Annotated in this window: 50 protein-coding genes and 1 riboswitch; of the genes, 33 read left to right on the top strand and 17 right to left on the bottom strand. The window is 71.9% G+C overall.

The window, feature by feature from the left end; translation table 11 throughout:
- The 3 genes from ACF073_RS31145 to ACF073_RS31135 all read right to left on the bottom strand — a co-directional run.
- Positions 1 to 339, bottom strand: a 339-nt coding sequence (locus ACF073_RS31145; protein WP_392074751.1) for an IS5 family transposase, incomplete at its 3' end; no start/stop codon positions are given.
- Positions 340 to 380: 41 nt separating this feature from the next.
- Positions 381 to 2,027: a hypothetical protein gene (locus tag ACF073_RS31140; RefSeq protein WP_392074750.1), complete on the bottom strand. Its 1,647-nt coding sequence runs from the start codon at positions 2,025 to 2,027 to the stop codon at positions 381 to 383.
- A 125-nt stretch (positions 2,028 to 2,152) separates the two neighbouring features.
- Positions 2,153 to 2,362, bottom strand: coding sequence for a hypothetical protein (locus ACF073_RS31135; RefSeq protein ID WP_392074749.1), 210 nt, complete (start codon positions 2,360 to 2,362; stop codon positions 2,153 to 2,155).
- 130 nt (positions 2,363 to 2,492) lie between these two features.
- Here ACF073_RS31135 and ACF073_RS31130 point away from each other — a divergent pair, with 130 nt between their 5' ends.
- Positions 2,493 to 3,467, top strand: coding sequence for a carbohydrate kinase family protein (locus tag ACF073_RS31130; protein WP_392074748.1), 975 nt, complete (start codon positions 2,493 to 2,495; stop codon positions 3,465 to 3,467).
- Between the two features lie 61 nt (positions 3,468 to 3,528).
- Here ACF073_RS31130 and ACF073_RS31125 read toward each other — a convergent pair whose 3' ends face one another.
- Positions 3,529 to 4,905, bottom strand: coding sequence for a cysteine desulfurase/sulfurtransferase TusA family protein (locus tag ACF073_RS31125; protein WP_392074747.1), 1,377 nt, complete (start codon positions 4,903 to 4,905; stop codon positions 3,529 to 3,531).
- A gap of 325 nt (positions 4,906 to 5,230) precedes the next feature.
- Here ACF073_RS31125 and coxB point away from each other — a divergent pair, with 325 nt between their 5' ends.
- From coxB to ACF073_RS31105, 4 genes are all read left to right on the top strand, one after another.
- The gene (coxB, locus tag ACF073_RS31120) at positions 5,231 to 6,190 is read left to right on the top strand and encodes a cytochrome c oxidase subunit II (protein WP_392074746.1); all 960 of its coding nucleotides are present in this window, start codon (positions 5,231 to 5,233) and stop codon (positions 6,188 to 6,190) included.
- Positions 6,187 to 7,920 (top strand): cytochrome c oxidase subunit I, encoded by a 1,734-nt coding sequence (ctaD, locus tag ACF073_RS31115; protein WP_392074745.1) that lies wholly within the window; start codon positions 6,187 to 6,189, stop codon positions 7,918 to 7,920. The genes coxB and ctaD overlap by 4 nt, the downstream gene beginning before the upstream one ends.
- Positions 7,917 to 8,315, top strand: coding sequence for a cytochrome c oxidase subunit 4 (locus ACF073_RS31110; protein ID WP_392074744.1), 399 nt, complete (start codon positions 7,917 to 7,919; stop codon positions 8,313 to 8,315). Before ctaD ends, ACF073_RS31110 begins: the two co-directional genes overlap by 4 nt.
- 159 nt (positions 8,316 to 8,474) lie before the next feature.
- Complete coding sequence (locus ACF073_RS31105; RefSeq protein ID WP_392074743.1) at positions 8,475 to 9,737, top strand: Ig-like domain-containing protein; 1,263 nt, start codon at positions 8,475 to 8,477, stop codon at positions 9,735 to 9,737.
- 75 nt (positions 9,738 to 9,812) lie between these two features.
- On the opposite strand, the gene ACF073_RS31100 is transcribed toward ACF073_RS31105, so the two are convergent.
- A complete protein-coding gene (locus ACF073_RS31100) occupies positions 9,813 to 10,214 on the bottom strand; it encodes a two-component system response regulator (RefSeq protein WP_392074742.1) in 402 nt (133 codons plus the stop codon).
- A 154-nt stretch (positions 10,215 to 10,368) separates the two neighbouring features.
- Here ACF073_RS31100 and ACF073_RS31095 point away from each other — a divergent pair, with 154 nt between their 5' ends.
- From ACF073_RS31095 to ACF073_RS31065, 7 genes are all read left to right on the top strand, one after another.
- A complete protein-coding gene (locus ACF073_RS31095) occupies positions 10,369 to 10,989 on the top strand; it encodes a heme-copper oxidase subunit III (protein WP_030616646.1) in 621 nt (206 codons plus the stop codon).
- A 62-nt stretch (positions 10,990 to 11,051) separates the two neighbouring features.
- A complete protein-coding gene (locus ACF073_RS31090) occupies positions 11,052 to 11,864 on the top strand; it encodes a c-type cytochrome (RefSeq protein WP_392074741.1) in 813 nt (270 codons plus the stop codon).
- Positions 11,861 to 12,919, top strand: a complete 1,059-nt coding sequence (locus ACF073_RS31085) for a Rieske 2Fe-2S domain-containing protein (RefSeq protein WP_392074740.1) — start codon at positions 11,861 to 11,863, stop codon at positions 12,917 to 12,919. The genes ACF073_RS31090 and ACF073_RS31085 overlap by 4 nt, the downstream gene beginning before the upstream one ends.
- Positions 12,916 to 14,574, top strand: coding sequence for a cytochrome bc complex cytochrome b subunit (locus tag ACF073_RS31080; RefSeq protein ID WP_392074739.1), 1,659 nt, complete (start codon positions 12,916 to 12,918; stop codon positions 14,572 to 14,574). Before ACF073_RS31085 ends, ACF073_RS31080 begins: the two co-directional genes overlap by 4 nt.
- Positions 14,575 to 14,695: 121 nt before the next feature.
- Positions 14,696 to 15,760, top strand: coding sequence for an anthranilate phosphoribosyltransferase (trpD, locus tag ACF073_RS31075; RefSeq protein ID WP_392074738.1), 1,065 nt, complete (start codon positions 14,696 to 14,698; stop codon positions 15,758 to 15,760).
- A gap of 73 nt (positions 15,761 to 15,833) precedes the next feature.
- A riboswitch (SAM riboswitch) is annotated at positions 15,834 to 15,950 on the top strand.
- A gap of 154 nt (positions 15,951 to 16,104) precedes the next feature.
- Positions 16,105 to 17,466, top strand: a complete 1,362-nt coding sequence (locus ACF073_RS31070; protein ID WP_392074737.1) for an aminotransferase class V-fold PLP-dependent enzyme — start codon at positions 16,105 to 16,107, stop codon at positions 17,464 to 17,466.
- A 106-nt stretch (positions 17,467 to 17,572) separates the two neighbouring features.
- The gene (locus ACF073_RS31065; protein WP_392074736.1) at positions 17,573 to 19,738 is read left to right on the top strand and encodes a PQQ-binding-like beta-propeller repeat protein; all 2,166 of its coding nucleotides are present in this window, start codon (positions 17,573 to 17,575) and stop codon (positions 19,736 to 19,738) included.
- Here ACF073_RS31065 and ACF073_RS31060 read toward each other — a convergent pair.
- Entirely contained in the window at positions 19,735 to 20,016 is a 282-nt protein-coding gene (locus ACF073_RS31060; protein WP_360734273.1) for an Lrp/AsnC ligand binding domain-containing protein, read from the bottom strand. The genes ACF073_RS31065 and ACF073_RS31060 overlap by 4 nt on opposite strands.
- Positions 20,013 to 20,798, bottom strand: a complete 786-nt coding sequence (locus ACF073_RS31055; protein ID WP_392074735.1) for a rhomboid family intramembrane serine protease — start codon at positions 20,796 to 20,798, stop codon at positions 20,013 to 20,015. Before ACF073_RS31055 ends, ACF073_RS31060 begins: the two co-directional genes overlap by 4 nt.
- A gap of 161 nt (positions 20,799 to 20,959) precedes the next feature.
- Here ACF073_RS31055 and ACF073_RS31050 point away from each other — a divergent pair, with 161 nt between their 5' ends.
- The 5 genes from ACF073_RS31050 to ACF073_RS31030 all read left to right on the top strand — a co-directional run bounded on the left by ACF073_RS31050 (position 20,960) and on the right by ACF073_RS31030 (position 26,318).
- A complete protein-coding gene (locus tag ACF073_RS31050; protein ID WP_014672226.1) occupies positions 20,960 to 21,199 on the top strand; it encodes a hypothetical protein in 240 nt (79 codons plus the stop codon).
- Between the two features lie 46 nt (positions 21,200 to 21,245).
- Positions 21,246 to 22,589 carry an NYN domain-containing protein gene (locus ACF073_RS31045; protein ID WP_392074734.1) on the top strand — a complete coding sequence of 448 codons (1,344 nt, stop codon included), beginning with the start codon at positions 21,246 to 21,248 and terminating at the stop codon, positions 22,587 to 22,589.
- A 212-nt stretch (positions 22,590 to 22,801) separates the two neighbouring features.
- Positions 22,802 to 23,842 (top strand): NlpC/P60 family protein, encoded by a 1,041-nt coding sequence (locus tag ACF073_RS31040; RefSeq protein WP_392074733.1) that lies wholly within the window; start codon positions 22,802 to 22,804, stop codon positions 23,840 to 23,842.
- A gap of 238 nt (positions 23,843 to 24,080) precedes the next feature.
- Entirely contained in the window at positions 24,081 to 25,103 is a 1,023-nt protein-coding gene (locus ACF073_RS31035) for an NlpC/P60 family protein (RefSeq protein ID WP_392074732.1), read from the top strand.
- Between the two features lie 27 nt (positions 25,104 to 25,130).
- A complete protein-coding gene (locus ACF073_RS31030) occupies positions 25,131 to 26,318 on the top strand; it encodes a hypothetical protein (protein WP_392074731.1) in 1,188 nt (395 codons plus the stop codon).
- A gap of 241 nt (positions 26,319 to 26,559) precedes the next feature.
- Here the strand turns inward: ACF073_RS31030 and ACF073_RS31025 are convergent, their stop codons facing one another.
- Positions 26,560 to 27,798 carry a glycosyltransferase 87 family protein gene (locus ACF073_RS31025; RefSeq protein ID WP_392074730.1) on the bottom strand — a complete coding sequence of 413 codons (1,239 nt, stop codon included), beginning with the start codon at positions 27,796 to 27,798 and terminating at the stop codon, positions 26,560 to 26,562.
- A 142-nt stretch (positions 27,799 to 27,940) separates the two neighbouring features.
- On the opposite strand from ACF073_RS31025, the gene ACF073_RS31020 reads away from it, so the two are divergent.
- From ACF073_RS31020 to ACF073_RS31010, 3 genes are all read left to right on the top strand, one after another.
- Positions 27,941 to 29,092, top strand: coding sequence for a glycosyltransferase family 4 protein (locus ACF073_RS31020; RefSeq protein WP_392074729.1), 1,152 nt, complete (start codon positions 27,941 to 27,943; stop codon positions 29,090 to 29,092).
- Between the two features lie 13 nt (positions 29,093 to 29,105).
- Positions 29,106 to 29,861, top strand: coding sequence for a glycosyltransferase family 2 protein (locus tag ACF073_RS31015; protein WP_392074728.1), 756 nt, complete (start codon positions 29,106 to 29,108; stop codon positions 29,859 to 29,861).
- 140 nt (positions 29,862 to 30,001) lie between these two features.
- A complete protein-coding gene (locus tag ACF073_RS31010; protein ID WP_392074727.1) occupies positions 30,002 to 31,639 on the top strand; it encodes a GMC oxidoreductase in 1,638 nt (545 codons plus the stop codon).
- A gap of 19 nt (positions 31,640 to 31,658) precedes the next feature.
- Here the strand turns inward: ACF073_RS31010 and ACF073_RS31005 are convergent, their stop codons facing one another.
- Positions 31,659 to 33,455: an AMP-dependent synthetase/ligase gene (locus ACF073_RS31005; RefSeq protein WP_392074726.1), complete on the bottom strand. Its 1,797-nt coding sequence runs from the start codon at positions 33,453 to 33,455 to the stop codon at positions 31,659 to 31,661.
- Positions 33,456 to 33,793: 338 nt separating this feature from the next.
- On the opposite strand from ACF073_RS31005, the gene ACF073_RS31000 reads away from it, so the two are divergent.
- The 6 genes from ACF073_RS31000 to ACF073_RS30975 all read left to right on the top strand — a co-directional run bounded on the left by ACF073_RS31000 (position 33,794) and on the right by ACF073_RS30975 (position 38,774).
- A complete protein-coding gene (locus tag ACF073_RS31000) occupies positions 33,794 to 34,549 on the top strand; it encodes a metallophosphoesterase (protein WP_392074762.1) in 756 nt (251 codons plus the stop codon).
- Positions 34,550 to 34,671: 122 nt separating this feature from the next.
- Positions 34,672 to 35,112 carry an SRPBCC family protein gene (locus ACF073_RS30995; RefSeq protein ID WP_392074725.1) on the top strand — a complete coding sequence of 147 codons (441 nt, stop codon included), beginning with the start codon at positions 34,672 to 34,674 and terminating at the stop codon, positions 35,110 to 35,112.
- Between the two features lie 42 nt (positions 35,113 to 35,154).
- Positions 35,155 to 36,327, top strand: a complete 1,173-nt coding sequence (locus tag ACF073_RS30990; protein ID WP_392074724.1) for an ArsA family ATPase — start codon at positions 35,155 to 35,157, stop codon at positions 36,325 to 36,327.
- 56 nt (positions 36,328 to 36,383) lie between these two features.
- Positions 36,384 to 36,869 carry a DUF5304 family protein gene (locus ACF073_RS30985; RefSeq protein WP_392074723.1) on the top strand — a complete coding sequence of 162 codons (486 nt, stop codon included), beginning with the start codon at positions 36,384 to 36,386 and terminating at the stop codon, positions 36,867 to 36,869.
- Positions 36,870 to 36,936: 67 nt separating this feature from the next.
- A complete protein-coding gene (locus ACF073_RS30980; RefSeq protein WP_392074722.1) occupies positions 36,937 to 37,890 on the top strand; it encodes an ROK family glucokinase in 954 nt (317 codons plus the stop codon).
- A gap of 128 nt (positions 37,891 to 38,018) precedes the next feature.
- On the top strand, positions 38,019 to 38,774 hold the full coding sequence (locus tag ACF073_RS30975) for an endonuclease/exonuclease/phosphatase family protein (RefSeq protein WP_392074721.1): 756 nt from the start codon (positions 38,019 to 38,021) through the stop codon (positions 38,772 to 38,774).
- Positions 38,775 to 39,384: 610 nt separating this feature from the next.
- On the opposite strand, the gene ACF073_RS30970 is transcribed toward ACF073_RS30975, so the two are convergent.
- Both ACF073_RS30970 and ACF073_RS30965 read right to left on the bottom strand, forming a co-directional pair.
- Entirely contained in the window at positions 39,385 to 40,056 is a 672-nt protein-coding gene (locus ACF073_RS30970; RefSeq protein ID WP_392074720.1) for a hypothetical protein, read from the bottom strand.
- On the bottom strand, positions 40,049 to 40,828 hold the full coding sequence (locus tag ACF073_RS30965) for an alpha/beta hydrolase (protein ID WP_392074719.1): 780 nt from the start codon (positions 40,826 to 40,828) through the stop codon (positions 40,049 to 40,051). The genes ACF073_RS30970 and ACF073_RS30965 overlap by 8 nt, the downstream gene beginning before the upstream one ends.
- Before the next feature lie 102 nt (positions 40,829 to 40,930).
- Between ACF073_RS30965 and ACF073_RS30960 the strand changes: the two genes are divergently transcribed.
- The 4 genes from ACF073_RS30960 to ACF073_RS30945 all read left to right on the top strand — a co-directional run bounded on the left by ACF073_RS30960 (position 40,931) and on the right by ACF073_RS30945 (position 44,769).
- Entirely contained in the window at positions 40,931 to 41,683 is a 753-nt protein-coding gene (locus tag ACF073_RS30960) for a lysophospholipid acyltransferase family protein (RefSeq protein WP_392074718.1), read from the top strand.
- A 46-nt stretch (positions 41,684 to 41,729) separates the two neighbouring features.
- On the top strand, positions 41,730 to 42,956 hold the full coding sequence (gene macS / locus ACF073_RS30955) for a MacS family sensor histidine kinase (RefSeq protein WP_392074717.1): 1,227 nt from the start codon (positions 41,730 to 41,732) through the stop codon (positions 42,954 to 42,956).
- Positions 42,953 to 43,630 (top strand): response regulator, encoded by a 678-nt coding sequence (locus tag ACF073_RS30950; protein WP_392074716.1) that lies wholly within the window; start codon positions 42,953 to 42,955, stop codon positions 43,628 to 43,630. Before macS ends, ACF073_RS30950 begins: the two co-directional genes overlap by 4 nt.
- 110 nt (positions 43,631 to 43,740) lie before the next feature.
- Positions 43,741 to 44,769 (top strand): 6-phosphofructokinase, encoded by a 1,029-nt coding sequence (locus ACF073_RS30945; RefSeq protein WP_392074715.1) that lies wholly within the window; start codon positions 43,741 to 43,743, stop codon positions 44,767 to 44,769.
- Positions 44,770 to 44,818: 49 nt separating this feature from the next.
- Here the strand turns inward: ACF073_RS30945 and ACF073_RS30940 are convergent, their stop codons facing one another.
- Both ACF073_RS30940 and ACF073_RS30935 read right to left on the bottom strand, forming a co-directional pair.
- A complete protein-coding gene (locus ACF073_RS30940; protein ID WP_392074714.1) occupies positions 44,819 to 46,696 on the bottom strand; it encodes an anthranilate synthase family protein in 1,878 nt (625 codons plus the stop codon).
- 144 nt (positions 46,697 to 46,840) lie between these two features.
- Positions 46,841 to 46,897 carry a trp operon leader peptide gene (locus ACF073_RS30935; protein WP_392074761.1) on the bottom strand — a complete coding sequence of 19 codons (57 nt, stop codon included), beginning with the start codon at positions 46,895 to 46,897 and terminating at the stop codon, positions 46,841 to 46,843.
- A 105-nt stretch (positions 46,898 to 47,002) separates the two neighbouring features.
- Here ACF073_RS30935 and ACF073_RS30930 point away from each other — a divergent pair, with 105 nt between their 5' ends.
- Positions 47,003 to 48,355 carry a class II 3-deoxy-7-phosphoheptulonate synthase gene (locus ACF073_RS30930; protein ID WP_392074713.1) on the top strand — a complete coding sequence of 451 codons (1,353 nt, stop codon included), beginning with the start codon at positions 47,003 to 47,005 and terminating at the stop codon, positions 48,353 to 48,355.
- A gap of 149 nt (positions 48,356 to 48,504) precedes the next feature.
- A complete protein-coding gene (locus ACF073_RS30925) occupies positions 48,505 to 48,729 on the top strand; it encodes a bacterioferritin-associated ferredoxin (protein WP_392074712.1) in 225 nt (74 codons plus the stop codon).
- Here the strand turns inward: ACF073_RS30925 and bfr are convergent.
- Positions 48,726 to 49,208, bottom strand: coding sequence for a bacterioferritin (gene bfr / locus ACF073_RS30920; RefSeq protein WP_392074711.1), 483 nt, complete (start codon positions 49,206 to 49,208; stop codon positions 48,726 to 48,728). The genes ACF073_RS30925 and bfr overlap by 4 nt on opposite strands.
- A 175-nt stretch (positions 49,209 to 49,383) precedes the next feature.
- Between bfr and ACF073_RS30915 the strand changes: the two genes are divergently transcribed.
- On the top strand, positions 49,384 to 50,016 hold the full coding sequence (locus ACF073_RS30915) for a sulfite oxidase-like oxidoreductase (protein ID WP_392074710.1): 633 nt from the start codon (positions 49,384 to 49,386) through the stop codon (positions 50,014 to 50,016).
- Between the two features lie 28 nt (positions 50,017 to 50,044).
- Here ACF073_RS30915 and ACF073_RS30910 read toward each other — a convergent pair whose 3' ends face one another.
- The 3 genes from ACF073_RS30910 to pknB form a co-directional block, all read right to left on the bottom strand.
- Positions 50,045 to 50,620, bottom strand: coding sequence for a DUF4396 domain-containing protein (locus ACF073_RS30910; RefSeq protein WP_392074760.1), 576 nt, complete (start codon positions 50,618 to 50,620; stop codon positions 50,045 to 50,047).
- Between the two features lie 67 nt (positions 50,621 to 50,687).
- The gene (locus ACF073_RS30905) at positions 50,688 to 51,575 is read right to left on the bottom strand and encodes a deoxyribonuclease IV (RefSeq protein ID WP_392074709.1); all 888 of its coding nucleotides are present in this window, start codon (positions 51,573 to 51,575) and stop codon (positions 50,688 to 50,690) included.
- Positions 51,576 to 51,685: 110 nt separating this feature from the next.
- Positions 51,686 to 53,626 carry a Stk1 family PASTA domain-containing Ser/Thr kinase gene (gene pknB / locus ACF073_RS30900; protein ID WP_392074708.1) on the bottom strand — a complete coding sequence of 647 codons (1,941 nt, stop codon included), beginning with the start codon at positions 53,624 to 53,626 and terminating at the stop codon, positions 51,686 to 51,688.
- Positions 53,627 to 53,942 lie beyond the last annotated feature (316 nt).

Genomic DNA, 53,942 nt, shown 5'->3' with positions numbered 1-53,942 from the left:
TTTTCGAGCCCCGGCCGCGTGCTGGTGGGCACGGACGACGGTCGAATCGACCGAGACGAGCCACTCGACGTCACCAGCCGCGTCGGCTTTCGCCTGGGCGGCTCGGAGCATCCGGTCGAACGTTCCGTCCACCGCCCACCTGCGGAAACGGGTATGGAGCGTGGCCCACGGCCCGTAACGCTCGGGCACATCCCGCCAGGCGACACCGGTGCGAAACTTCCACACGATCCCGTTCAGGACCCTGCGGTCGTCCAGCCGCTTCCGCCCCCGCAACGACTCGGGCAGCAACGGCCGGACGAACTCCCACTCGGCATCCGACAGTTCATGACGACGTATCACGCCACCATGATCCACCAGGCAAGATCATTTGAAGACACTGCCTAGCGCGGCCGCGCCGACGCGTCCGGCCGCAGCGAGCCCGGCTTCGCCGCGGGGACGGCCCTGCCGTCCGTGCCGACCACCTTCCGCCCGTCCAGCGGCGCGTCCAGCCGTACGGTCTTGACGTACTCCTCGGCCATCAGCACACACACCTTGCCCGGCCACGGCCGCTCGGTGACCGAAACGGTCACCCGGCCGCCGCTCTCCCGCGCCGAGGTCTTGTAGTCGGCGCACACCCCGCCGTAGAAGCTCAGGTTCAGCGTCCGTCCGTCGGCCGTGTACGCGTTCACGTCGACGGTCCGGCCCTTGCCCGGCGCGGCCGGGGACGAGGGCGCCGAAGGGGTGGCGGCCGGGGGAGCGGACGGCGCGGCCAGGTACTCCGGGTCGACCGCCGGATACGTCACCGTGAACGCGTCGCCGGCCGCCGCCCCGCGGACCTCGAACAGCCAGGACGGCACCAGCGTCTGCCGCCCGCCGACCGACTGCGCGGCCAGCCCGAACACCGCCTTGTCGACCGTCACCGTGTGCGCCGCCGGCTTCGGTGTCCCCGTGGCCGCGCCGCACGGCTGCTCCAGCCGGTCCTTCAGCGGCACCGGGCTCGCGCAACCGCCGATCCCCATCCGGTGACCGCCCTTCGCCTCCCCGTTCAGCAGCTCCAGCGTCTTCCCGGCACCCAGCACGGGGTACGTGTCGCCCTTCGCCGGCGTGCTCAGCATCCCGTGCCCGCCGACCAGCTCGCCCTTGCGGCCGACGGTCAGACCCGTCGTCCAGCCGTACGTGGGCAGCCCGCCGACCACCGGATCGGCGTTGACCACCCGCTGGGCGCCCATCACCCGGCTCGCGTCGGTCTTGGCGTCGTCCAGACCCGCAGCCTTCAGCACCGGTGCCGCCGCCCGCTCCGCCTCGGCCGCGCTCACCGGGGCGCCGGCCGGGGCACCCGGGTCCTGCGTGCAGACCGTCACCTTGCGGCAGTTGTCGGTGCCGGGCGCGTACCGGCTGTAGTTCCAGCTGCCCGGCGCGTCCCGGTTCACCGTCAGGGTCGGTCCCGAGCCGTCCTGGCCGCCGATCCGCCAGATCCGGCCCTCGGCCACCGGCGTCCCGTCGACCCCGAGCGCCCGCGCGAGCCGCGCCACCTGCTCCCGGCCGACCTCGGCCCCCGGCTCGTACACCGCGGCCGAGCCGGGCCCGTCGGGCAGCGGGCCCCGCGCCGTGTACCGGGCGCCGTACGGATCCGGCTCGCCCGGCGCGATACCGCCGGTGCCGTTCCCGGCCCAGCCGTCCAGCGCGAGCGGCGGGGGAGTGCCGCCCCCGTCCGATCCGGCCGTGCCGTCCCTGCCGCCGCTCCCCGTGCCGCCGTGCGCGGCGAGCAGCGCCCCGCCGCCGCCGACCAGCAGCACGGCCGCCGCGGCGACGGACACCACCGCCGCCGTGGACCGCCACCTCGGCCGGGGCGCCCGTTCCTCGTCCGCCCCGTCCCGGTCCGCCGTCGCCGGCGAGTCCGCGGGGGCCGGCCGCGCGGTCTCCCGTGTCCCCTCGGCCGCCTGTTCCTGGCGGGCCCCGGACGCCTCGGGGACGGGTTCGGCCGCACGCTCTTCGGATGCTCCGGGAACCTCCGCGTTCCCGGAGTTCTCAGGCCGCTCGGTGTTCACCGCATCGCTCCTCGCTCGGTAAGCCGTGTCCCCTGCGCGGGGGACGGCGGTGGGACGCGGGAGGGGAGCGTGCGGTTCCCTGGCGCGCGCCCGGGGGGCGCGCGCCAGGTGTCACGTCCCGCGGGTCAGTCGCCGTAGTCCGACATCGCGTCCAGCAGCCGGGCGGAGCGGGCCGGCACGGTCACGCCGTGGATGCGGGACGGCGGCACCGGCCGGGACTCGGCGTGCCGGGGAACCGTCCAGTGCGGAGCCATCCGGGCACAGTCGCCGCGCAGCGCGGCGAGATCGCCCTCCAGGTCGGCCGGAGCGGTGGGGTTGACCTTGAGGTTCGTCATAGCGGCACCGTAGGCATGGAGTGCCTCGCGAAGAAAGATCTACTATCGGGTAGTTTTGCCAACTTCTACGGTCCGCCCCGAGCGGGTAGCGTGAACTGTCAATCCCGCCGACCGCAGGAGAATGTCCGTCGTGCGCATCGCAGTCACCGGCTCCATCGCCACCGACCACCTCATGACCTTCCCCGGCCGTTTCGCCGACCAGTTCGTCGCGGACCAGCTGCACACGGTCTCGCTCTCCTTCCTGGTCGACAACCTGGACGTCCGCAGGGGCGGCGTCGGCGCGAACATCGCCTTCGGCATGGGGCAGCTCGGGACCCAGCCCATCCTGGTCGGGGCCGCGGGCTTCGACTTCGACGACTACCGCGCCTGGCTCGACCGCCACGGCGTGGACACCGAATCGGTCCGCATCTCCGAGACCCTGCACACCGCGCGGTTCGTGTGCACCACGGACGCGGACCACAACCAGATCGGCTCGTTCTACACCGGCGCGATGAGCGAGGCCCGCCTCATCGAGCTGAAGACGGTCGCCGACCGCGTCGGCGGCCTCGACCTGGTCCTGATCGGCGCCGACGACCCGGAGGGCATGCTCCGCCACACGGAGGAGTGCCGCTCCCGGAACATCCCCTTCGCCGCCGACTTCTCCCAGCAGATCGCCCGGATGGAGGGCGAGGAGATCCGGATACTGCTGGACGGCGCGACCTACCTCTTCTCCAACGAGTACGAGAAGGGGCTCATCGAGTCCAAGACGGGCTGGAGCGACGCCGAGATCCTCTCCAAGGTCGGCCACCGCGTCACCACGCTCGGCTCCCGGGGCGTGCGCATCGAGCGCTCCGGCGAGGACCCGATCGAGGTCGGCTGCGCCGAGGAGGAGTGCAAGGCCGACCCCACGGGCGTCGGCGACGCCTTCCGCGCCGGGTTCCTCTCGGGCCTGTCCTGGGGGGTCTCGCTGGAGCGCGCGGCCCAGGTGGGCTGCATGCTGGCCACGCTCGTCATCGAGACGGTCGGCACGCAGGAGTACCAGCTGCGCCGGGGCCACTTCATGGAGCGGTTCACCAAGGCCTACGGGCAAGAGGCCGCCGACGAGGTCCGCGCCCACCTGAGCTGAGGCGGGCCCCCGGGCACGGGCGCGCGGGAGCCGGCCGGTTCCCCGCGCCCTTCCGGGACGCTCAGCTGACCCGGCGCACCAGATACGCCGTACCCCGCTGCGCCGGCTCCTCCCCGACGTACTCCTGCCCGCGCATCTCGCACCACGCCGGGATGTCGAGGCGGGCCGCCTCGTCGTCCGACAGGACGCGGACGGTCCCGCCCACCGGCACCCGCCCGAACACCTTCGCCAGCTCGATGACCGGGATCGGGCACCGCTTGCCGAGCGAGTCGACGACCAGCTCCTCGGCCCGCACGACCGTCGCGGGCACCGGCGCCCCCAGCTTCTCCCGCACCCCCGCCACGGCCTCCGGCAGCACCGCGAGGAAGCGCTCCACGTCCTCCTCGGCCGCTCCCGCCGGCAGGGACACCCGTACGTTCCCCTCGGTCAGCACCCCCATCGCCTTCAGCACATGGCTGGGCGTCAGCGTGCTGCTCGTGCAGGAGGAGCCGGAGGAGACGGAGAAGCCCGCCCGGTCCAGCTCGTGCAGCAGCGCCTCGCCGTCGACGTAGAGGCAGGAGAAGGTGACGATCCCGGGCAGCCGGCGCTCGGGGTCGCCGACCACCTCCACGTCCGCCACCAGCTCCGGCACCCGCGCCCGGATCCGCTCCGTCAGTTCCCGCAGCCGTACCGCCTCCTGGGCCGCCTCGGCCCGTACCGCGCGCAGCGAGGCCACGGCCGCCACGACGGCCGGGATGTTCTCGAAACCGGGTGCCCGCCCCGACTCCCGCTCGTCCACCGGCCCTTGGGCGGCGAACCGCACCCCCTTGCGGACGGCGAGCAGCCCCACCCCGGACGGCCCGCCCCACTTGTGCGCGCTGGCCGCCAGCAGCGACCAGCCGCCTTCGACCGGCCCCCAGCCCAGCGACTGGGCCGCGTCCACCAGCAGCGGCACCCCGGCGGCCCGGCACACCTCGGCCACCTCGGCCACCGGCTGCACGGTGCCCACCTCGTGATTGGCCGACTGCAGGCAGGCCAGCGCGGTGTCCGGGCGGAGCGCGGCGGCCCAGGCCGCCGGGTCCACGGCTCCGGTCCGGTCCACGGCCACCCGGGTGACGGTCCCGCCCCCGGCCTCGCACACCTCCGCCGAATGGAGTACGGAGGAGTGTTCGACGGCGGACACGATCAGGTGGCTTCCGACCCGGCGCCGGCCGGCCAACGCCCCCGCGATCCCGGTGTGCAGGGCCCGGGTGCCGGACGGGGTGAACACCACCTCGTCGGCCCGGCAGCCGACCGCGTCGGCCGCCGCCTCCCGCGCGGCGTCCAGCAGCAACCGCGCCTTGCGTCCCTCCCGGTAGAGCCGCGCGGGGTCGGCCCAGCCCTCGTCGAGGGAGGCCAGCAGCGCCTGGCGGGCCACGGGGTGCAGAGGGGCGGCGGACGCAGCGTCAAAGTAGGACACACAGCCACGTTAGAGCGTGCCGGGAAGCGGCCGGCCGCAGGGGCGCGGGCGGTGCCGGCGAAGGGCCCCGCCGCGTGGGCGCGGCAAACCACAACGCGGGCGGACCCGCACGTCAAACCGCCATAACCCGAGCTATTGGGCGCCCATCCGCACCCCAACAGAGTGACAGGCGACGCGTATGCCCCCCTCCCCGCGAACCCTCGGAGAGCGTCGGCTAGGGTTTGGTCCGCATAAACATCCAAACCCCTGCCCGACGCAGGGCGGCGACCGACCAGCGAGAAGGCCGCAGCCGACCGCGCGGGCGAGACTCTCGGGAAGGCGCTACGTGAGTCCCAACGGCTCCGACCGCTCGCCGCGGCGCCCGATGCGGCGGAAGCTGCTGCAGGCACTGACCGCGGGCCTGGTCCTGGCGACCGCTACCGGTTGCACATACAAGGACTTCCCCCGCCTTGGCATGCCCACCCCGACCACGGAAGAGGCTCCGCGGATCCTCTCCCTGTGGCAGGGCTCCTGGGCTGCCGCGCTCGCCGTCGGCGTGCTGGTGTGGGGCCTGATCCTGTGGAGCGCCATGTTCCACCGGCGCAGCCGCACCAAGGTCGAGGTACCTCCGCAGACCCGGTACAACATGCCGATCGAGGCGCTGTACACGGTGGTCCCGATCATCATCATCTCGGTGCTCTTCTACTTCACGGCCCGGGACGAGTCGAAGCTCCTGGACACCTCCAAGAAGCCCGACCTCACGGTCAACGTGGTCGGCTTCCAGTGGAGCTGGGGCTTCAACTACGTCGAGAGCGTCCCCGGTTCCGCCGGCGATGCCAAGACCGACAAGAACCTGGACGCCATTCCGGACCGGTTCAAGAAGGAGTTCCCGGCGAACGCCGGCGGCGTCTACGACGTCGGCACGCCCGGTACGCGGAACCCGCAGACCGGCAACCCGGGTCCGACCCTCTGGCTTCCCAAGGGCAAGACGGTCCGCTTCGTCCTGACCTCGCGTGACGTCATCCACTCCTTCTGGGTGGTGCCGTTCCTCATGAAGCAGGACGTCATCCCGGGCCACACCAACGCCTTCCAGGTGACCCCCAACAAGGAGGGCACCTTCCTCGGCAAGTGCGCTGAGCTCTGCGGCGTCGACCACTCCCGGATGCTGTTCAACGTGAAGGTCGTCTCCCCCGAGCGCTACGAGCAGCACCTCAAGGACCTCGCCAAGAAGGGGCAGACCGGTTACATTCCCGCCGGCATCGCGCAGACGAGCCACGAGAAGAACCGGGAGACGAACAACCTGTGAGCATCCTCAACGAACCCCAGGGTGCCGCGGCAGCTGAGGACTCGTACGAGAACGAGCTGCCGGTCAGGCGCAAGCAGCCCGGCAATGTCGTGGTGAAGTGGCTGACGACCACCGACCACAAGACGATCGGCACGCTGTATCTGGTCACCTCGTTCGCGTTCTTCCTGATCGGCGGCGTGATGGCGCTGCTGATGCGCGCCGAGCTGGCCCGTCCGGGCCTGCAGATCATGTCGAACGAGCAGTTCAACCAGGCGTTCACGATGCACGGCACGATCATGCTGCTGATGTTCGCGACGCCGCTGTTCGCCGGTTTCACCAACTGGATCATGCCGCTGCAGATCGGTGCTCCCGATGTGGCGTTCCCGCGGCTGAACATGTTCGCCTACTGGCTGTACCTGTTCGGCTCGACGATCGCGGTGGGCGGCTTCCTCACCCCGCAGGGTGCGGCCGACTTCGGCTGGTTCGCCTACTCCCCGCTCTCGGACGCGGTCCGCAGCCCGGGCATCGGCGCCGACATGTGGATCATGGGTCTGGCCTTCTCCGGCTTCGGCACCATCCTCGGCGCGGTCAACTTCATCACCACGATCATCTGCATGCGCGCGCCCGGCATGACCATGTTCCGCATGCCGATCTTCGTGTGGAACGTGCTGCTGACCGCCGTGCTGGTCCTGCTCGCCTTCCCGGTCCTGGCCGCCGCGCTGTTCGCCCTGGAGGCGGACCGAAAATTCGGCGCCCATGTGTTCGACGCGGCGAACGGCGGAGCCCTGCTGTGGCAACACCTCTTCTGGTTCTTCGGCCATCCAGAGGTGTACATCATCGCCCTGCCGTTCTTCGGCATCATCTCCGAGGTCATCCCGGTCTTCTCGCGCAAGCCGATGTTCGGCTACATGGGTCTGATCGCGGCCACCATCGCGATCGCCGGTCTGTCCGTGACGGTGTGGGCCCACCACATGTACGTCACCGGTGGTGTACTGCTGCCGTTCTTCTCCTTCATGACCTTCCTGATCGCGGTACCGACCGGTGTGAAGTTCTTCAACTGGATCGGCACGATGTGGAAGGGCTCGCTGTCCTTCGAGACACCGATGCTGTGGGCGGTGGGCTTCCTCATCACCTTCACCTTCGGTGGTCTGACGGGTGTCATCCTCGCCTCGCCGCCGATGGACTTCCACGTCTCCGACTCCTACTTCGTGGTGGCGCACTTCCACTACGTGGTGTTCGGTACGGTCGTCTTCGCGATGTTCTCCGGCTTCCACTTCTGGTGGCCGAAGATGACGGGCAAGATGCTGGACGAGCGGCTCGGCAAGATCACCTTCTGGACGCTGTTCATCGGCTTCCACGGCACCTTCCTGGTCCAGCACTGGCTGGGCGCCGAGGGCATGCCGCGGCGTTACGCGGACTACCTCGCGGCCGACGGCTTCACCGCCCTGAACACGATCTCGACCATCAGCTCGTTCCTGCTCGGCCTGTCGATCCTGCCGTTCCTCTACAACGTGTGGAAGACGGCCAAGTACGGCAAGCCGGTCGGCGTGGACGACCCGTGGGGCTACGGCCGTTCGCTGGAGTGGGCGACCTCCTGCCCGCCCCCGCGGCACAACTTCCTCACCCTGCCGCGGATCCGCAGCGAATCCCCGGCGTTCGACCTGCACCACCCTGAGATCGCCGCGCTCGAGCAGCTGGAGCACGCCGGTCACGGCACCGCCGTCGCGGGCAGCAAGGAGGCCGGCAAGTGAAGATCCAGGGTCGGATGTTCATCTGGCTGAGCGTCTTCATCCTGATCATGGCCATCGTGTATGGCGTGTGGTCGAAGGAGCCGGCCGGCACCACCGCGCTCTTCCTGGCCTTCGGCCTGAGCGTCATGATCGGCTTCTACCTGGGCTTCACCGCCCGGCGGGTCGACGCGGGCGCCCAGGACGACAAGGAGGCGGACGTCGCGGACGACGCGGGCGAGCTGGGCTTCTTCAGCCCGCACAGCTGGCAGCCGCTCATGCTGGGCTTCGGCGGCGCGGTCGCCTTCCTCAGCATCGCGGTCGGCTGGTGGCTGATCTACTTCTCCGCGCCGTTCATCGTGATCGGCCTGTTCGGCTGGGTGTTCGAGTACTACCACGGTGAGAACCGCACCCAGTAGGACGCACCGGACACACCGGGAGCCCGGACCTTCCTGACGGAGGGTCCGGGCTCCCGGCGTTTCCGCCGGCACCCCCGGGTCCTGCCTTTGCCGGAATGTCGTTCCCTCGTACGAGTTACCTGCCGCGCCAGTAGGCTCGTCACCTCATAGCGTGATCATATGAACCACACTCCGCGGACCCGCACCGTCGTCAGCTGCGCCCTGCTGGTGACCGCCCTCGGCGCGGGCGTCACCGCTTGCGGTTCGGACGGCGACCCCCTGTCGGCCAGGCCGTACGACGCGGCGGACCAGATCTCCTTCAGCGGCCCCACCGAGGCGGGGAAGCGGGCCGATCCGGACAAGCCCCTGGAGATCACCGCCGAGAGCGGTGACGGGCGCATCACGGATGTCACCGCCCAGGACGCCACAGGGCGCTTCGTGGCGGGCGAACTCGCCGCCGACGGCAGCCGCTGGCACAGCACCGCCCCGCTGGCCGCCAACGCCCACTACACGGTCACGGTGAGCACCGAGGACGACGACGGCGCACCCGGCCGCAAGACCCTCACGTTCGACACCAGCCAGCCCGCCAGCAAGAAGCGCCTGCAGGTCACCTTCGGGCCGAAGACGGGCACCTACGGCGTCGGGCAGCCCATCACCGCCCAACTCGACCAGGCCGTCAAGGACAAGGCCCAGCGCGCCGTCGTGGAGCGGGCGCTGCGCGTCGACTCCGTGCCGGCCGTGCAGGGCTCCTGGTACTGGGTCAGCGACAAGGAACTCCACTACCGCCCCAAGGAGTACTGGCCCAGCCACGCGGTCGTCCGGGTGCACAGCAACCTCGACGGCGTCAGGATCAGCGACCGGCTGTGGGGCGGGGCGTCCGCACCGCTGACGATCACCACGGGCGACCGGGTCGAGGTCGTCACGGACGCGTCCACGCACCAGCTCACGTACTACCGCAACGGCGAGCAGATCGAGCAGATCCCCGTCACCACGGGCAAGGCCGGGTTCGAGACCCGCAACGGCGTCAAGGTCGTCCTGGAGAAGCAGTACTTCGTACGGATGCGCGGCAGCACCGTCGGCATCGCGGAGGGCACCTCCGACTCCTACGACCTGCCGGTCTACTACGCCACCCGGGTCACCTGGTCCGGCGAGTACGTCCACGCCGCGCCCTGGTCCGTCGGCTCCCAGGGCTACGCGAACGTCAGCCACGGCTGCACCGGTATGAGCACGGGCAACGCCGAGTGGTTCTACGACAACATCCGCGAGGGTGACATCGTCAAGGTCGTCAACTCCGCCGGCGACCCCATGGAGCCCTTCGGCAACGGCTTCGGCGACTGGAACGTCGACTGGAAGAAGTGGCGCACGGGCAGCGCCCTGGTCAACGGCACACCGGACGGACCGGCACCGGGAGACGCCGTACGCCTCCAGCCGACGGCGGTGTAGATGAACGGGCGCGGGGGACCGCGCGGCGGGCCACGACGGGCCGTCAGCCGCGCGCGGGCCCCGCGCCCGTGCCCGCTAGGCGCTCAGCAGCCTCTTCTGCCGCAGCAGGGAGGCGAGCGCGGCGGCGAACTCCACCGGGTCCACCGGCGCGGTCACGGCCGCGTCGGCGCGGCTCCAGGTGGCCAGCCAGGCGTCCTGCGGCCGGCCCATCACGAGGAGCACCGGCGGCGCCTGGAACACCTCGTCCTTGAGCTGCCGGCACAGCCCCATGCCGCCCATCGGCACGGCCTCGCCGTCCAGCACGCAGACGTCGATGCCTCCCTTGCCCAGCTCCCGCAGCACGGCCTCCGGAGTGGCGCACTCCAGGAACTCCACCAGGGGCACGTCAGGGGCGGGCCTGCGCCCGGCGGCCAGCCGTACTTGCTCGCGGGTGTTGGAGTCGTCGCTGTAGACCAGCACCGTGGCGGTCGGCTGCATTGTTCCTCCGGGACGTCAGCGTCGTACGGACAGGACGGACAGGGCCGTTTGGGCGGATGTTACTCCCATGAACACCACGTCAACACCGGTATGGCGGGTGGCAACACTCCGAACGGCACCCCCCGGAGTGAGCGCGAGATAAGCGACCGACATAATGTCGGTCGTGGCGACAGCAACGACAGTAGAAACAGGGCACGCGCACCCGTCGGTCAACAGGCCGAACCTCACCAGCGTCGGAACCATCATCTGGCTGAGTTCCGAGCTGATGTTCTTCGCGGCCCTCTTCGCGATGTACTTCACCCTCCGGTCGGTGACCGGACCGGATCACTGGAAGGAGATGGCGCACGCGCTCAACGTGCCCTTCTCCGCGACGAACACCACGATCCTGGTGCTCTCCTCCCTCACCTGCCAGCTCGGCGTGTTCGCGGCCGAACGCGGCGATGTGAAGAAGCTCCGTGGCTGGTTCATCCTGACCTTCATCATGGGTGCGATCTTCATCGGCGGTCAGATCTACGAGTACACGGAGCTGGTGAAGAAGGACGGCATCTCGCTGTCCTCCGACCCGTACGGCTCGGTGTTCTACCTGACCACCGGCTTCCACGGCCTGCACGTGACGGGCGGCCTCATCGCCTTCCTCCTGGTCCTCGGCCGTACGTACATGGCCAAGAGGTTCACCCACGAGCAGGCGACCGCCGCCATCGTCGTGTCCTACTACTGGCACTTCGTCGATGTCGTCTGGATCGGCCTTTTCGCCACGATCTACCTGATCAAGTAGCCGGGACCGCTCCCGCACATCCAGAAGCACCGACGCAGAAGATCCTGACACCGGGGTAATCCGTGAAAAAGCTCTCCGCACGACGACGCCATCCGCTGGCGGCGGTCGTCGTCCTACTCCTCGCGCTGGCGGCCACTGGGGGGCTGTACGCCGCGTTCGCACCCGCGGGCAAGGCACAGGCCGATGAAACCTCCCAGTCCCTGACCATCAAGGAGGGCAAGAAGCTCTACGAGGTCGGCTGCGCCAGCTGCCACGGCACCGGTGGCCAGGGCTCCTCCGACGGCCCGAGCCTGGTGGGTGTCGGCGCCGCCGCGGTCGACTTCCAGGTGGCCACCGGGCGCATGCCGGCCGCCACCTCCCAGGGGCCGCAGGTCGTCAAGAAGAAGAACATCTACACGCAGGCCCAGATCGACCAGCTCGCCGCGTACGTCGCGTCGCTGGGCGCCGGCCCGAGCGTGCCCACCAAGGAGCAGTACGGCCCTGAGGGTGCGGACATCGCCAAGGGTGGCGAGCTGTTCCGTACCAACTGCGCGCAGTGCCACAACTTCACCGGCAAGGGCGGTGCCCTGACCAAGGGCAAGTTCGCTCCGACCCTGGAAGGTGTCGCTCCCAAGCACATCTACGAGGCCATGCAGACGGGCCCGCAGAACATGCCGTCCTTCCCCGACACCACGATGTCGGAGAAGAACAAGAAGGACATCATCGCGTACCTGAACGCGGTCGACGGCAGCAAGACGGAGAACCCCGGCGGTCTGGAGCTGGGCGGCCTCGGGCCGGTCAGCGAGGGTCTGTTCGCCTGGATCTTCGGCCTCGGCGCGCTGATCGCGGTCGCCGTCTGGGTCGCCGCTCGGACCGCAAAGGCCAAGAAGTCATGAGTAGCCAAGACATTCCAGAAGAGAACCTGCCCGCTGCGCAGGACCACGCACACGGTGCGGTGACGGTCGCGGACGAGGAGAACCCCTTCGCCGACCCGGGGCTGCCCCCGCACGAGCACCGGATCCAGGACATCGACGAGCGGGCCGCCAAGCGGTCCGAGCGCGCGGTCGCCCTGCTGTTCACGGTGTCGATGCTGGCCACCATCGGCTTCATCGTCTCGTACCTGGTCATCCCGAACGACAAGTCGATCTTCGTCTTCCCGATCGGGCACATCAGCGCGATGAACTTCGCGCTGGGTCTGACCCTCGGCGTGGCGCTGTTCTGCATCGGCGCGGGCGCGGTCCACTGGGCCCGCACTCTGATGTCCGACGAAGAGGTCGCCGCCGAGCGTCACCCGATCGCGGCCTCTCCCGAGGTCCGGGCGAAGGTCCACGCGGACTTCAAGCAGGGCGCCAAGGAGTCGGCGCTCGGCCGCCGCAAGCTGATCCGCAACACCATGTTCGGCGCGCTGGCCCTGGTGCCGCTCTCCGGCGTCATGCTGCTCGGCGGTCTCGGCCCGGCTCCGGGCACCAAGCTCCGCCACACCCTGTGGGCCAAGGGCAAGCGCCTGGTCAACATGAACACGAACGAGCCGCTGCGTCCCGAGGACGTCGCCGTCGGTTCGCTCACCTTCGCCATGCCCGACGGGCTGGAGGAGCACGACGAGGACTTCCAGAACGAGATCGCCAAGGCGGCCCTGATGATCGTCCGGCTCCAGCCGGCCAACATCAAGGACAAGCGCGAGCTCGACTGGTCGCACGAGGGCATCGTCGCCTTCTCGAAGATCTGCACCCACGTGGGTTGCCCGATCTCGCTGTACGAGCAGCAGACGCACCACGTCCTGTGCCCGTGCCACCAGTCCACCTTCGACCTCTCCGACGGTGCCCGAGTGATCTTCGGCCCCGCCGGCCACGCCCTGCCGCAGCTGCGCATCGGTGTGGACAGTGAGGGTTACCTCCAGGCGCTCGGCGACTTCGAGGAGCCCGTCGGTCCTGCATTCTGGGAGCGCGGATGAGTACTGCAGAGAACACGAATTCATCCGCCGCTGACGCGGCGGGCCGCTCTCGCGGAAAGGCCCCGGCCGGCGAGCGCGTCGCCGACTGGGCGGACGGCCGGCTCGGGATCTACTCCCTGGCCAAGGCCAACATGCGCAAGATCTTCCCCGACCACTGGTCGTTCATGTTGGGCGAAGTGTGCATGTACAGCTTCATCATCATCATCCTGACGGGTGTGTATCTGACGCTGTTCTTCCACCCGTCGATGAACGAGGTGGAGTACCACGGCAGCTACGTCCCGCTCCAGGGACAGCTGATGTCCGAGGCGTTCAGCTCGACCCTGCACATCTCCTTCGACGTGCGCGGTGGTCTGCTCATCCGGCAGATCCACCACTGGGCCGCGCTGATCTTCCTCGCCGGCATGTTCGTGCACATGATGCGCGTGTTCTTCACCGGCGCGTTCCGCAAGCCGCGTGAGATCAACTGGCTGTTCGGCTTCCTGCTGTTCGTCCTCGGCATGTTCACCGGTTTCACCGGTTACTCGCTCCCGGACGACCTGCTCTCCGGCACCGGTGTCCGCTTCACCGAGGGCGCGATCCTGTCCGTGCCGATCGTCGGAACGTACATCTCGATGTTCCTCTTCGGCGGCGAGTTCCCCGGCCACGACTTCGTCGCCCGGTTCTACTCGATCCACATCCTGCTGCTGCCGGGCATCATGCTCGGCCTGATGGTGGCGCACCTGATCCTGGTCTTCTACCACAAGCACACGCAGTTCGCGGGTCCCGGAAAGACCGAGAAGAACGTCGTCGGCATGCCGCTGCTGCCGGTGTACATGGCCAAGGCCGGAGGCTTCTTCTTCCTGGTCTTCGGTGTCATCGCGGTCATCGCCGCGGTCGCGCAGATCAACCCGATCTGGGCCATGGGCCCCTACCGTCCGGACCAGGTGTCGACCGGCGCCCAGCCCGACTGGTACATGGGCTTCGCCGAGGGTCTGGTCCGCTACATGCCGGGCTGGGAGATCAACTTCTGGGGTCACACGCTCGTCCTGGGCGTGTTCATCCCGCTGGTGCTCTTCGGTCTCGTCCTGATGGCGATCGCGCTCTACCCGTTCATCGAGTCCTGGGTCACCGGCGACAAGAGCGAGCACCACATCCTGGACCGCCCGCGCAACGCGCCGACCCGTACCGGCTTCGGTGTGGCCTGGGTGACGGTCTACATGATCGGCCTGATCGGCGGTGGCAACGACCTCATCGCCACCCACTTCCATCTGTCGATCAACGACGTCACCTGGTTCGTCCGGATTTTCTTCTTCGCCGGACCGGTCATCGCGTTCATCGTCACCAAGCGGATCTGCCTGGGCCTGCAGCGCCGCGACCGCGAGAAGGTGCTGCACGGTCGCGAGACCGGCATCATCAAGCGGCTGCCGCACGGTGAGTTCATCGAGATCCACGAGCCGCTCAGCCAGGAGCAGCTGCACACCCTCACCTCGCACCACCAGTACGAGCCGGCCGCGATCGGCGCGACGGTGGACGAGAACGGTGTGGAGCGCAAGGTTCCGGCGTCCGAGAAGCTGCGCGCCAAGCTCAGCGATGCCTACTACGGCGAGGACAGCCAGATCCCCAAGCCGACCGTCGAGGAGTACAAGGAGATCACGAGCGGCCACGGCCACCACTGATCACCGCGTCGCCACGCCACGCGGAGGGCCCCGTCCGGGTTGCGGACGGGGCCCTTCGCCGTGTCACCGGGCTCGATAGGGTGGGGGGCGACGGAGCAGGTATGTGAACGAGGAGCGGCTGATGAGCGCTGTGACCCCCGCTGGAGGCGACACCGCGGCGGGCCGCTCCTGGCCCGCCCTGCTGAACGGTCTGCTGGACGGCCGGAACCTGTCCGCCGACGACACCGCCTGGGCGATGGACCGCATCATGCGCGGGGAGGCGACCGACGCGCAGATCGCCGGGTTCGCGGTGGCGCTGCGGGCGAAGGGCCAGACGGTGGAGGAGATCACCGGTCTGGTCCGCACGATGTACGAGCACGCGAACGTGATCGAGGTGCCCGGCCGGACCGTCGACATCGTCGGCACCGGCGGCGACGGGGCCAGAACGGTGAACATCTCCACGATGTCCTCGCTGGTCGTCGCGGGCACGGGCGCGAAGGTCGTCAAGCACGGCAACCGGGCCGCGTCCTCGGCGTCCGGCTCCTCCGACGTCCTGGAGAAGCTCGGCGTCAACCTCGACCTGACCCCCCGGCGGGTGGCGGAGGTCGCCGAGGAGGCGGGCATCACCTTCTGCTTCGCGGTGAAGTTCCATCCCGCGCTGCGGCATGTGGGCGCGGCGCGCGGCCAGTTGGGCATCCGTACGGTGTTCAACCTGCTCGGCCCGCTGACCAACCCGGCGCGGGTGCGGTCCCAGGCGGTCGGCGTGGCCGTCGCGCACGAGGCGCCGATCGTCGCGGGCGTGCTCGCCGAGCGCGGCAACTCCTCGCTGGTCTTCCGCGGCGACGACGGTCTCGACGAGCTGACCACGACGGCCACCTCCCGGGTCTGGGTGGTCCGGGACGGCAAGGTCACCGAGGAGAGCTTCGACCCCCGGGACGTCGGTATCGAGCTGGTCCCGGTGGAGGCGCTGCGCGGCGGCGACCCGGTCTACAACGCCGAGGTCGCCCGCAGGCTGCTGGACGGCGAGCGGGGGCCCGTACGGGACGCCGTGCTGCTGAACTCGGCGGCGGCCCTGGTGGCCCTCCAGCCGGCGGACACCTCGCTCGCCGAGCAGCTCCGCGCGGGCATGGCGAAGGCCGCCGAGTCGATCGACTCGGGGGCGGCGAAGCGGGCGCTGGAGCGCTGGGTGGCCGCGAGCAACGCGTAGCACCGCGGGTGTCGTCCCGCGATCCGGACACGGGTTGCGGGACGACGATCATTTCGCGTACGTTCCTGTACCAGGTCATGAGTGACAGTCATGAGGCCCCGGCCGACTGTCCGGCAACCCTCCGTCCGTGGCGGGGTGCCCCGGGTGAAGACCAGGCCGTGCACAGCAAGGTGTACGGCAAGCGCGGATCCCTCGCACACTTCCGACAGTGTGGGGCCAGGGATCCTGGTCATCGAGGAGCCTTCCGTGAGCAAGCGAATGCGATAGGGCCGCCGAGCCCCGCCTCCGCACACCCTTCTCTCTCTTCCGCGCATCGCGCGCGTTCCTCTCACGGGAGTTCCGTCATGTCTGTCTCCACCGCTGCCTGCGACCAGTCCGTTTGCACCCCTCTGCCGGTTCTGGGACGAGATGTCACCGTGCCGCTGGTCACCGGCGGCGAGGTCACCTACGCCGCCCTCGACTACGCGGCCAGCGCTCCCGCCCTCCAGCGCGTCTGGGACGACGTCGCCGCGTACGCCCCGTACTACGGCAGCGTCCACCGCGGTGCCGGCTACCTCTCCCAGCTCTCCACGGACCTGTTCGAGAACGCCCGCACGGCGGTCGCCGAGTTCCTCGGCTGCCGCCCGGCCGACCAGGTGATCTTCACCCGGTCGACCACCGACTCGCTGAACCTGCTGGCCCGTGCGCTCCCGGCCGGCTGCCAGGTCTTCGTGTTCGAGACCGAGCACCACGCCTCCCTGCTGCCCTGGCAGGACGCGCGGGTCACCTACCTGGACGCCCCGCGCACCCCCCGGCAGGCCGTGGAGACCCTGGAGCGGGCCCTCGCCGACCGCGATCCCTACGGTCCGGCCCTGGTCTGCGTCACCGGCGCCTCCAACGTCACCGGCGAGCTGTGGCCGGTGCGCGAACTGGCCGCCGCCGCGCACGCCCACGGCGCCCGGATCGTCCTGGACGCCGCCCAGCTGGCCCCGCACCACCCCGTCGACATCCGGGACCTGGACGTCGACTGGGTCGCCTTCTCCGGGCACAAGCTGTACGCCCCCTTCGGCTCCGGTGTGCTCGCCGGCCGTGCCGACTGGCTGCGGGCGGCCGAGCCGTACCTCGCGGGCGGCGGCGCGAGCCGCAAGGTCACCCGGAGGCAGGACGGCGGTGTGGCCGTGGAGTGGCACGACAGCGCGGCCCGCCACGAGGCCGGCTCCCCGAACGTCATCGGCGCCTACTCCATCGCCGCGGCCTGCAAGGCGCTGACGGAGGCCGGCTGGGACGCCCTGGTCGCCCGGGAGCGGTACCTGATCGCCAAGGTCCGCGAGGGCCTCGCCGAGGTCCCCGAGGTGCGGATCCTCTCCCTCTTCGGCGCCGACGCCGAGCGCGTCGGCGTGCTCTCCTTCGTCGTCGAGGGCTGGAACAGCTCCCACTTCGCCGCCGCCCTCTCCGCCGAGTACGGCATCGGCGTCCGCGACGGCCTGTTCTGCGCCCACCCCCTGGTGCGCACCCTGCTCGGCTCCGACCCCGAGACCCAGGGCGAGTGCGGCGCACCCGAGGCGGCCCCGGGGGAGAAGTCGCTCAACGCCATCCGGGTGAGTTTCGGCGCGGGCACCCCCGACGAGCACGTCGAGCGCTTCGTGACCGCCGTGACCGAGCTGGTGCGGGACGGCGCCAAGTGGCAGTACCGCACGGAGGACGGCCGCTGCGTCCCGGCGGTCTGACGAAACCGCCGACCCGCGACCCGCACGCGCCGCACCTGGGAACCGGCTGGACGGCCGGGCGCGTATACGCTCCCCCTGACGACTCGTTGGACAGGGGGAGCCCGGAGTGCAGCCGCTGCGCGCAACCGACCCGCGCCACATCGGCCCGTACGAAGTCCTCGGCAGGCTCGGCGCGGGAGGCATGGGCGAGGTGTACCTCGCCGCCTCGCGCACGGGGCTGAGGCTCGCGGTGAAAGTGGTCAGACCCGAATACGCCGAGGACCGCACCTTCCGTGCCCGCTTCCGCCAGGAGGTCAGCGCCGCGCAGACCGTCGGCGGCGCGGGCACGTACACCGCGCGGGTCGTGGACGCCGACACCGAGGCCGAACGGCCCTGGATGGCGACCGAGTTCGTGGCCGGCCCCAATCTGCGGGACGCCGTCCTCGACCACGGCGCGCTGCCCGGGCCCGCGGTCCTGATCCTCGCCGCGGCGCTCGGCGAGGCGCTCGCCGCCATCCACGGCAAGGGCCTGGTCCACCGCGACCTGAAGCCGTCGAACATCCTGCTCGGCCCGGACGGGCCCCGGGTCATCGACTTCGGGATCGTGCGGGCCCTGGAGGCCACCGCGCTGACCCGGACCGGCGCGGTCGTCGGCTCGGTCGGCTATGTATCGCCCGAGCAGATCCGCAACGGCGGCCAGGTCGGCCCGCCGAGCGACGTCTTCTCCCTCGGCGCGGTCCTCGCCTACGCGGCGGCCGGCCGGGAGCCGTTCGGCGAGGGCCAGGACTCGGTGGTCCTGCTGCGCATCCTGACCCGCGACTTCGACCTGTCCGGCGTACCGGAGGAGGTGCGTCCGCTGGTGACGGCCTGTCTGCGCGAGGATCCGCTCAAGCGCCCGGAGCCCGCGGAGGTGGTGGCGAGCGCCGGCTTCACCCCGGACACCCTGCGCACCGCCGCCCGGCCGGGCTGGTACGGCCCCGCCGCGTGGACGCGCCCGGCCGCGGACGACCGCCCCAGCGGCGTGGAGTACCTGGCTCCCACCCCTGCGGAGGCGCCCACCGCCGCGCCCGCCCCGGCGGGCGCCCCCACCGTCCCCGCCTCCGCGGGCGCCCCCACCGCCGCCGTGCGCCGGTGGGGCCCGGTGGCCCCCGGCCGGCGCCGGCTGCTGCAGGTCCTGGCCGGCGGAGCGGCCGTCGGCGGCGGCGCCTGGCTGCTGCGGTACGGGTACCGGGGCGAGAGCGAGGGCAGCGGCAGCTACCAGCCGCCCGACCAGGCGGACCCGGGCGTGGCGCACACCCCGGCCGCCGTCCGGTCGGCCGTCCTGCGCTGGCAGTACGACCTCGGCGGCATCGGCGGCCTGGAGGGCGCCTGCTGCGCGCTCTCCCCGGACGGCTCCGTCGTCTACGCCGGCACCTCAGGCGGCGTCCTGCACGCGGTCTCCCGGGACGGCGCCAAGCGCTGGAAGGTCCGGCTCGGCGACGACGTCTCCACCCCGGTGGCCACCCGGGACGGCGTGTACTGCGTGGTGGGCTTCCACTCCGACGACGTACGCCGGCTGGTCGTGGTGGACACCTCCGGGCACCAGCGCTGGACCCGCACCCTCGGCGACCAGGGGTACGCCGTCCCGGTGGGGCTCGGCGCGGACGTGCTCGTCTCCGTCGGCGGCACGGACACCGGCGGCCTGCGCCGCTACGCCTTCGACGGCAGCGAGAAGTGGACCGCGAAGACCTCGGCCGGCCCCACCGGCACCCCTCTCGTCGCGGGCGACGTGATCTACACGGGCAGCTACGCCGACGCCCTGTTCGCGCTGGACGCGCGGGACGGCTCGCAGAGGTGGCGGGTGTCGGCGGGCACCGACGCCACGGCGGTCGCCCTCGCGCACACCACCCTGTTCGCGGACTCCGCCGCCGTGCGCCAGGGCTTCCGGGTCTCGGACGGCAGGCGGCTGTGGCGCCGGGAGGACGCTTCCGGCGCCCTGGCCGCGGGCAGCCGGACGCTGGCCGTCGGCACCGAAAGCGGCACGGTGTACGCCGTCCGGGCGGCCGACGGCTCCCGGGCCTGGACGTACGACATCGGGGGCGGCCGGGCCGAGCCCCGCGCGGTGACGGCCGGCGGCACCGTCTACGTACGGGCGGGCGACCGGGTCTGGGCGCTGGACCTGAACGGCAAGAAGCGCTGGAGCGCGGCCCTCGGCCGGGCGGCGGGCGACGACCAGCACGCCCCGGTCGTCGGCGGCGGGCGCCTCTACATCCCGTCGGGCACCGGCATCGCCGCGGTGGACCTGGGCGGCTAGTTGTCCAGGCCGATGGCGAAGGCGGCCTCCAGGTCGTGCTGGGAGTAGGTGCGGAACGCCACGTGCGTGTCCGTGCCCTCCACGCCGGGGATCTTGCTGATCCGGCCCGGGATGACCTCGGCCAGGTCCTCGTGCTGCCGGACCCGGACCATGGCGATCAGGTCATAGGTGCCGGTGACCGAGAAGACCTCGCTGACGCTGTCCAGCGCGGCGATCCGCTCCGCGATCTCGGGGATCCGGTCCACGCTGGTCTTGATCAGAACGATCGCGGTGATCACGGCTGTTTCTCTCCCTCGGTGACCGGAGCTGGGGCGGCCTTCACTCTAGTCGCCCGCTCGTCCCCCACCACCGCCCCGCCCGGCCCTCCCGCCTGCCTCCCGTACCTCAGCCACGCGTAGCCGAAGCCGAGACCGAACCCGACCAGATGGGCGAGGTAGGCCACCCCGGGCCCGTCGGAGGCCTGGCCCGCCGCGAGCCACTGGAGGGCCGCCCAGAACGGCAGCACCACCCAGGCCGGGAAGCGCAGCGGCAGGAAGAACAGGAACGGCAGGAGACTGGTCACCCGCGCCCGGGGAAACAGGTACAGAAACGCTCCCAGGACCGCCGAGATCGCCCCGGAGGCGCCGACCAGCGACTGCTCGGAGGCCGCGTTGGCCGCCGCGTAGCCCAGCAGGGCGAGGCAGCCGCAGCCGGCGTAGAACAGGGTGAACTCCACCCGGCCCATCCGTTCCTCGGTCATCGCGCCGAAGACGAAGAGGAAGAGCATGTTGCCGAGCAGGTGGACCCAGCTGCCGTGCACGAACAGCGCGGTGGCCGGGGTGAGCACCGCTTCGGGCGCTCCGGCGAACAGCTCGGCCGGCACCACGCCCCAGCGCCGGAAATACGCCCGCTGCGCGGCGAGCAGCGCGTCCCCGGAGCCGTGTCCCGGGACCAGGCCGGAGGCCGGGCCGAGGGCGAAGACCAGGCAGCACAGGGCGATGAGGCCGTACGTCACGGGGGCCGAGGTGCCCCGGACCGCTCTGAGTGTCCGGCCGGTCGCGGTGCTCCAGGTGCTGATCATGACTACAGAGCATGACGTAACGGGACGCAAGCAGGCAGACCGCCTCGCCGCCGCGAACGGACGGGCGGCGGGTACCCGCCAGGCCGTAGGGTTACGAGCCACACGCGTCGGGAGCGGCGCGGACGCGCACGGCCAGGACGAGAAGAGAGCGGACGGTGAGCATGACGGTTCCCCTGCCGACGGCCACGACACGATGGCGCTGCACCCTGTGCGGCAACCTCACCCGGTTCGACGTGACCCGCTCGTCGAAGGTCGTCGAGTACGTCCACCTCGACCTGGCGGGGGAGCCGACGGTGGAGGAGCGCGAGGTGGTCAGTGAGACCATCGAATCGGTGCGCTGCCGCTGGTGCAACGCGGTGGACCAGGTGGAACTCGTGGACAGGCCGGGCGCCGGCTCCTGAGCGGAGCGGCCCCGGGGAGGCTTCTTCCGGTATTGGGGTGTGACGGATGGTGGAGACCGCAGGCGGGGGGCCGGGCGACGGCACCGCCGAGGTGCTTGACCGTCCGCTGCCCGACGGCGTGCGCCGGCGGGTCGTGCAGATCGTCTCGGACGGCTTCGGCGGGCTGACGGTGGCGGAACTGCCCGCCCAGTTGCGGCAGTACGCCCGGTTCGCCCCCAATCGCCGGGCGAAGTTCGCAGGAAACGCGATGGCGTCGGCGCTGGAGACCGATCCGCTGTTCCGGCAGCGGATCGGGGAGAAGTTCAGAGAGGCGCAACCGGAACTCGCCGGCGCCCTCGACTCGGGAGCGCCGCCGCCGGCCGCGGACCCGCTCGACGTGGCGGCCGCGGCCTATGTGCTGCGCCCGGCGGGCTGGGTGAAGCTGGTCACGGCGGCCGGCGAGGAGGCCCAGCGGGCGGACGCCGAGCGGGCCGACGAGGAGAGCCGGGCGGAGCTGGAGCGGCTGCGCGCGGAGCTGGCGCGGGCCCGTGACCACACCCGGGCCGAGACCGAACGGCTGCGCACGGAGCTGGACTCGGCGAAGCGGGAAGCGGAATCGCTGCACCGCAAGCTGCGCGCCGCGCTGAGCGACGTCAAGCGGGGCGAGGCCGCGCTGCGCAAGGCGCACGGCGAGCTCGACGCCGTACGCGCCGAGGCGCAGGCGCAGGTGTCGGCGACGGAGAGCGAGTCCCGGCGGCTCAAGGCCCGTCTCGGCGAGGCCGAGGCCGCGCTGGAGGCCACCCGCCGGGCGGCCCGGGAGGGCCGCAGCGTGGAGGACATGCGGGTACGGCTGCTGCTCGACACCTTGCTGGACGCCACCCAGGGGCTGCGGCGTGAACTCGCCCTGCCGCCGGTGTCGGTGCGCCCGGCCGAGACCGTCGACGCGGTGGAGCCGGGCCGGATGACCCCGAAGGACATCGCGGCGCGCGCCCTGTCGGAGAACGATCCGGCCATCCTCGACCAGCTGCTGGCACTGCCCCAGGCGCATCTGGTCGTCGACGGATACAACGTGACCAAGACCGGCTATCCGCAGATGCCGCTGGAGAAGCAGCGGCTGCGGCTGCTGGGCCAGCTCTCGGCCCTCGCCGCGCAGACCGGCGCCGAGGTGACCTGTGTCTTCGACGGTGCCGAGCTGGCCGCGCCGGTGCTGCTCGCGCCGCCGCGCGGGGTGCGGGTGCTGTTCTCCAAGCCCGGCGTCACGGCCGACGAGCTGATCCGCCAGCTGGTGCGCGCGGAGCCGCCCGGGCGCCCGGTCATCGTCGCCTCCACGGACCGGGAGGTCGCCGACGGGGTCGCCAAGGCGGGTGCCCGGCCGGTGGCCTCGGCGGTGCTCCTCAAGCGACTGTCCTGAAGGTCCAACGGACATAGCTGATGCCCGAATTGGCCGAATCGTCACGCAACGTAGTGTCAATCGGGCATCACTGCATGTGAGTTATGTGCAAAGAATGCATTGCGTGACAGGATTTTTTGGCGTGAGGATTTGAACTGATCACAACTGGGTCACTAGGGTCTGGGCTCGAACCTCCGAACGGGTGATCACTCACAAGAAGGAGTTCGTCCTCCGTGGCGTCCCACCGTCGACCCAAGCAGCCGAGCCGCACGCGTGTGACCGTGCTCACCACCGCTGCCGCAGCTGCCGTCGCGCTCAGCGCCAACGCCGCCAACGCCGCCCCGAGCGAGAAGCTCGGCAAGGACGAGGTCAAGGCCAAGGTCGACAAGCTCTACGAGCAGGCCGAGCAGGCGACCGAGAAGTACAACGGCGCCAAGGAGAAGCAGCAGAAGCTGCAGAAGGAAATCTCCACCATCCAGGACAACGTCGCCCGCGGCCAGGAGGAGCTCAACAAGCTTCGCGACGGCCTGGGTTCGCTGGCCACCGCGCAGTACCGCTCCGGCGGCATCGACGCCTCGGTCCAGCTGTTCCTGTCCTCGAACCCGGACGACTACCTCGACAAGGCGTCCACCCTCGACCAGTTGAGCAGCCAGCAGGTCGACGCGCTGAAGAAGATCCAGGACAAGCAGCGCGAACTCGCCCAGGAGCGGGCCGAGGCCACCGAGAAGCTCAAGGACCTCGCCGCCACCCGCACCGAGCTGGGCAGCAAGAAGAAGGAAGTCCAGGGCAAGCTCGCCGAGGCGCAGAAGCTCCTGAACACCCTGACCGCCAAGGAGAAGCAGCAGCTCGCCGAGAAGCAGGAGCGGGCCAACCGCTCCTCCAGCGAGCGCGTGGACCTCGGCGACGCCCCGCCGGCCTCCGGCCGCGCCTCGGCCGCGTTCTCCGCCGCGCAGACCCAGCTCGGCAAGCCGTACGTCTACGGCGCCACGGGACCGTCCTCCTTCGACTGCTCGGGCCTGACCTCCTGGGCCTACGCCCAGGCCGGCGTCTCCATACCGCGCACCTCCGAGGCGCAGGCGAACATCGGTACGAGGATCTCCTCGGTCAACGACCTCAAGGTCGGCGACCTGGTCTTCTTCTTCAACGACATCCACCACGTCGGCCTCTACGCGGGCAACGGCCAGATCCTGCACGCCCCGCGCACCGGCACGGTCGTCCGGTACGAGTCGATGAGCACGATCGGCGGCCCCTTCATGTTCGGCGTCCGGGTCTGATCCACGTCGACACACGGACGAGGGTGGCGCCCGAACGGGCGAATCCCCGGGACCGTAACTGACTCCACGCCCCGCCGGTGACCTGCGTCAGCGGCGGGGCGTCACTGTGCGTTGACGCCAGGGCCTTTGGTTCGGGTCGCTGCGCACGGCTACTGTCTGGCGCGTTTCCCCGGCGCCGGGGCCTCCCCGTCCCCAGGCGCCGGGGAAACGGTCTCTGTCCGCCAGCAGAAGGACTGACGTGGGGTCCCATCGCCGCCTTGCACCGTCCGGATTCGACCGCGGAGCCGTCGCCCTGTGGGTGCTGTCGGCTGCGGCCACCGCGCTCGGCGCCGTACCGGCGCACGCGGCGCCGGGCAACGACAGCCACGCCGAGGTGGACCGCCTGTACGCGGAGGCCGAGAAGGCGACCCAGGCCTACGACAAGGCCGCCGAGCGCGCCGGCGAGCTGCGCCGGGAGGTCCGTGACGCGCAGGACCACATCGCCCGCCAGCAGCAGCGCGTCAACGACCTGCGCGAGCAGCTCGGTTCGCTGGCCGGTGCCCAGTACCGGGCCGGCGGCATCGACCCGGCGGTCGCCCTGCTCTTCTCCGCCGACCCCGACGACTACCTGGCCAAGGCGTCCACGCTCGACCGCATCGGCACCCAGCAGGCCGGCCGGCTCCAGCAGGTGCGGTCGGCGCTGCGCGACCTCTCCCAGGAGCGTGCCGAGGCGTCCGGGAAACTCGCCGAGCTGGAGCGCAGCCGCAAGGCCGTCGCCGCCCACAAGCGGACCGTGGAGAGCAAGCTCGCCCGGGCCCGGCAGCTGCTCAACGCCCTGCCCGCCGCCGAACGCGCCGCCTACGACCGGGCGTCCCGCGGCAGCCGCCCGGACCTGCCCGACCCGGCCGCCGCCGAGGCCGCCGCCGAGGCCCCCGACGGCCGCGCCGCCGCGGCCCTCGCCGCCGCCCGCTCCGCCCTCGGCCGCCCCTACGTGTGGGGCGCCAGCGGCCCCTCCGGCTTCGACTGCTCCGGCCTGATGCAGTGGTCGTACCAGCACGCCGGCATCCAGCTGCCGCGCACCTCGCAGGAGCAGCGGTTCGCCGGCCGGCAGGTCCCGCTCTCCCAGGCCCGCCCCGGCGACCTGGTCGTCTACCGCTCCGACGCCAGCCATGTGGCGATGTACGCGGGCAACGGCCAGGTCATCCACGCCCCCTATCCCGGGGCTCCGGTGCGTTACGACCCGGTCGGGATGATGCCGGTCTCCTCGGTCACCCGGCCCTGACCGCCCTCCTCGCCGTACGATCGGGAAGTGGCTGGTCGCAGACGGGTGTGGCGGATCGGGGCGGCGGGGCTCGGTCTGCTGCTGCCGCTCGTCGGGTGCGCCGGGAAGCCGGCCGGTGATCCGGCGCGGGCCGAGGTGCAGCGGGTGCTCGACCGGCGCTCGGCGGCCCTGCTCGGCCACGACGCCGCGGCGTTCGGCGAGACCGGCACCCGGACCGGGTACACCCGGCTGCGCGCCCTCCCGCTGGCCGCCTTCGACTACCGGGTCACCGCCCTGCACCGCACCGCCTCGGGTGCCACCGCCGACGCCGACCTGCACTACCGTGTCGCCGGCTACGACCGGGCCCCCGTCGACGCCCGCCGCACCCTCACCCTCGGCCGCACCGCCGACGGCCGCTGGTACGTCACCGCCGACGAGCCCGCGAGGGCGGCCGGGCAGCAGCTGTGGGACCAGGGCACGGTGACCGCCGTCCGCGGCGCGCACAGCCTGGTGCTCGGCACCGGCGCCGACCGGGCGGGGCTGACGGAGTACGCCCGGCTGGCCGACCACGCGGTCCCGGCGGTCACCGGCGCGTGGGGCGCACGGTGGAGCCGCCGGGTCGTCGTGCTGGTCCCGCGGTCCCTGGCGGGCATGGCGGCCCTGCTCGGCTCGCCCGCCGCCAACTACCGGGGCATCGCGGCGGTCACCACGGGGGAGGCCGGCGGCTCCGGCGCGGCGCCCGCGGACCGGGTGGTGATCAACCCGGAGGCGTACGCCGTGCTCGGTGACGTCGGCAAGCAGGTCGTCCTCACCCACGAGACCGCCCATGTCGCCACCCGGGCGCAGACCACCGCCGCCACCCCGCTGTGGCTCTCCGAGGGCTACGCCGACTGGGTCGGCTATCTGGGCACCGGCCGCACCGCGGTCGAGGCGGCCCCGGAACTGGCCCGTACCGTCCGGGACGGCGAGCCGCCCGAGACGCTCCCCACCGACAAGGACTTCGGCTTCACCAGCGAACCCACGGAGCTGGCGCGGGCCTACGAGAGCGGCTGGCTGGCCTGCCGGATGGTCGCCGACCAGTGGGGAGCGGACCGGCTCGACACCTTCTACCGGGCCGTCGGCGCCCACGGGAAGCGGGCGGGCGCCGTGGAGGAGGCGCTGAAGAAGGTGCTCGGGACGACTCGGGAGGAGTTCACCGCGCGCTGGCGCGACTACGTCACGACGCAGCTGGACTGAGCACGCCGACGGCCGCCCGCAGCCAGGCCCGCTCGGCCGGGTCGTCCAGGTGGCGCAGGAGGGCCAGGACCGTGTGGAAGCGCACCTGGTCGGTGATCTCGGCCTGCTTGGGGGCGCGCAGCCGCTCCAGCAGCTCGGCGCGGGGCGGCGCCCGCGCTGCTCCGGGTCACCCTGCTCGGCACCGCCGTCCAGCGGCCGTGCAGTGCGCGGCCGTGGCGGGGTCGCTGCGGCGCTCCCGGCGTCAGGAGGGGACCGAGGTCTCCGTGGTCCGGGCGGCCTGAGGAGGGAAGGGGGCGGTGGAGGCCGGCGGGACCGTCGAGCGCCACAGCCGGCGGGCCGCGAGGACCGCCGCCGCCACCAGCAGGCCGTTGCGCACCGCCAGCAGCGCCACCCCGTACCAGTCGCTCAGCACCACGTGCGAGAAGCCGAGCGGGAACTCCAGCACGGTCACGAAGGACGCGCCCACGACCATCAGCGCGGGCGCCCCCATCCGGCTCGCCCGGTGCGACAGGCAGACGGCGGCCAGACCGATCAGCCACACCAGGTACTGCGGGCTGATCACCCGGCTGGTCACGGTGAACAGCAGCACCGCCGTGAGCGCCGCGTCGGCGAGGGTGTGCGGGTCGCCCAGGCTCCGCGCGCGCAGCCGCCACAGCAGCAGCCAGCCGAACGCGGCCCCGGTCAGCGCCAGCGCGGCCGTGCTGACCTGGTCCACGTACGGGCCGAGGAACTCGATCGAGCCGTAGTTCAGCAGCACCTCGCCGTGCCAGCCGAAGTGCCGGGCCACATGGAAGACCAGGGCGCCGAGCGACTCCACCTCGGTGCCCCGGTCCCGCTGGAAGGTCAGGAACGCGAAGGCGCCCGGCATGGACACCGCGAACAGCAGCGCGACGCCCGCCGCGGCCACCGCGGCCGACGCCCACGCCCGCCGCCGCACGGCGCCGACCAGCAGCAGCGCCGGCCACACCTTCACCAGCGCCCCGACCGCGGCCAGCGCGCCCATCGCCCGCGGGTGCCGGGCCCCGGCGAGCAGCGCGGCGACGGCGACCGCGGTCACCATCACGTCGTAGCGGGCGTACACCGTCGGCCCGAGCAGCGGCACGCCCGCCACCCACACCCAGGCCCCGCGCCGCGACCGGCCGGGGCGGGCGCCGGCGTACAGCAGCAGGGCCAGCACGACCACGTCGGTCAGGCACGCCAGCACGAAGAAGGCGTGCGCGTACGACAGGAAGGGCAGGACGGCGGGGGAGAGGATCGCGACGGCCGCGGCGGGCGGGTACTGCCAGGTGACGTCGTCCAGCGGAAACGTTCCTTGGCGCAGCACCTCGTACCAGCCGCGGTAGATCACCGACACGTCCGAGGTGACGTCCGGGCCCGGGAAGGCGTACACCCGGAACACGAACAGCAGCAGCAGCGCGCGCGTGACGGCCCAGGTCGCGAGCGGCCAGGCCAGGGACCGCCCGATGCCCTTCGTCTCCACGTGATCCCCTGCCGTTCGATTTCGTGTCGAGCGACCATGATGTCCTGCGACCCCGGGCCCGTGCCACAGGCCAGGCCGCGTGCGCATGTCACAAACCGCCTGCGCGGGGGCCGGCCAGGCCCGTTCGGTAGGGTCGGCGGCGATGCACAAGACCCTGATCGTCACCAACGACTTTCCGCCCCGGCCGGGCGGCATCCAGGCGTTCCTGCACAACATGGCCCTCCGGCTCGACCCCGGCGGGCTGGTCGTCTACGCGTCCACCTGGAAGCGCGGCCGTGAGGGCGCCGAGGCCACCGCCGCCTTCGACGCCGAGCAGCCCTTCCCCGTGGTCCGCGACCGCACGACCATGCTGCTGCCCACCCCGCAGGCCACCCGGCGGGCGACGGCACTGCTGCGCGAGCACGGCTGCACCTCAGTGTGGTTCGGCGCAGCTGCCCCGCTCGGCCTGATGGCGCCGGCGCTGCGCCGGGCGGGCGCCGAGCGGCTGGTGGCCACCTCCCACGGGCACGAGGCCGGCTGGGCCCAGCTGCCCGCCGCCCGGCAGCTGCTGCGCCGGATCGGGGAGTCCACGGACACGATCACCTACCTGGGGGAGTACACCCGCTCCCGGATCGCCGCCGCCCTGACCCCGCAGGCGGCCGGCCGCATGGTGCAGCTGCCGCCCGGCGTCGACGAGAAGACCTTCCACCCCGGCTCCGGCGGCGACGAGGTCCGGGCGCGGCTCGGCCTCACCGACCGGCCGGTGGTCGTGTGCGTCTCCCGGCTGGTGCCGCGCAAGGGCCAGGACACGCTCATCCAGGCCATGCCCCGGATCCTGGCGGCCGAGCCGGACGCGGTGCTGCTCGTCGTCGGCGGCGGCCCCTACGAGCGGGACCTGCGCCGTCTTGCCCGCGAGACGGGCGTCGCGGACTCGGTCCGCTTCACCGGCGCCGTGCCCTGGTCCGAGCTGCCCGCGCACTACGGCGCGGGCGACGTCTTCGCCATGCCCTGCCGCACCCGCCGCGGCGGCCTGGACGTGGAGGGCCTCGGCATCGTCTACCTGGAGGCGTCCGCCACCGGTCTGCCGGTGGTCGCGGGCGACTCCGGCGGCGCCCCGGACGCGGTGCTCGACGGGGAGACCGGCTGGGTGGTCCCAGGCGGTGCCCCGGCCGAGGCGGCCGACCGCATCGTGACCCTGCTCGGCGACCCCGGACTGCGCCGCCGCATGGGGGAGCGGGGCAGGCAGTGGGTCGAGGAGAGATGGCGCTGGGACCTGCTGGCCAAGAAGCTCGAAGACCTGCTCCGGCAGAGCTGACGGAAAGGCCCGCATGAACGTCGTCTCGGTCGTGACGCCGGTGCACGGGGACGCCGCGCGCTTCCTGCCCGACGCGTACGCGTCCCTGCTCGCCCAGGACCTTCCCGATGGCTGGTCGTGGGAGTGGTGCGTGCAGGAGGACGGGGGCGGCGTACGGGCGGGGTCGTACCTCCCGGCGGACGATCCCCGCATCCGGATCGGGGCGTCCCGGGCCGGCGGCCCGCACGTGGCGCGGACGATGGCGTTCGCCCGGTCGACCGGCGGCTGTGTGAAGACCCTCGACTCCGACGACCGGCTCGCCCCCGGGGCCCTCGCGCGGGACGTCGCCGTGCTGGCGGAGCACCCCTCGGTGGGCTGGACCACGTCCCGGGTCGTCGATCTCCTGGAGGACGGCAGCACCGTCTCCTTCGAGCTCAGCGATCCGCCGCCGGGGCCACTGGCCAGGGGAAGCGCGTTCCGTTTCTGGTCCGAGCACCACCGTCCCCAGGTCCACCCCGCCACCCTCTGCGTCCGGCGCTCCCTGCTGGCGCTGCTGGGCGGCTGGATGGCGCTCCCCGCCTCCGGCGACACGGGCCTCCTCCTCGGTCTCGACGCCCTGGCGGACGGATGGTTCATCGGGGACACCGGACTGCTGTACCGCAAGCACGGCGGCCAGATCACGGCACACCCCGACCACCGCACCGGGGCGGAGTGGGAGGCCCGGATGTCGTTGATCCGGGAGCACGCGGCAGCCCTCCGGGACTGGGCCGACGGCAGGGAATCCCGCTGACCGGCGGCCCCTCCGCCCTGCCGGTCACGCGTGGCCGCCGGCCCGGGGAGCGCGGCGGCGAGTGACGTGATCCGGCGGGGAGAAACCGCCCTTCGGGCAAGCCTCTTGGCGGAACCGGAAAATCCGCACATGCTGCCCGCATGGCAGGAAAACTGATTCAGCGTCAGCTGACTAGACGTCACATCCTGGGCATGATCGCCCTCCAGACCGCCGCCGCGGCCGGTCTCACCCGTATCGGTCTCGCGTCCGCGCAGGCGGCCGAGCCGCCCGCCGTCGACAACGCCCCCGCGATCGTGGTCGGTTCCGGCTACGGCGGGGCCGTGGCCGCCCTCCGGCTCGGGCAGGCCGGGATCCGGACCCTCGTCCTGGAGATGGGCCGGCTGTGGAACACCGCGGGCCCCGACGGCAAGGTGTTCTGCTCCACCTCCGCCCCCGACCGGCGCTCCATGTGGTTCCGCACCCGCACCGAAGCCCCGCTCGCGTCCTTCCTCTGGCTGGACGTGGTCAACAAGAACATCAACCCCTACCCGGGCGTCCTGGACCGGGTGCACTACGACCACATGTCCGTCTACGTCGGCCGGGGCGTCGGCGGCGGCTCCCTGGTCAACGGCGGCATGGCCGTCACCCCGCTCAGGTCCTACTTCGCCGAGCAGTTCCCGACCGTCGACACCGAGGAGATGTACGGCACCTACTTCCCGCGCGCCCGCGCCATGCTCGGCGTCAACACCATCGACCCGGCCTGGTTCGAGTCCACCGACTGGTACCGGTTCACCCGGACCTCCCGGAAGGCCGCCGCCAACGCCGGACTGAAGACCGTCTTCGTACCGAACGTCTACGACTTCGGCCACATGCGGCGCGAGGCCGACGGCACCGCGCCCAAGTCCGCGCTCGCCGGCGAGGTCATCTACGGCAACAACGAGGGCAAGCGCAGCCTCGACAAGACCTACCTGGCCGCCGCCCTCGGCACCGGCAACGTCACCATCCAGACCCAGGAGAAGGTCACATCGGTCAGCCGGGCGGCCGACGGGACGTATCTGCTGACCGCCGACCGGATCGACGACACCGGCAAGGTCGTGGAGACCAAGCAGTACGCCTGCACCTACCTCTTCCTCGGCGGCGGCAGCCTCGGCACCACCGAGCTGCTCGTCCGGGCGAGGGACACGGGCGCCCTGCCCGCGCTGGACCCCAGTGTCGGGGCCGGCTGGGGCACCAACGGCAACACCATGGTCGGCCGCGCCAACCACGTCTGGGACACCGTCGGCGCCGACCAGGCCACCATGCCCGTCATGGGCATCGACGACTGGGCCAACCCCGACAACCCGGTCTTCGCGGAGATCGCCCCGCTGCCCATGGGCTTCGAGCACTGGATCAGCCTCTATCTGGCGATCACCAAGAACCCGGAGCGGGCGTCGTTCTCGTACGACTCCTCGTCCGGGGCGGTGCGGCTCGGCTGGAGCCCGGCCCAGAGCGCCGTGTCGGTCGCCATGGCCAAGAAGCTCTTCGACCGGATCAATCTGGCCAATCTGACCATCTACCGGTACGACCTGTTCGGTTCGACCAGCAAGGTCTTCGCCGACGACTTCACCTACCACCCGCTGGGCGGCTGCGTCCTCGGGAAGGCCACCGACGACTACGGCCGGGTCAAGGGCTGCGCCCGGCTGTACGTCACCGACGGCTCGCTCGTGCCCGGCAACATCGGCGTGAACCCCTTCGTCACCATCACCGCGCTCGCCGAACGCACGATGGCGCGGGTCCTCGCCGAGGACACCGCGCCATGATGCCGCGTCAGAAGGGCGGCTACTTCGCGTAGATCGCCTCGATCTCGTCCGCGTAGTCCTTCGCCACCACGTTCCGCTTGAGCTTCAGCGACGGGGTGAGGTGGCCCGACTCCTCCGAGAACTGGGAGGACAGAATGCGGAACTTCCGCACCGATTCCGCCTTCGACACCGCGGCGTTGCCGTCGTCGACGGCCGCCTGGATCTCCGCGAGCAGATCCGGGTCGTCGCGCAGCGCCGCCGCGGTGGAACCCGCCGGCTTGCCGTGCTCGGCGCACCAGCGCCCGAGGAACTCGTCGTCGACGGTGATCAGCGCGCCCACGAACGGCCGCCCGTCGCCCACCACCATGCACTCCGCGACCAGCGCGTGCGCCCGGATCCGGTCCTCGATCACGGCCGGGGCGACGTTCTTGCCGCCCGCCGTCACGATGATCTCCTTCTTCCGGCCGGTGATCCTCAGATAGCCGTCCTCGTCGAGGGTGCCGATGTCACCGGTGTGGAACCAGCCGTCGGCCAGCGCCTCCGCGGTGGCGGCCGGGTTGTTCCAGTACTCCTTGAACAGGTGCTCGCCGTGCAGCAGCACCTCGCCGTCGTCCGCGATCCGCACCACCGAGCCGGGCAGCGGCTGCCCGACCGTGCCGATCTTCTGCCGGTCCCACGGGTTGAACGCGGTCGCCGCGCAGGACTCGGTCAGGCCGTAGCCCTCCAGCACCGTGAAGCCGATACCGCGGAAGAAGTGCCCGAGCCGCTCGCCCAGCGGGGCACCGCCGGAGATGGCGTACTCGCCCCGGCCGCCCAGCACCGCGCGGAGCTTGCTGTAGACCAGCTTGTCGAAGACCTTGTGCTTGACCTTCAGGCCGAACGACGGACCCGACGGGCCGTCCAGCGCCTTGCTGTAGGCGATCGCGGTGTCCGCCGCCTTGTCGAAGATCGCGCCCTTGCCGTCCGCCTGCGCCTTGGCGCGCGCCGTGTTGTAGACCTTCTCGAAGACGCGCGGGACGCCGAGGATCAGCGTCGGCCGGAACGCGGCCAGCTCGTCGGTGAGGTGCTTGATGTCCGGGACGCAGCCGAGCTTGATCGGCGCCATCATCGGCGCGACCTGCACGAGCCGCCCGAAGACGTGCGCGAGCGGGAGGAAGAGCAGGACCGAGCACTCGCCGGTGCGGAACAGCGGGCGCAGCCGCTCCACGATGTTGCCGCACTCGGCGAAGAAGCTGCGGTGGGTGAGGACGCAGCCCTTGGGGCGCCCGGTGGTGCCGCTGGTGTAGACGATGGTCGCCGGGTCGTCGGCGCGGGCCAGCGAGCTGCGCTCCTCCACCGTCTCGTCCGACACGTCCTGCCCGAGCCGGCCCAGCTCCGCGACGCCGCCGGCCTCGATCTGCCAGACGTGCTTCAGCGTGGGCAGCGCCTCGCGCACCGACTCCACGGCCTCCGCGTGCGCGTCCAGCTCCACGACGCAGGCGGTCGCGCCCGAGTCCGACAGGATCCACTGCACCTGCTCGGGCGAGCTGGTCTCGTACACCGGCACGGTGACCGCGCCCGCGCTCCAGATGGCGAAGTCGAGCAGGGTCCACTCGTACCGGGTCCGGGACATCAGGCCCACCCGGTCGCCCGGCTGCACCCCGGAGGCGATGAGGCCCTTGGCCGCGGTACGGACCTCGGCCAGGAACTCCCGTGCGGTCACGTCCTGCCAGGCGCCGCCCGACTTGCGGGCGATGACGGCGACGTCGGGGTGCTGCGCGGCGTTTCTGCGGACGATGTCGGTCAGATTGCCGTCGGCAGGGACCTCGTACAAAGCCGGAAGGCTGAACTCGCGCAAGACTGCTGCTCCTCATAGGGCGCCGGCGCCACGACGTTGTGCGATGCGACGGTGCGGTCCAAGGCTCGGGCAAGTGCTCGGGTCTTCGGTGGCTGAAATCCAGAGCACGACTGGACTGCCCGGACGTTACTTGCCGGTATGGCGTCTACGACAGGGGGTCTCGGCGAGATGTTCGCTGCGTCACACGGGCGGGCTTTCCTTCGCGCACAGTAGTCCACCCCTGAACCGACCGGCGAGTAACCGCAGGCCGGACCGGCACTGTTCACCTACATCGCACACGCCTACGCTTGATCGTCATGGCATCCACACGCTCCGGCGACCGGCGGACCCGCGTCCACGTGGTCAGCGACGTGCACGGCAACGCGCGCGACCTGGCCCGGGCCGGCGAGGGCGCCGACGCCCTGATCTGCCTGGGCGACCTCGTCCTCTTCCTCGACTACGCCGACCACTCGCGCGGGATCTTCCCGGACCTGTTCGGCGAGGAGAACGCCGACCGGATCGTCGAGCTGCGCACCGCCCGCCGGTTCGCCGAGGCCCGGGAGCTGGGCGCCCGGCTGTGGGGCGGGATCGGCACCGACCGGGCCACGGCCATCGAGCGGGCCGTGCGCAAGCAGTACGCCGAGCTGTTCGCCGCCTTCCCCACACCGACGTACGCCACGTACGGCAATGTCGACATGCCGCAGCTATGGCCGGAGTACGCCGGGCCCGGTACCACGGTCCTGGACGGCCAGCGGGCGGAGATCGGCGGGCGCGTCTTCGGCTTCGTCGGCGGCGGCCTGCGCACCCCCATGCGCACACCGTACGAGATCAGTGACGAGGAGTACGCGGCGAAGATCGAGGCCGTCGGCGAGGTCGACGTGCTGTGCACCCACATCCCGCCGGAGGTGCCCGAACTGGTCTACGACACCGTGGCCCGCCGCTTCGAACGGGGCAGCCGGGCCCTGCTCGACGCCATCCGCCGGACCCGGCCGCGGTACGCGCTCTTCGGTCATGTGCACCAGCCGCTGGCGCGGCGGATGCGGATCGGCGCCACCGAGTGCGTCAACGTGGGGCACTTCGCGGGTACCGGTACGCCCTGGGCCCTCGAATGGTGAGGGGCCGCGGGCGCGGTGAGGGCGGCGGGCCGGCGGCGCGGTAGCCTTCACGCTGCACACACGTGCGCAGCCCGGCGCACACACAGCACGCAACACGGCCCGCATCCGGAGGAGCCACGGCGATGGCGGAACACACCAGTTCGAGCATCACGATCGAGGCGGCCCCGGCCGACGTCATGGCGGTGATCGCCGACTTCGCGCGCTACCCGGACTGGACCGGCGAGGTGAAGGAAGCGGAGGTCCTCGCCGCCGACGCCCAGGGCCGCGCCGAGCAGGTCCGCCTCGTCATGGACGCCGGTGCCATCAAGGACGACCAGACCCTCGCCTACACCTGGACCGGCGGCCACGAGGTCTCCTGGACCCTGGTCAAGTCCCAGATGCTCCGCTCGCTCGACGGCTCCTACCTGCTGAAGCCGGCGGGCTCGGACGCGACCGAGGTCACCTACTCCCTCACCGTGGACGTCAAGATCCCGATGCTCGGCATGATCAAGCGGAAGGCCGAGAAGGTCATCATCGACCGGGCCCTCGCCGGTCTGAAGAAGAGGGTCGAGTCGGGCAGCTGACGGCCGCCCGGCCGACGGCACACACGGGTACGGTTCACCCTCATGCGCACCATCCTGATCACGGGCCCCGGCGGCAGCGGCCGTACCACGATCGCCGCCGCGACCGCACTGCGCGCCGCGGCGGACGGTACCCGGACCCTGCTGCTGAGCGCGGACCGCACGGACACCCCGGGCGCGGCGCTCGGCTCCGCGACAGGACAGACCCCCACGGAGGCCGCACCCGGCCTCACCGTCTGGCGGCCCGACGCGTCCGCCCGCTTCCGTGCGGACCTCACCGCCTTCCAGGCCCGCGCCGAGAACGTCCTCGACCTGCTCGGCGCCGCCCGTCTCGACGCCGAGGAAGTCACCCCGCTGCCCGGCGCGGAGGAGCTGTCCCTCCTGCGCGCGCTGCGCGACGCGGCCCTCTCCGAGCGGTACGACCTCCTCGTCGTCGACCTCCCGCCGCTGCCGGGCGCCCTCGCCCTGCTCGGCCTGCCCGAGGAGCTGCGCCGCTATCTGCGCCGCCTGCTCCCGCCGGAGCGGCAGGCCGCCCGCGCCCTGCGCCCGGTCCTCGGCCGGCTGGCCGGCGTCCCCATGCCCGCCGACTGGCTCTACGAGACGGCGGCCCGCTGGGACATCGAACTGGCCGCGGTGGAGGCCGTCCTCACCGACCGCGGCACCGCCGTGCGCCTGGTCGCCGAACCCGGCCCGGCCGGCGCCGAGGCCGTCCGCGCCGCGACCCTCGGCCTCGCCCTGCGCGGCCTGCGCACCGAGGCCCTGATCGCCAACCGCACCCTGCCCGAGTCCGACGCCGGCAGCTGGCTCGCCTCGCTCCTCGCCCAGCAGCGCAAGGCGCTCGCCGACTGGCAGGAGGCGTACGACGTCCACCCCGTCCCGCACCTCGGCCGCGACCCGCACGGCGTCGACGACCTCGCCGCGCTCGCCGCGCCCCCCGTCGACCCGGCGCCCGACCCGGTCGAGTGGCCGGTCACCGACCGGCTCGCGGCGGACGGCGTGCTGGTCTGGCACCTGCCGCTGCCCGGCGCGATACGGGAGGAGCTGGACCTGATCCGGCGCGGGGACGAACTGCTGATCACGGCGGGCCCGTTCCGCCGGATCGTCGCGCTGCCCTCCGCGCTGCGCCGCTGCACCGTGGCGGGCGCCGCCCTCCGGGACGGCGAGCTGTGCGTCCGCTTCGCCCCCGACCCGGACCTGTGGCCCGCCACCGGACGATGAACGGGGTACGCCCGTTCGGGTAACGTCGTAAAGGCGAACCGTAGTCAGGAGCCGCCATGAGCGAAGAGCGCCCCGCACCCGGTCCCTCCGAGGAGGAGCAGCCGCGGGCGACCGACTCCGACGCCTGGTCCACGGCCTGCGCCGAGGACCTCGCCGCCGAGAAGGCCCGCCGCCGTGCCGATCACGGGCAGCCGCCCGGTTCGGCCGCCGATGAGCTGAAGAAGCTCATGGACGCGGTGGCGGACAAACTGTCCGGACTCCAGGGACCCCTCCTCGGGGGCCTCGCCGGGCCCGCCGCCCAGCAGGCGGTGCGCCAGGCCGTCCAGCAGGCGAAGGCCGCCGTGGAACCCGTGATAGAGCGCAACCCGGACGTCTTCGGCCACCTGGCCGCGGCCGGCGGCGAGCTGCTCGCCGCCTACCGCTCCGCCGTCCACGGCCAGGAGCGGCGCTGGACCGCGCGCACGGCCGATCCGGCGGCCGACCCGGACCGGCGCGAGGGCGGCGAGGGCACCGGTCCCGGGGAGCGCATCGACCTGGACTGAAGCCCGGCGGCGGCAGGGCCTCGGGTACGGTTGGCCGTAGCGGGGCTCGACCGGAACTGAGGGATTCATGGGACTCACCATCGGCGTCGACATCGGCGGCACGAAGATCGCGGCCGGCGTGGTCGACGAGGAAGGCAACATCCTCTCGACCCACCAGGTGCCGACCCCGGGTACGCCTGAGGGCATCGTGGACGCCATCGCCGCCGCCGTCGAAGGCGCCCGCGCCGGGCACGAGATCGTCGGCGTGGGTATCGGTGCGGCCGGCTACGTGAACCGGCAGCGATCGACGGTGTACTTCGCGCCGAACATCGACTGGCGTCAGGAGCCGCTGAAGGAGAAGGTCGAGGCGCGCACCGGTCTCCCGGTCGTGGTCGAGAACGACGCCAACGCCGCCGCCTGGGGCGAGTACAAGTTCGGCGCGGGCAAGGGCCACCGCAACGTCATCTGCATCACCCTCGGCACCGGCCTCGGCGGCGGCATCATCATCGGCAACAAGCTGCGCCGCGGCCACTTCGGCGTGGCCGCCGAGTTCGGCCACATCCGGATGGTCCCGGACGGCCTGCTGTGCGGCTGCGGCTCGCAGGGCTGCTGGGAGCAGTACGCGTCCGGGCGGGCCCTGGTGCGCTACGCGAAGCAGCGCGCCAACGCCACCCCCGAGAACGCGGAGCTGCTGCTCGGCCTCGGCGACGGCACCCCCGACGGCATCGAGGGCAAGCACATCTCCATGGCCGCCCGCCAGGGCGACCCGGTCGCCGTCGACTCCTACCGCGAGCTGGCCCGCTGGGCGGGCGCCGGCCTCGCCGACCTGGCCTCGCTGTTCGACCCGTCCGCCTTCATCGTCGGCGGCGGCCTCTCCGACGAGGGCGAGCTGGTCCTCGACCCGATCCGCAAGTCGTACAAGCGCTGGCTGGTGGGCGGCAACTGGCGCCCGGTGGCCGATGTGATCGCGGCTCAGCTGGGCAACAAGGCGGGCATGGTGGGCGCGGCCGACCTGGCCCGCGAGCCCGACCCGGTCATGTGACGCACGCCGTCTGAACCGCGGCGGCCACGTCCGCTCACGGGGCGCGGGGAACTGCGCGACGAGCCGGGACCCACCGGCGGTCGCACACGCTCCCCGCGCCCCCGGCCGTGGGGCGTACATTGATCCACATGGAGCTGCTCCCCAACTCCCGCACGGAATCCGACGGTTCCGCTGTCATCCGGGTCCTGAGCTACAACATCCGCTCGATGCGGGACGACACCGCCGCCCTCGCCCGCGTCATCACCGCCTGCGCGCCCGATCTGGTCCTCGTCCAGGAGGCCCCGCGCTTCTTCCGCTGGCGCAAGAAGCTGGCCCGCCTCGCCGCGGCCTCCGGCCAGGTCATCCTCACCGGCGGTGCCACCGCGGCGGGCCCCGCGATCCTCTGCGGCCTGCGGGCCGCCGTCGAGCGCACCGAGGACGTCCTCCTCCCGCTCACCCCCGGGCTGCACCGGCGCGGCTTCGCCACCGCGGTGGTCCGCTTCGGCGGCGCCCGCCTCGGGGTGCTCAGCTGCCACCTCTCGCTCCAGCGGGACGAGCGCCACGAGCAGGGCGGCCTGCTGCTCGACCGCCTCGACGCGCTCGGTGCGGAGCATGTGATCGCGGGCGGCGACCTCAACGAGCGCCCCGACGGCCCCACCTTCCGCCGGCTCGCCGAGCGCCTCCAGGACTGCCGTACGACGGCTCCCTGGGGCGGCGAGTTCACCTCCACCCCGGCCGATCCCCACCAGCGCATCGACGCGATCTTCGCAGGCCAGGGCATCGAGGTCCTCGGCTGCGGTGTGCCGCTGGACCAGCCGGGCGTCACCCGGGCCGATCTGGCCGCCGCCACGGACCACCTGCCGGTGCTCGCCGCGCTCCGCGTCCCCGCCGCCCCTGTCGCCTGAGCGCAAGCGCAGGAAACTCCTGACCCGAGTACGGGAGACTCCTTGCGCCCGCTCGACGGGTGCCCCGCTGCCCTTCCTGGACTTGGATCAAGTCCAGGAAGGGCAGCGGGGGGGAAGCCATGCCGTACGAGGAGCTGTCCGCATTCGCGGCCTGCGGCCGGCCGGCGAGGAGGCCGCCGCGCGGATCACCGTGCTCCAGCTCCTCGATCACACCACGGGCCTGGACCGGAGTCTGGCCGACGCCGACGAGACCGACGGCTCGCGCCGCCTGCGCCCCCCAGCCGGACCGGCTGCCGCTGACCGCACCGCCCGGCGCCCGCCCCTCCCCCCAGCCGGGCCGGCTACGACCTGCTCGGCCTCATGAGCGAGAGCGTCACCGGGCTGCCGTTCGAGAAACGCGGCTGCTTCTCGCGCGGCGCCGACGGCGCGGCGACCGGCGTCGACCTCGGCCGGCCGGCTCTTCGGGCGGGCGGCGGACGCAGGCTGAGCCGCCGTCAGGGCGTGCCGAGGCCGTCGAACAGGGCCCGCAGACCGGGCGTGCAGGTGCCGTCGGGACACCGGGGCCGCGCCTGTACAAAGTTCAGGCGCGGCCCTGGCACACGCTCCGAGGTCAGACCACCGCTCCGCGACCCGGGTCCTCGTCCTCGTCGTCGTCCGACCGCATCCGGGTCACCAGCGTCACGAAGCCGCCGAGGAAGCCGCCGATGCCGACGGTCGTCAGCCACCAGGTCATCTGCCAGCCGAGCAGCACCGCCAGCAGGATCACGACGGGTCCGCCGACGACGCCGAGCCAGGCGAACTTGGCGGTGGTGTCGGCGGCCGGCAACGGGGGCGGCTCCGGCGGGACGAAATGGCCCTCGTCCCCCTCGTCGAAGTCGTCGTCCGAGGGCTCGGGCGCCGTGTGGTCACGCGGGCCGACACCGGGCGCGAAGGAGACCGAGCCGCCCAGCGGCCGGGCGGCGGGCCGGCCGGCGGAGTCCTCCGGGCCGCGCTCGGGCTCGGCCTCCGGCTCCTTGACCTGCTCCTTGACCGGCTCCTTGAGCGGGCCCTTGGCGATGTCCTTCGCCGGATCGTTCACCGGGTTCGGTTCCGGCAGCGCGAGGTCCTCCACCGGTTTGAAGGGGCGGGCGCCCGGCGGGTCCGGCGGCTCGGCGCCGTACCCGGCCACGATGGCCTGCCAGGCGGCGTCCTCGTCGAACGGCACCTCCTGTTTGTCCGGCTCGCGGTCCCTGGGGTCCTCACGGCCCTCGCGGTCCTCACGGTCGGAGTCGTGCTCAGCCAACTGCGGCCGTCCCTTCCTTGCCGACACTGGGTGCGAGCCGGCCGATGAAGGCGAGGCTCTCCTCGAAGATCCGGTCCGCATCCCTGTCCAACGTCGCCACGTGGTAGCTGTGTTCCAGCACGATCTCCGTGACGTCCGTGGACGACACCCGGCTCAGCACCCGCGCCGAGTCCGCCGCCGGGACGACATGGTCCTGGGCGCTGCGCAGCAGCAGCAGCGGCTGGGTGACCTGGGGCAGCTCGCCGTCCAGCCGGCGCAGGAACGTGCGCAGCGAGTGGGCCGCGTGCAGCGGCACCCGGTCGTAGCCCAGCTCCGCCGCGCCCTCCAGCGCGATGTCGCTGGCGATGCCCTTCGTCGTCCGCACCAGATGCCGGGCCATCGGAAGGGCGTACGCGGACAGGCCGTGCACCTTGTTCGCCGGGTTGACGGCGACGGCCCCGCGCACCCGCTCGCCGTGCCGGGCCGCCAGCCGCAGGGCCAGCGCGCCGCCCATCGACAGGCCCGCGACGAACACCTGGGAGCAGCGCCCGGCCAGCAGGCGCAGCTCCCGGTCCACCTCCGCGTACCAGTCCTGCCAGCCGGTGACCTGCATGTCCTCCCAGCGCGTGCCATGGCCGGGCAGCAGCGGCAGGGACACGGACAGGCCGTGGGCCGCGTGGTGCTCCGCCCAGGGGCGCAGCGACTGGGGCGAGCCGGTGAAGCCGTGGCAGAGGAGAACCCCCACCTCCCCGCCCTCGTGGCGGTACGGCTCGGCTCCGGGGAGAACTGGCATGTGCTTCACCGTACGCGACCGCACTGACACCGACCAGGGTCGTCGGGCCCATTGACGGTCCTGCGGGTTAAGGTCTCCTCGACGGAAACGGGAGGCACACGGGTGTTGTACGGCACGATGAAGGTCGCCATCGGGGGGCCGCTCAAGGTCGCTTTCAGGCCTTGGGTGGAGGGCCTTGAGAACATTCCGGCGACAGGTGCGGCCATCCTGGCCAGCAACCACCTGTCTTTCTCGGACTCGTTCTTCCTGCCGGCCGTGCTGGACCGCAAGGTCACCTTCATCGCCAAGGCCGAGTACTTCACCACTCCGGGGGTGAAGGGCCGGCTCACGGCGGCCTTCTTCAAGGGCGTCGGCCAGCTCCCGGTGGACCGCTCCGGGGCGCGCGGCGCCGGCGAGGCGGCGATCAAGAGCGGCATAGAGGTGCTGGAGCGCGGCGAGCTGTTCGGCATCTACCCGGAGGGCACCCGCTCGCCCGACGGGCGGCTGTACCGGGGCAAGCCCGGCGGCCTCGCGCGCGTGGCGCTCGCCACCGGTGCGCCGGTCATCCCGGTCGCCATGATCGACACGGAGAAGATCCAGCCGCCCGGCAAGGTGGTGCCCAAGCTGATGCGGCCCGGCATCCGCATCGGCAAGCCCATGGACTTCAGCCGGTACCAGGGCATGGAGCACGACCGGTTCGTGCTGCGCGCCCTGACCGACGAGGTCATGTACGAGATCATGAAGCTCTCCGGCCAGGAGTACGTCGACGTCTACGCCACCGCGGCCAAGCGGCAGATCACGGAGGCGGCCAAGGCCGCCAAGGCGGCGAGGGAAGCGGAGAAGGCCAAGAAGGCCGGGCAGCGGACCGACTCGTAGGGGCGCGGAACGGCCGGAGCAGGGGGAGTCGGGGGGACCGGGGGAGATGCCCGAGCGCGAGCGCGTCATGCGGATGTCGGTCGAGCTGCCACTGTGGCGCGCGCTCACCGGTTACCGCGTCCTGACCATGCTCTACGCGATCGGCCTGTGCGCCACCGCGTACGACCAGTTCGCCCGGCCCTGGGTCGCCGTCGCCTACTACGCCGTCCTCGTCGTCTGGACCCTCGCCACCCTGCCCAAGGTGGCGAACGCGGCGAGCTGCACCAAGCGCTTCCTGATCGCCGACCTGGCCGTCGCCCTCGGCGGCATCCTGCTCACCCCGGTCGCCGACAGCCACCAGCGGATCGCGGACGGCGGCCCCACCCTGCCGTCGATATGGACCGCCGGCGCGGTGCTGGCCTTCGCCCTCAAGGGCGGCTGGCGCTGGGCGGCGGTCGCCTCCACGGCCGTGGCCGCCGTGAACCTGGTCGAGCGCGGCCACCCGGCCCGGGACACCGTGCACAACGTGATCCTCGTCTGGGTCGCCTCCATCGCCATCGGCTACGTCGTGGAGGTGGCCCGCGCCTCCGAGCGCACCCTCGCCCGCGCGCTGGAGATCGAGGCCGCGACCCGGGAGCGGGAGCGGCTGGCCCGGGACATCCACGACAGCGTGCTGCAGGTGCTGGCGATGGTGAAGCGCCGGGGCGCGGCCCTCGGCGGCGAGGCGGCCGACCTCGGCCGGCTGGCCGGGGAGCAGGAAGTGGCCCTGCGCACCCTGGTGTCGGGCGGCCTGCTGCCGGTGTCGCGGCTCTCGGAGGACCTGGCGGAGGGCGCCGTGGTCCGCGCCGTGGACGAACCGGACGACGAGGGCCCGGCCGATCTGCGCACCCTGCTCGTCCCCTACGCGTGCGCCCGGGTCAGCCTCGCCGAGCCCGGTGCCCCGGTGCTGCTGCCGCCGGCCGCGGCCCGTGAGGTGGCCGCGGCGGTCGGCGCCGCCCTGGACAATGTGCGCGGGCACGCCGGGCCCCGGGCCCAGGCCTGGATCCTGGTGGAGGACGAGCCGGACGAGATCGTCGTCACCGTCCGGGACGACGGCCCCGGCATCCCCGAGGGCCGGCTGGCGCAGGCCGAGGGCGAGGGCCGGCTCGGGGTGGCCCTGTCGATCCGCGGCCGGCTGCGCGACCTCGGCGGCAGCGCCGAGATCGTCTCGGTCCCGGGGCAGGGCACGGAAGTGGAACTCAAGGTACCGAAGGGCGCCGTAGGGGCGCGGGGGAAGAAGGCGGAGCAGCGATGACGCGGTTGCAGGACCCGATCAGGGTCATGGTGGTGGACGACCACCCGATGTGGCGCGACGCGGTCGCCCGCGACCTTGCGGAGTCCGGCTTCGAGGTGGTCGCCACCGCCGGCGACGGCGAGCAGGCGGTGCGCCGCGCCAAGGCCGCCGCCCCCGACGTCCTCGTGCTGGACCTCAACCTGCCCGCCAAGCCCGGCGTCCAGGTGTGCAAGGAACTCGTCGGCCACAACCCGGCGTTGCGCGTCCTGGTCCTCTCGGCGAGCGGCGAGCACGCGGACGTGCTGGAGGCCGTGAAGTCCGGCGCGACCGGCTATCTGCTGAAGTCGGCCTCCACCGAGGAACTGCTGGACGCGGTGCGCAGGACCGCCGTGGGCGACCCGGTGTTCACACCGGGCCTGGCCGGCCTCGTCCTCGGCGAGTACCGGCGGCTCGCCGCCGAGCCCGCGCCCGCCCCGGACGCCGGCGAGCCGGGTGCGCCCCGGCTGACGGACCGGGAGACGGAGGTGCTGCGGCTGGTGGCGAAGGGCCTGAGCTACAAGCAGATCGCCGAACGCCTCGTCATCTCCCACCGCACGGTGCAGAACCACGTCCAGAACACCCTGGGCAAGCTCCAGTTGCACAACCGGGTGGAGCTGGTCCGGTATGCCATAGAACGCGGACTCGACGAGGAATAAAGCACACTTCCGGCCGTACACCCGAATCACCCTTCCCGCCTCTCCCGATGTGACCTGAATCACCATTAGCGTGACTCGGCGTCAGGCAAGCGCGGTGAAGGGACATTTCCATGCGGGTCGGAGTACTGACCGGAGGCGGCGACTGCCCCGGGCTCAACGCCGTGATCCGGGGCATCGTCCGCAAGGGCGTGCAGGAGTACGGCTATGACTTCGTCGGCTTCCGGGACGGCTGGCGAGGCCCCCTGGAGAACGACACGATTCGTCTCGACATCCCCGCGGTGCGCGGCATCCTGCCCCGCGGCGGCACCATCCTCGGCTCCTCGCGGACCAACCCCCTGAAGGTGGAGGACGGGATCCGGCGGATCAAGGAGAACCTGGCCAAGCAGGAGGTCGAGGCCCTCGTCGCGATCGGCGGCGAGGACACCCTCGGTGTCGCGGCGCGGCTCTCGGGGGAGTACGGGGTGCCCTGCGTGGGCGTACCGAAGACCATCGACAACGACCTGTCCGCCACCGACTACACCTTCGGCTTCGACACCGCCGTCAACATCGCGACCGAGGCGATCGACCGGCTGCACACCACCGCCGAGTCGCACATGCGGGTCCTGGTGGTGGAGGTGATGGGCCGGCACGCCGGCTGGATCGCGCTCCACTCGGGCCTGGCGGGCGGCGCCAACGTCATCCTCATCCCCGAGCAGCGCTTCGACGTCGACCAGGTCTGCGCCTGGGTGACCTCCCGGTTCCGGGCGTCGTACGCGCCGATCGTGGTCGTCGCCGAGGGCGCCATGCCGAAGGACGGCGACGTGGTGCTCAAGGACCAGTCGCTGGACTCCTTCGGGCACGTACGGCTCTCCGGGGTCGGGGAGTGGCTGGCCAAGGAGATCGAGAAGCGCACCGGCAAGGAGGCCCGTACGACGGTCCTCGGGCACGTCCAGCGCGGCGGCACCCCGAGCGCCTTCGACCGCTGGCTCGCCACCCGCTTCGGCCTGCACGCCATCGACTGCGTACGCGACGGCGACTTCGGGAAGATGGTCGCCCTGCGCGCCACCGACATCGTCCGCGTCCCCCTCGGCGACGCCACGGCCAAGCTGAAGACGGTGGACCCGAAGCTGTACGAGGAGGTGGGGGTCTTCTTCGGCTGACGCCGCCGACCGGGGCCGGGGACCGCGCGGTCCCCGGCCCCGGTGCCGGTCACCTCGCCGGGCTCGTCCCGCGCAGCTGGCCGATCAGCTCCCGCACCAGGGCGGCGCCGTTCAGGGTGAGGACCGACTCCGGGTGGAACTGCACCCCCGCGAAGCCGGGGCCGCGCAGGGCGTGCACCTCGCCGCCCGCCGTGCGGCTCACCTCGACGCCGTGCGCGGCCAGCTCCCGGGCCGCCTCCTCGTCGCAGCGGGCGACGAAGCTGTTGTAGAAGCCCACCGTCTCCGGCCGCCCGAACAGGTCGACCACCGTCTGCGCCCCCTGGTACGGCACCTCCTTGCGGACCAGGTCGAGGCCCAGCTCGGCCGCGATCAGCTCATGGCCCAGGCAGACGCCGAGCACCCCGTGCCGGTGCTCCCGGAGCACGGTGGCGGCCAGCTCCCGCAGGAACCGCATCTTCGGATCGGCCGCGTCGCCCGGGTCACCCGGACCGGGACCGAGCACCACGGGACCCTCGTGCGCGAGGACGGCCGTCCGCAGCCCCGGCTCGTCGTAGCGGCGCACGGTCACCTCCAGGCCGCACGAGCGCAGCACATGCGCCAGCATCGCGGTGAAGGTGTCCTCGCCGTCGACCACCAGGGCGTGTCCGGCCGGCTCCGGGTGGCGCTCCTGCATCCGCAGCCAGAACGGCGCGAGCGCGGCCCGCCGCCCGTCCAGCGCCGCCCGCACCCGCGGGTCGTCGGCCAGCCGGGGCCGCTCCCGCTCCTCGCGCGGCCGGCCGGGGCGCACCCCGAGGGCGGCCAGCACGCCCGCCGCCTTGGCGTGGGTCTCGGCGACCTCGCCCGCCGGGTCGGAGCCGCGCACCAGCGTCGCCCCGACGGGGACGCGCAGCCGGCCGTCGGCGGAGATGTCCGCGGTGCGGATCAGGATGGGGGAGTCCAGGGTCTGCGCGCCCCCGGAGTCCCGCCCGAGCAGGGCGAGCGCACCGGCGTAGTACCCGCGCCCCGCGCCGTCGCGCCCGCGCGGCTCGTACCGCTCGATCACCCGGCACGCGTTCTGCACCGGCGACCCCGTGACCGTCGCCGCGAACATGGTCTCCCGCAGCACCTCCCGCGCGTCCAGGGAGGACTTCCCGCGCAGCTCGTACTCGGTGTGCGCGAGATGCGCCATCTCCTTCAGCCGCGGTCCGACGACGACCCCGCCCATGTCGCCGACGGTGCACATCATCTTCAGTTCCTCGTCGACGACCATCGACAGCTCCTCGATCTCCTTGCCGTCGGCGAGGAAGGAGAGCAGATGCCCGGGGGTCGGCCCCTCGGCCGGGTACCGGTACGTGCCGCTGATCGGGTTCATCACCACGGTCCCGCCGCTCATCCGCACGTGCACCTCCGGACTGGCCCCCACCAGCGTCCGGTCCCCGGTGTGCAGGACGAACGTCCAGTAGGCGCCCCGCTCGCCCTCCAGCAGCCGCCGGAACAGCGCGAGCGCGTCCGCGCGGCCGAAGCCGGGCAGGGCGCCCTCGTACGTGCGCCGGATCACGAAGTTGGCGCCCTCGCCGCGGCCGATCTCCTCGCGCAGCACCCGGCCGACGATCTCGCCGTACTCCTCGTCCCCGACGTCGAAGCCGCCGCCCTCGACGCGCACCTCGTGCCCCGGCAGCGCGGCCAGCGCCTCGGCCAGCGGGATCTCGTACGACTCCTCGGGGGTCAGCACCAGCAGCGGGGTGCCGTCGTCGTGGACGTCGAAGCCGCGCTCGCGGATCTGCCGGAACGGGACCAGCGCGAGCCCCTCGTCCGGCAGGTCGGCGAGCCGGTCACGGCTGCTCACCGGGCCGAGCAGGACCTCGACCAGCTGCTCGTCGCGGCCCGGGGTGCGGCGGCGGAGCAGGGCGAAGGGACGGGGGTCGTGCAGCAGCTGTGCCAGGTCCATGGTTCCTCTTCCGTCGGTCATGTCCGTCGGTGACATCCGTCGGTGATGTCTGCCGGTGATTACTGCCGGTGAGGAGGAACGACCCCGGAAACGCCGAAGGCCGCCCCTCGGGCGGCCTTCGCGAAGTCTTGTTCGTACGCGCGATCAGCGGGCCGCCGGAGAAGCGGTCCACCACCAGTTCTGGATCGACTGCGCGAACATGGAGGAAACCCTACCCCAGCCCGCCGGTGTCCAGGGGGCAATCACTCCGTCTCACCCTTCGAGCCAGAGGAAAATCCCTGGACATGACCCCGTAATGTGTACGAGGTGACCGTGAACGCTAAGACCAGCCTGAGCGCTGGCAACACCTGGCGAAACCTGCCCGCGGCGCAGCAGCCCGAGTACCCCGACACCGAGGCTCTGCGCGCAGTGATCGCGGACCTCGAGTCGTATCCGCCGCTCGTCTTCGCGGGCGAGTGCGACCAGCTGCGCGCCCGGTTGGCGGCCGTCGCCAAGGGAGAGGCGTTCCTCCTCCAGGGCGGCGACTGCGCCGAGGCCTTCGACGCCGTGTCCGCCGACCACATCCGCAACAAGCTGAAGACGCTGCTCCAGATGGGTGCCGTCCTGACCTACGCGGCCTCCGTGCCCGTGGTGAAGGTCGGCCGGATCGCGGGGCAGTACTCCAAGCCGCGCTCCAAGCCGACCGAGACCCGCGGCGGCGTGACCCTGCCCACCTACCGGGGCGACTCCGTCAACGGCTTCGACTTCACCGAGGCCAGCCGCGTCCCGGACCCGGAGCGCCTCAAGCGCATGTACCACGCGTCGGCCTCCACGCTGAACCTGGTGCGCGCCTTCACCACCGGCGGCTACGCCGACCTGCGCCAGGTGCACGCCTGGAACCAGGACTTCGTGAAGACCTCGCCGTCGGGCCAGCGCTACGAGCAGCTGGCGCGGGAGATCGACAACGCGCTGAACTTCATGCGGGCCTGCGGCACCGACCCGGAGGAGTTCAAGACCGTCGAGTTCTTCGCCTCGCACGAGGCGCTGCTGCTGGACTACGAGTCGGCCCTGACCCGGGTGGACTCCCGCACCGGCAAGCTCTACGACGTCTCCGGGCACATGGTCTGGATCGGTGAGCGCACCCGGCAGCTGGACCACGCGCACATCGAGTTCGCCTCGCGGATCAGCAACCCGATCGGCATCAAGCTCGGCCCGAGCACCACGGCCGAGGAGGCGCTGCGGTACATCGACCGGCTCGACCCCGAGCGGGAGCCGGGCCGGCTGACCTTCATCGTCCGCATGGGCGCCGACAAGATCCGGGACAAGCTGCCCGAGCTGGTCGAGAAGGTCACGGCGTCCGGCGCGACGGTGGCCTGGGTGACCGACCCGATGCACGGCAACACCTTCGAGGCGGCCTCCGGGCACAAGACCCGCCGCTTCGACGACGTGCTCGACGAGGTCAAGGGCTTCTTCGAGGTCCACAAGGCGCTCGGCAGCCACCCGGGCGGCATCCATGTGGAGCTGACCGGCGACGACGTCACCGAGTGCGTGGGCGGCGGCGACGAGATCTTCGTCGACGACCTGCACCAGCGCTACGAGACGGCCTGCGACCCGCGGCTGAACCGCAGCCAGTCGCTGGACCTCGCCTTCCTCGTGGCCGAGATGTACCGGGACCAGTGACCGGAAACCGGTAGTCCCTGGGGCGCGGATCACACCGGATCCGCGCCCCTGCCACTGTCGCGGGCGCCACGGGATGGGTAAGGTTAGGTTTGCCTCACCGGAAAGCGGGACGGCAGCAGTCAGTGATCCCCGTCGGGAGGTGAATCCGCGTGTACGTGTGCAGCTGCTTCGGTATCACCGAGGCCCAGGTCAAGGAGCACGCGGAGAACGGCGCCTGCACCCCGCGCCAGATCGCCTCCGCCAGCAAGGCCGGGACCGACTGCGGCTCGTGCGTACGCCGGATCCAGTCCCTCCTCGGCCGGGGCGCCTGCCCCCGCCGTGAGCTGGCCGAGCAGGGCAGGCCGGTGCTGACCTCGCTGGACGAGGCCGCCTAGCTCTCTTCCGGCTGCTCGATGAGCTGCGCGATGTAGAGCGCCTCGCCGAGCTTCTCCACCAGGTCGAGCTGGGTGTCGAGATAGTCGATGTGGTGCTCCTCGTCGGCGAGGATGTCCTCGAAGATGTTCGCGGACGTGATGTCGCCCTTCTCGCGCATCACCTTGATGCCCCGCTTGAGGCGGTCGATCGCCTCCACCTCGACCTGCCGGTCCGCCTCGAACATCTCCCGTACGGTCTGCCCCACGCGCACGTGGAACAGCCGCTGGTAGTTCGGCAGCCCGTCCAGGAACAGGATGCGGTCGGTGAGCACCTCGGCGTGCTTCATCTCGTCGAACGACTCGCGCCGGGTGTACTTCGCGAGCTTGTACCAGCCGAGGTTCTCCTGCATCTTCGCGTGCAGGAAGTACTGGTTGATCGCGGTCAGCTCACCGGTGAGCTGCTCGTTCAGGAACTCGATGATCTCGGGATCGCCCTGCATCGCAGCGGCTCCTTCCACACGGAGGGACGGGGGAGGTACGCGGCGGCATGATTGCACCGGCGAGAGAGATCGTCCAGTAAGTGTGCACTTAGTAAGTAAGTGCTGAGTTGTTGGCAGTTGTCCGTTTCGTCGGTTGGTGGTCAAGGGCACCGCCGAGGTCTGTCAGGATGGATACATGGGTCATCCGGTGGAGCGAGAGTCTGGGGCAGTCGCAGAGTCCGAGCTTCCGCCGGGGCAGCGGCTCCAGCGCGGCTGGCCGCTCACGCACTACGGCCCCGTCCCCAAGTTCCGGCCCGAGCGCTGGGACTTCCGGGTCTTCGGCGCCACCGCCGACGGTGACAAGCACACCTGGAGCCATGAGGAGTTCACGGCCCTGCCGTACGCCACCGTGGTGGCCGATCTGCACTGCGTGACGAAGTTCAGCATGATCGGCGCCGAGTGGGGCGGCGCCCCGGCCCGCGCGCTCCTGGACCTCGCCCCGCCGGCGCCGGATGTCACCCATGTGATGGTCTGGGCGGAGTACGGCTTCAGCTCGAACCTGCGGCTGTCGGACTTCGCCTCCGACCGCACGATCTTCGCCACCCACAAGGACGGCGAACTCCTCACCGCCGAGCACGGCTTCCCGGTCCGCCTGATCGTGCCCCATCTGTACGCCTGGAAGGGCCCCAAATGGGTCCGGGGCGTGGAGTACATGACCGCCGACCGCCGCGGCTTCTGGGAGGAGCGCGGCTATCACAACATCGGCGACCCCTGGAAGGAACAGCGCTACTCCTACCAGGAGGAGCCCGGGGACGGCCCCGAGCTCTGACTCCCGGCGGGTCCGGCTCCCGGCCCGCTCAGTGGTACTGGTGCACCACCGCGTGCCCCTTGCCCCGGCCGATCATCACCTTGTTGACCGGCGTGGTCACCGCGAAGGCGATCACGAACGAGACCGCGAGCGAGATCCAGAACAGCGCGTCGCCCAGCATGGCGTCCCGCGCGGACGGCCAGACCAGGATCACCCCGTTGTCGATCAGCTCCATCACGGCGATGGACAGGGTGTCCGCCGCCAGTGCCACCCGGAAGGCGGTACGGAAGCCGACGCCCGCCTTCAGCACTCCGCGCAGGGTGAGCGAGTAGCCGAAGAAGAAGGCCAGGACGATCGCCATGACCATCGTCGGCAGGTTCCCCCACCCGAACGCCGTGCCGACGACCATGCCGAGCACCTCGCCGATGGCGCAGCCGGTGAGGCAGTGCAGGGTGGCCTGGGCGGCCATGGGCCAGGTGGCGGCGGATGCGTGGTGATGCGCGTGTGCCTCGGGCTGGTGTGCTCGGTGATGCGTGTGGTGCGTTTGGTGCCTGTGGTCCGCGTGCGCTGTGTGGTCCGCGTGCTCTGTGTGCTCTGTGTGCCCCGTGTGGGCCTCGTGCTGCATGACTACCCCCATGTCGGACGACGGTTCCTGCGCCCAGCAGGAACCGTATACCCCCCAGGGGTATTCCTTAAAGGGGTTGTCCGTCGCGCAGTCTCTTCAGCCGCTCCACGTCCGCCGCATGCCCTTCCTTGCCGCCCGGCGTCTCGATGACCAGCGGGACGCCCTTGGTCGCGGGGTGGTTCATCAGCGCCCGGAACGGATCCTCGCCGATGTGGCCGGCGCCGATGTTCTCGTGCCGGTCCTTGTGCGCGCCCACCACGTCCTTGGAGTCGTTGGCGTGGATCAGCTTGAGCCGGCCCGCCCCCACGGTGTCCACCAGCAGATCGAGGGTCTGATGCATACCGCTCGGCCCGGTCAGATCGTGCCCGGCGGCGAAGATGTGGCAGGTGTCCAGGCACACGCCCAGCTTCGGATGGGCGTCCAGCGCCTCGAAGTACGGTCCGAAGTCCCAGGTCCGCGAGCACAGCGAGGCGCCCTGCCCGGCGGTCGACTCCAGCAGCAGGAACGGGTCGTCGTCGTGGGTCAGCTCGTCCAGCAGCGGCAGCATGTGCGTACGTACCTGCTTCAGCGCCACCTCGCGGGCCCGTCCGCCGGTCGCGCTCCCGGTGTGCACCACCACGCCCAGCGCGCCGATCTCCCGCCCGCGCCGCAGCGAGTGCCTGAGCGACTCCACCGAGCGCTCCACGGTGGCCTCGGTGTGCGAACCGAAGTTGATCAGATACGGGGCGTGGACATACGCCGGCACCGACTCCTCGGCGCACGCCGCGCGGAACGCCTCGTCCTGGCGCGGGTTCCCGGCGGGCGTGGCCCAGCCGCGCGGGTTGGCGACGAAGACCTGCACGGTCTCCGCCTTCAGCTCACGGGCGTAGGACAGCCCGACGGAGTGCAGGCCGCCGGCCACGGGCACATGGCCGCCGACGGGATTGCGGGGGAGGGAGGACTGATCGGGACTCACCCGTTCAGGGTGTCATGCCCGCCCCGCACCCGGACCACGGTCCCCGGTGACCCCGCTCACCAGGCGCTCCGCGTCCACCGAGCCCGCCGAGCCGGCGGGGCTCGCCGCGCTCACCGGATGGTGATGGTGACCGTCGACCCCTTGGGCGCCGTCTCGCCGCCCTCCACCGACTGCTTCTTCACGGTGTCGCCGAACAGCCCGAGCAGGCCGCGGTCCTCGTCCACCTCGAAGCCCGCGCCCTCCAGGGCGTCGTGCGCCTCGTCCACGCTGTCGCCGACCACGTCCGGGACCTCGACCATCTCGGGGCCCTTGGACAGCGTCAGCGTCACCGTGTCGCCCTCGGCGGCCTCGGCGCCCTCCTTCGGGCTCTGCGCGGCGACCTTGCCCTTGTCGTACTCCGAGTTGACCCGCCCCTGGGCGACCTTCACCTTCAGGCCGGCGTCGGTCAGCTCCTCCTTGGCGCTGTCCAGGTCGTCGCCGGTGACGTCCGGCATGTCGATCGGGCTGCCCTTGCTGACGACCAGCGCGATCGCCGAGCCCGCGTGCCGCTTGGTGCCCGCGTCCGGGGTCGTACGGATCACCGAGCCCCGGGGGACGTCGTCGTCGAACGCGCGGGTGACCATGCCCGGCGCCAGGCCGTCCGCCTTCAGCCGCGCCCGGGCCTTCGCCAGGGACTGCCCCTTCACGTCCGGCACGTTCACCGTCTCCGGGCCCAGCGACACGGTCAGTGTCACCGAGTCGTGGTCGCGGATCCGCGCGCCGGGCGCCGGGTCGCTGCCGATCACCGTGCCGCGCTCGAAGGCGTCGCTGTAGGCGCGCTTGACCTGGCCGACGTCGAGCCCGGCCGACGTCAGCCGCTCCCTCGCCTGCGTCTCGGTCTTCGCCAGCAGCGGCGGCACCTTGGTGAACTGGCCCGAGTTGATGTACCAGACCCCGGCGCCCACGCCGAACACCACCAGGACGGCCGCGATCAGCGCCAGCACCGCGCGCGAGGGCCGCGCGGGGCGCCTGCGGCGGGGCGGTACGGGCGGGCTCTGGAAGCGGGCGGTGCGGTCGATGCCGTCGGCCGCGCCCTCGTCGAGCGCGTCCTCGTCGACGGGCAGCGGCCGGGGCACGGTCAGCGCGCGCGGGATCACGCTCGTCCGGTCCTCGGCGTTGTCGTGGCCCGCGGTCAGCGCCTGCGGCGGCAGCGTGTCCAGCTGCTCGTCGGTCAGCGCCGAGCGGGCCTCGCGGACCTGCGCGAGGAGCGCCACGGCGTCGTGCGGCCGGACGTCCGGGGTGCGGGCGGCGGCCGACGCGACCAGCTGGTCCAGCGCGTACGGCAGCCCGGGCACGAGTGCCGAAGGCGGCGGTACGTCCTCGTGGATGTGCTTGTAGAGCACCTGCGCCGGGGAGTCCCCGGAGTGCGGCTTCGTGCCGGTCAGCATCTCGTACAGGACCACGCCGCACGCGTACACGTCGACGCGCGGGTCCGTGGTGCCCTGCTCTATCTGCTCGGGCGCGAGATACGAGACGGTGCCGAGGACGGAGCCCGTCGTGCTGGTGACCGTGTCCACCGAGCGCACCAGACCGAAGTCGGCGACCTTGACCCGGCCGTCGTCGCCTATGAGCACGTTCTCCGGCTTCATGTCCCGGTGCACGAACCCGGCCCGGTGCGCGGCACCCAGCGCGGCGAGCACCGGCTCCAGGATGTCCAGCGCGGCCCGGGGCTGCACGGCACCCCGTTCCCGCAGCACGTCCCGCAGGGTGCATCCGGCGATGTACTCCATCGCCAGGTAGACGTACGACCCGTCGGTCCCCTGGTCGAAGACCTGCACCACGTTGGGGTGGTCGAGCCGGGCGACGGACTTGGCCTCCCGGATGAACCGCTCGACGAAGGTCCCGTCGACCGCGAGCGCCGGGTGCATCACCTTCAGCGCGAGAACGCGGTCGAGGCGGGTGTCCAGGGCCCGGTAGACCGTGGCCATCCCACCCGCCGCGATCCGCGCGTCGACGCGGTACCGGCCGTCGAGCACCTGCCCGACGAGGGGGTCCTGAAGGGTCGTATCCACGAGAGGCGAGTCTACGAGGGCCGACCGACAGCACCGCCCCGCCCACCGGCATCGGAGCCCGACTGAAGCCGACCTGTGACGCTTCCCACGCCGACGAAGAACACCCGCCGAGCCGCCCACCCCCGAAAACCCCACGGCCACCGCCCCCCGACACCTCCACACCCCGCCCCGGGAGGGCTTGTCCTCGCCTCTCCGCGACGTGCCCGCGTTCCGCCGCCGGGCGAGGCCCCACCTGTGCCCGGCGGCGGCGACCGGCGGCGGTGGCCCCGGGAGGGCTTGCCCCGCCTCTCCACGACGTGCCCGCGTTCCGCCGCCG

Source organism: Streptomyces sp. NPDC015171 (genome assembly GCF_043079545.1).
GTDB lineage: Bacteria > Actinomycetota > Actinomycetes > Streptomycetales > Streptomycetaceae > Streptomyces.
The sequence above is the reverse complement of the archived record's forward strand: the minus strand, read 5'-3'. Positions and strand labels throughout refer to the sequence as shown.

Bases quoted from the DNA above. Each gene is read 5' to 3' on its own strand.
- ACF073_RS31010 (WP_392074727.1), top strand. From the start codon at position 30,002: ATGGCAGGAAAACTGATTCAGCGTCAGCTGACTAGACGTCACATCCTG.
- ACF073_RS30915 (WP_392074710.1), top strand. From the start codon at position 49,384: ATGGGTCATCCGGTGGAGCGAGAGTCTGGGGCAGTCGCAGAGTCCGAG.
- ACF073_RS30985 (WP_392074723.1), top strand. From the start codon at position 36,384: ATGAGCGAAGAGCGCCCCGCACCCGGTCCCTCCGAGGAGGAGCAGCCG.
- ACF073_RS30980 (WP_392074722.1), top strand. From the start codon at position 36,937: ATGGGACTCACCATCGGCGTCGACATCGGCGGCACGAAGATCGCGGCC.
- ACF073_RS30940 (WP_392074714.1), bottom strand. From the start codon at position 46,696: ATGGACCTGGCACAGCTGCTGCACGACCCCCGTCCCTTCGCCCTGCTC.
- ACF073_RS31050 (WP_014672226.1), top strand. From the start codon at position 20,960: ATGACGGTTCCCCTGCCGACGGCCACGACACGATGGCGCTGCACCCTG.
- macS (WP_392074717.1), top strand. From the start codon at position 41,730: ATGCCCGAGCGCGAGCGCGTCATGCGGATGTCGGTCGAGCTGCCACTG.
- ACF073_RS30990 (WP_392074724.1), top strand. From the start codon at position 35,155: ATGCGCACCATCCTGATCACGGGCCCCGGCGGCAGCGGCCGTACCACG.
- trpD (WP_392074738.1), top strand. From the start codon at position 14,696: ATGAGCGCTGTGACCCCCGCTGGAGGCGACACCGCGGCGGGCCGCTCC.
- ACF073_RS31095 (WP_030616646.1), top strand. From the start codon at position 10,369: ATGTCGGTCGTGGCGACAGCAACGACAGTAGAAACAGGGCACGCGCAC.
- ACF073_RS30950 (WP_392074716.1), top strand. From the start codon at position 42,953: ATGACGCGGTTGCAGGACCCGATCAGGGTCATGGTGGTGGACGACCAC.
- ACF073_RS30910 (WP_392074760.1), bottom strand. From the start codon at position 50,620: ATGCAGCACGAGGCCCACACGGGGCACACAGAGCACACAGAGCACGCG.
- ACF073_RS31070 (WP_392074737.1), top strand. From the start codon at position 16,105: ATGTCTGTCTCCACCGCTGCCTGCGACCAGTCCGTTTGCACCCCTCTG.
- ACF073_RS31135 (WP_392074749.1), bottom strand. From the start codon at position 2,362: ATGACGAACCTCAAGGTCAACCCCACCGCTCCGGCCGACCTGGAGGGC.
- ACF073_RS31105 (WP_392074743.1), top strand. From the start codon at position 8,475: ATGAACCACACTCCGCGGACCCGCACCGTCGTCAGCTGCGCCCTGCTG.
- ACF073_RS30945 (WP_392074715.1), top strand. From the start codon at position 43,741: ATGCGGGTCGGAGTACTGACCGGAGGCGGCGACTGCCCCGGGCTCAAC.
- ACF073_RS31045 (WP_392074734.1), top strand. From the start codon at position 21,246: ATGGTGGAGACCGCAGGCGGGGGGCCGGGCGACGGCACCGCCGAGGTG.
- ACF073_RS31080 (WP_392074739.1), top strand. From the start codon at position 12,916: ATGAGTACTGCAGAGAACACGAATTCATCCGCCGCTGACGCGGCGGGC.
- ACF073_RS31055 (WP_392074735.1), bottom strand. From the start codon at position 20,798: ATGATCAGCACCTGGAGCACCGCGACCGGCCGGACACTCAGAGCGGTC.
- ACF073_RS30975 (WP_392074721.1), top strand. From the start codon at position 38,019: ATGGAGCTGCTCCCCAACTCCCGCACGGAATCCGACGGTTCCGCTGTC.
- ACF073_RS31085 (WP_392074740.1), top strand. From the start codon at position 11,861: ATGAGTAGCCAAGACATTCCAGAAGAGAACCTGCCCGCTGCGCAGGAC.
- ACF073_RS31020 (WP_392074729.1), top strand. From the start codon at position 27,941: ATGCACAAGACCCTGATCGTCACCAACGACTTTCCGCCCCGGCCGGGC.
- ACF073_RS31100 (WP_392074742.1), bottom strand. From the start codon at position 10,214: ATGCAGCCGACCGCCACGGTGCTGGTCTACAGCGACGACTCCAACACC.
- ACF073_RS30995 (WP_392074725.1), top strand. From the start codon at position 34,672: ATGGCGGAACACACCAGTTCGAGCATCACGATCGAGGCGGCCCCGGCC.
- ACF073_RS31015 (WP_392074728.1), top strand. From the start codon at position 29,106: ATGAACGTCGTCTCGGTCGTGACGCCGGTGCACGGGGACGCCGCGCGC.
- bfr (WP_392074711.1), bottom strand. From the start codon at position 49,208: ATGCAGGGCGATCCCGAGATCATCGAGTTCCTGAACGAGCAGCTCACC.
- ACF073_RS30965 (WP_392074719.1), bottom strand. From the start codon at position 40,828: ATGCCAGTTCTCCCCGGAGCCGAGCCGTACCGCCACGAGGGCGGGGAG.